The organism is Lentzea sp. NPDC020367 (assembly GCF_044387305.1).
Taxonomy (GTDB): domain Bacteria; phylum Actinomycetota; class Actinomycetes; order Mycobacteriales; family Pseudonocardiaceae; genus Lentzea.
In genome coordinates, this window is sequence record NZ_JBIRVV010000005.1 from 1 (window position 1) to 55761 (window position 55761).

52 protein-coding genes, 1 tRNA gene and 1 other RNA gene (1 of these 54 only partly in view) are annotated in these 55761 nt (G+C 69.4%); 21 read left to right on the forward strand and 33 right to left on the reverse strand.

What is annotated here, in order from left to right; all coding sequences use genetic code 11:
- Positions 1-448 precede the first annotated feature (448 nt).
- Together ACH413_RS21710 and ACH413_RS21715 are read right to left on the reverse strand one after the other, a co-directional pair.
- Positions 449-3979: an FkbM family methyltransferase gene (locus tag ACH413_RS21710; RefSeq protein WP_360037291.1), complete on the reverse strand. Its 3531-nt coding sequence runs from the start codon at positions 3977-3979 to the stop codon at positions 449-451.
- 18 nt (positions 3980-3997) lie between these two features.
- Complete coding sequence (locus ACH413_RS21715) at positions 3998-5341, reverse strand: glutamine synthetase family protein (protein ID WP_360037294.1); 1344 nt, start codon at positions 5339-5341, stop codon at positions 3998-4000.
- Positions 5342-5382: 41 nt separating this feature from the next.
- Between ACH413_RS21715 and ACH413_RS21720 the strand changes: the two genes are divergently transcribed.
- A complete protein-coding gene (locus tag ACH413_RS21720; RefSeq protein WP_360037297.1) occupies positions 5383-6018 on the forward strand; it encodes an LppX_LprAFG lipoprotein in 636 nt (211 codons plus the stop codon).
- The gene (locus ACH413_RS21725) at positions 6018-7490 is read left to right on the forward strand and encodes an MFS transporter (protein WP_360037300.1); all 1473 of its coding nucleotides are present in this window, start codon (positions 6018-6020) and stop codon (positions 7488-7490) included. The genes ACH413_RS21720 and ACH413_RS21725 overlap by 1 nt, the downstream gene beginning before the upstream one ends.
- Positions 7491-7498: 8 nt before the next feature.
- Here the strand turns inward: ACH413_RS21725 and ACH413_RS21730 are convergent, their stop codons facing one another.
- Both ACH413_RS21730 and ACH413_RS21735 read right to left on the reverse strand, forming a co-directional pair.
- Positions 7499-9022 (reverse strand): alpha/beta hydrolase, encoded by a 1524-nt coding sequence (locus ACH413_RS21730; RefSeq protein WP_360037303.1) that lies wholly within the window; start codon positions 9020-9022, stop codon positions 7499-7501.
- A complete protein-coding gene (locus tag ACH413_RS21735; protein ID WP_360037306.1) occupies positions 9022-10584 on the reverse strand; it encodes an alpha/beta hydrolase in 1563 nt (520 codons plus the stop codon). The genes ACH413_RS21730 and ACH413_RS21735 overlap by 1 nt, the downstream gene beginning before the upstream one ends.
- Before the next feature lie 29 nt (positions 10585-10613).
- Between ACH413_RS21735 and ACH413_RS21740 the strand changes: the two genes are divergently transcribed.
- Positions 10614-12326, forward strand: a complete 1713-nt coding sequence (locus tag ACH413_RS21740; RefSeq protein WP_360037308.1) for an NAD+ synthase — start codon at positions 10614-10616, stop codon at positions 12324-12326.
- Here ACH413_RS21740 and ACH413_RS21745 read toward each other — a convergent pair.
- Positions 12301-12780 (reverse strand): hypothetical protein, encoded by a 480-nt coding sequence (locus ACH413_RS21745; protein ID WP_360037310.1) that lies wholly within the window; start codon positions 12778-12780, stop codon positions 12301-12303. The genes ACH413_RS21740 and ACH413_RS21745 overlap by 26 nt on opposite strands.
- A gap of 183 nt (positions 12781-12963) precedes the next feature.
- Here ACH413_RS21745 and ACH413_RS21750 point away from each other — a divergent pair, with 183 nt between their 5' ends.
- The gene (locus ACH413_RS21750) at positions 12964-14154 is read left to right on the forward strand and encodes a sensor domain-containing protein (protein ID WP_360037312.1); all 1191 of its coding nucleotides are present in this window, start codon (positions 12964-12966) and stop codon (positions 14152-14154) included.
- A 2-nt stretch (positions 14155-14156) separates the two neighbouring features.
- The gene (locus ACH413_RS21755; RefSeq protein WP_360037315.1) at positions 14157-14807 is read left to right on the forward strand and encodes a response regulator transcription factor; all 651 of its coding nucleotides are present in this window, start codon (positions 14157-14159) and stop codon (positions 14805-14807) included.
- A gap of 6 nt (positions 14808-14813) precedes the next feature.
- Here the strand turns inward: ACH413_RS21755 and ACH413_RS21760 are convergent, their stop codons facing one another.
- On the reverse strand, positions 14814-15182 hold the full coding sequence (locus tag ACH413_RS21760) for a VOC family protein (RefSeq protein ID WP_360037318.1): 369 nt from the start codon (positions 15180-15182) through the stop codon (positions 14814-14816).
- Positions 15183-15207: 25 nt separating this feature from the next.
- Positions 15208-18510, reverse strand: coding sequence for a bifunctional lysylphosphatidylglycerol synthetase/lysine--tRNA ligase LysX (gene lysX, locus ACH413_RS21765; RefSeq protein WP_396425131.1), 3303 nt, complete (start codon positions 18508-18510; stop codon positions 15208-15210).
- Between lysX and ACH413_RS21770 the strand changes: the two genes are divergently transcribed.
- Positions 18472-19311: an alpha/beta hydrolase gene (locus ACH413_RS21770; RefSeq protein ID WP_360037324.1), complete on the forward strand. Its 840-nt coding sequence runs from the start codon at positions 18472-18474 to the stop codon at positions 19309-19311. The genes lysX and ACH413_RS21770 overlap by 39 nt on opposite strands.
- On the opposite strand, the gene ACH413_RS21775 is transcribed toward ACH413_RS21770, so the two are convergent.
- Positions 19289-19651, reverse strand: a complete 363-nt coding sequence (locus tag ACH413_RS21775) for a VOC family protein (RefSeq protein ID WP_360037327.1) — start codon at positions 19649-19651, stop codon at positions 19289-19291. The two genes, ACH413_RS21770 and ACH413_RS21775, sit on opposite strands and share 23 nt — an antisense overlap.
- Before the next feature lie 125 nt (positions 19652-19776).
- On the opposite strand from ACH413_RS21775, the gene panB reads away from it, so the two are divergent.
- Complete coding sequence (panB, locus tag ACH413_RS21780; protein ID WP_360037330.1) at positions 19777-20631, forward strand: 3-methyl-2-oxobutanoate hydroxymethyltransferase; 855 nt, start codon at positions 19777-19779, stop codon at positions 20629-20631.
- 9 nt (positions 20632-20640) lie between these two features.
- Here panB and ACH413_RS21785 read toward each other — a convergent pair whose 3' ends face one another.
- Positions 20641-21498 (reverse strand): glutathione S-transferase C-terminal domain-containing protein, encoded by an 858-nt coding sequence (locus ACH413_RS21785; protein ID WP_360037333.1) that lies wholly within the window; start codon positions 21496-21498, stop codon positions 20641-20643.
- Between the two features lie 18 nt (positions 21499-21516).
- Between ACH413_RS21785 and pip the strand changes: the two genes are divergently transcribed.
- The gene (gene pip, locus ACH413_RS21790) at positions 21517-22458 is read left to right on the forward strand and encodes a prolyl aminopeptidase (protein WP_360037336.1); all 942 of its coding nucleotides are present in this window, start codon (positions 21517-21519) and stop codon (positions 22456-22458) included.
- Here pip and ACH413_RS21795 read toward each other — a convergent pair.
- The 12 genes from ACH413_RS21795 to ACH413_RS21850 are packed head-to-tail and all read right to left on the reverse strand — an operon-like array spanning position 22455 to position 33594.
- Positions 22455-22880, reverse strand: coding sequence for a ricin-type beta-trefoil lectin domain protein (locus ACH413_RS21795; protein ID WP_360037339.1), 426 nt, complete (start codon positions 22878-22880; stop codon positions 22455-22457). The two genes, pip and ACH413_RS21795, sit on opposite strands and share 4 nt — an antisense overlap.
- Before the next feature lie 50 nt (positions 22881-22930).
- Positions 22931-23692 (reverse strand): helical backbone metal receptor, encoded by a 762-nt coding sequence (locus ACH413_RS21800; RefSeq protein WP_360037342.1) that lies wholly within the window; start codon positions 23690-23692, stop codon positions 22931-22933.
- Positions 23692-24357 carry an NADPH-dependent F420 reductase gene (npdG, locus tag ACH413_RS21805; protein WP_360037345.1) on the reverse strand — a complete coding sequence of 222 codons (666 nt, stop codon included), beginning with the start codon at positions 24355-24357 and terminating at the stop codon, positions 23692-23694. Before npdG ends, ACH413_RS21800 begins: the two co-directional genes overlap by 1 nt.
- 35 nt (positions 24358-24392) lie before the next feature.
- On the reverse strand, positions 24393-25790 hold the full coding sequence (locus tag ACH413_RS21810) for an RNB domain-containing ribonuclease (RefSeq protein ID WP_396425146.1): 1398 nt from the start codon (positions 25788-25790) through the stop codon (positions 24393-24395).
- A gap of 36 nt (positions 25791-25826) precedes the next feature.
- On the reverse strand, positions 25827-26021 hold the full coding sequence (locus tag ACH413_RS21815) for a hypothetical protein (protein WP_030481005.1): 195 nt from the start codon (positions 26019-26021) through the stop codon (positions 25827-25829).
- A complete protein-coding gene (locus ACH413_RS21820) occupies positions 26018-26491 on the reverse strand; it encodes a hypothetical protein (protein ID WP_360037351.1) in 474 nt (157 codons plus the stop codon). Before ACH413_RS21820 ends, ACH413_RS21815 begins: the two co-directional genes overlap by 4 nt.
- 18 nt (positions 26492-26509) lie before the next feature.
- Positions 26510-27514, reverse strand: coding sequence for a C40 family peptidase (locus ACH413_RS21825; RefSeq protein ID WP_360037354.1), 1005 nt, complete (start codon positions 27512-27514; stop codon positions 26510-26512).
- Positions 27515-27517: 3 nt separating this feature from the next.
- The gene (locus tag ACH413_RS21830; protein ID WP_360037357.1) at positions 27518-28120 is read right to left on the reverse strand and encodes a hypothetical protein; all 603 of its coding nucleotides are present in this window, start codon (positions 28118-28120) and stop codon (positions 27518-27520) included.
- Between the two features lie 11 nt (positions 28121-28131).
- Positions 28132-30003 carry a hypothetical protein gene (locus tag ACH413_RS21835; RefSeq protein ID WP_360037359.1) on the reverse strand — a complete coding sequence of 624 codons (1872 nt, stop codon included), beginning with the start codon at positions 30001-30003 and terminating at the stop codon, positions 28132-28134.
- Positions 30000-32816, reverse strand: a complete 2817-nt coding sequence (locus ACH413_RS21840) for an ATP-binding protein (RefSeq protein ID WP_360038177.1) — start codon at positions 32814-32816, stop codon at positions 30000-30002. The genes ACH413_RS21835 and ACH413_RS21840 overlap by 4 nt, the downstream gene beginning before the upstream one ends.
- 19 nt (positions 32817-32835) lie before the next feature.
- Positions 32836-33312 (reverse strand): hypothetical protein, encoded by a 477-nt coding sequence (locus ACH413_RS21845; protein WP_319980082.1) that lies wholly within the window; start codon positions 33310-33312, stop codon positions 32836-32838.
- Positions 33313-33315: 3 nt separating this feature from the next.
- Positions 33316-33594: a hypothetical protein gene (locus tag ACH413_RS21850; RefSeq protein WP_176960163.1), complete on the reverse strand. Its 279-nt coding sequence runs from the start codon at positions 33592-33594 to the stop codon at positions 33316-33318.
- A 425-nt stretch (positions 33595-34019) separates the two neighbouring features.
- On the opposite strand from ACH413_RS21850, the gene ACH413_RS21855 reads away from it, so the two are divergent.
- On the forward strand, positions 34020-34283 hold the full coding sequence (locus ACH413_RS21855; RefSeq protein ID WP_245822284.1) for a hypothetical protein: 264 nt from the start codon (positions 34020-34022) through the stop codon (positions 34281-34283).
- Between the two features lie 75 nt (positions 34284-34358).
- On the opposite strand, the gene ACH413_RS21860 is transcribed toward ACH413_RS21855, so the two are convergent.
- The 4 genes from ACH413_RS21860 to rnpB form a co-directional block, all read right to left on the reverse strand.
- Complete coding sequence (locus tag ACH413_RS21860) at positions 34359-34574, reverse strand: hypothetical protein (protein ID WP_360037363.1); 216 nt, start codon at positions 34572-34574, stop codon at positions 34359-34361.
- A gap of 837 nt (positions 34575-35411) precedes the next feature.
- On the reverse strand, positions 35412-36998 hold the full coding sequence (locus ACH413_RS21865; RefSeq protein ID WP_360037366.1) for a DUF6345 domain-containing protein: 1587 nt from the start codon (positions 36996-36998) through the stop codon (positions 35412-35414).
- A gap of 155 nt (positions 36999-37153) precedes the next feature.
- Positions 37154-38278 carry a threonine synthase gene (locus tag ACH413_RS21870; protein WP_360037369.1) on the reverse strand — a complete coding sequence of 375 codons (1125 nt, stop codon included), beginning with the start codon at positions 38276-38278 and terminating at the stop codon, positions 37154-37156.
- 17 nt (positions 38279-38295) lie between these two features.
- An RNA gene (gene rnpB, locus ACH413_RS21875) (RNase P RNA component class A) lies at positions 38296-38687 on the reverse strand.
- A 175-nt stretch (positions 38688-38862) separates the two neighbouring features.
- Between rnpB and ACH413_RS21880 the strand changes: the two genes are divergently transcribed.
- Positions 38863-39384: an NAD(P)H-dependent oxidoreductase gene (locus tag ACH413_RS21880; protein ID WP_360037372.1), complete on the forward strand. Its 522-nt coding sequence runs from the start codon at positions 38863-38865 to the stop codon at positions 39382-39384.
- Positions 39385-39435: 51 nt separating this feature from the next.
- Here the strand turns inward: ACH413_RS21880 and ACH413_RS21885 are convergent, their stop codons facing one another.
- Entirely contained in the window at positions 39436-40500 is a 1065-nt protein-coding gene (locus ACH413_RS21885; protein WP_360038180.1) for a bifunctional RNase H/acid phosphatase, read from the reverse strand.
- 65 nt (positions 40501-40565) lie between these two features.
- On the opposite strand from ACH413_RS21885, the gene ACH413_RS21890 reads away from it, so the two are divergent.
- Positions 40566-40648, forward strand: a tRNA-Leu gene (locus ACH413_RS21890).
- Between the two features lie 62 nt (positions 40649-40710).
- On the opposite strand, the gene ACH413_RS21895 is transcribed toward ACH413_RS21890, so the two are convergent.
- On the reverse strand, positions 40711-41154 hold the full coding sequence (locus tag ACH413_RS21895) for a MarR family transcriptional regulator (RefSeq protein WP_360037375.1): 444 nt from the start codon (positions 41152-41154) through the stop codon (positions 40711-40713).
- 45 nt (positions 41155-41199) lie between these two features.
- Between ACH413_RS21895 and ACH413_RS21900 the strand changes: the two genes are divergently transcribed.
- Both ACH413_RS21900 and ACH413_RS21905 read left to right on the forward strand, forming a co-directional pair.
- A complete protein-coding gene (locus ACH413_RS21900) occupies positions 41200-41724 on the forward strand; it encodes a DUF6790 family protein (protein WP_360037378.1) in 525 nt (174 codons plus the stop codon).
- 9 nt (positions 41725-41733) lie between these two features.
- Entirely contained in the window at positions 41734-42570 is an 837-nt protein-coding gene (locus tag ACH413_RS21905; RefSeq protein ID WP_360037381.1) for an aminoglycoside phosphotransferase family protein, read from the forward strand.
- On the opposite strand, the gene ACH413_RS21910 is transcribed toward ACH413_RS21905, so the two are convergent.
- Complete coding sequence (locus ACH413_RS21910) at positions 42561-43139, reverse strand: TetR/AcrR family transcriptional regulator (protein WP_360037384.1); 579 nt, start codon at positions 43137-43139, stop codon at positions 42561-42563. The genes ACH413_RS21905 and ACH413_RS21910 overlap by 10 nt on opposite strands.
- A 102-nt stretch (positions 43140-43241) precedes the next feature.
- Between ACH413_RS21910 and ACH413_RS21915 the strand changes: the two genes are divergently transcribed.
- Positions 43242-43793: a hypothetical protein gene (locus ACH413_RS21915; RefSeq protein WP_360037387.1), complete on the forward strand. Its 552-nt coding sequence runs from the start codon at positions 43242-43244 to the stop codon at positions 43791-43793.
- Positions 43794-43850: 57 nt separating this feature from the next.
- On the opposite strand, the gene ACH413_RS21920 is transcribed toward ACH413_RS21915, so the two are convergent.
- The 4 genes from ACH413_RS21920 to ACH413_RS21935 are packed head-to-tail and all read right to left on the reverse strand — an operon-like array spanning position 43851 to position 46647.
- Positions 43851-44588 (reverse strand): C4-type zinc ribbon domain-containing protein, encoded by a 738-nt coding sequence (locus tag ACH413_RS21920; RefSeq protein WP_360037390.1) that lies wholly within the window; start codon positions 44586-44588, stop codon positions 43851-43853.
- Complete coding sequence (locus ACH413_RS21925) at positions 44585-45412, reverse strand: Nif3-like dinuclear metal center hexameric protein (protein WP_360037393.1); 828 nt, start codon at positions 45410-45412, stop codon at positions 44585-44587. The genes ACH413_RS21920 and ACH413_RS21925 overlap by 4 nt, the downstream gene beginning before the upstream one ends.
- Positions 45409-46404, reverse strand: coding sequence for an Rv2231c family pyridoxal phosphate-dependent protein CobC (gene cobC, locus ACH413_RS21930; RefSeq protein WP_360037396.1), 996 nt, complete (start codon positions 46402-46404; stop codon positions 45409-45411). Before cobC ends, ACH413_RS21925 begins: the two co-directional genes overlap by 4 nt.
- Before the next feature lie 36 nt (positions 46405-46440).
- Entirely contained in the window at positions 46441-46647 is a 207-nt protein-coding gene (locus ACH413_RS21935; protein WP_030472678.1) for a hypothetical protein, read from the reverse strand.
- Between the two features lie 84 nt (positions 46648-46731).
- Between ACH413_RS21935 and ACH413_RS21940 the strand changes: the two genes are divergently transcribed.
- From ACH413_RS21940 to ACH413_RS21955, 4 genes are read left to right on the forward strand one after another with little or no spacing between them, the layout of a single operon-like run.
- Complete coding sequence (locus tag ACH413_RS21940) at positions 46732-47184, forward strand: low molecular weight protein-tyrosine-phosphatase (protein WP_360037398.1); 453 nt, start codon at positions 46732-46734, stop codon at positions 47182-47184.
- The gene (locus ACH413_RS21945; protein ID WP_360037401.1) at positions 47163-47894 is read left to right on the forward strand and encodes a fructosamine kinase family protein; all 732 of its coding nucleotides are present in this window, start codon (positions 47163-47165) and stop codon (positions 47892-47894) included. The genes ACH413_RS21940 and ACH413_RS21945 overlap by 22 nt, the downstream gene beginning before the upstream one ends.
- A gap of 5 nt (positions 47895-47899) precedes the next feature.
- Positions 47900-48448, forward strand: coding sequence for a DUF1349 domain-containing protein (locus ACH413_RS21950; RefSeq protein ID WP_360037403.1), 549 nt, complete (start codon positions 47900-47902; stop codon positions 48446-48448).
- 4 nt (positions 48449-48452) lie between these two features.
- Positions 48453-49271 (forward strand): SURF1 family cytochrome oxidase biogenesis protein, encoded by an 819-nt coding sequence (locus ACH413_RS21955; RefSeq protein ID WP_360037406.1) that lies wholly within the window; start codon positions 48453-48455, stop codon positions 49269-49271.
- Here ACH413_RS21955 and ACH413_RS21960 read toward each other — a convergent pair.
- On the reverse strand, positions 49179-50111 hold the full coding sequence (locus tag ACH413_RS21960; protein WP_360037409.1) for a cobalamin biosynthesis protein: 933 nt from the start codon (positions 50109-50111) through the stop codon (positions 49179-49181). The two genes, ACH413_RS21955 and ACH413_RS21960, sit on opposite strands and share 93 nt — an antisense overlap.
- Before the next feature lie 72 nt (positions 50112-50183).
- Here ACH413_RS21960 and ACH413_RS21965 point away from each other — a divergent pair, with 72 nt between their 5' ends.
- The 3 genes in view from ACH413_RS21965 to ACH413_RS21975 are tightly spaced (each overlapping or abutting the next) and all read left to right on the forward strand, a layout consistent with a single transcriptional unit that may run on beyond the window.
- Positions 50184-51656 carry a DUF2397 domain-containing protein gene (locus ACH413_RS21965; protein ID WP_360037412.1) on the forward strand — a complete coding sequence of 491 codons (1473 nt, stop codon included), beginning with the start codon at positions 50184-50186 and terminating at the stop codon, positions 51654-51656.
- Entirely contained in the window at positions 51653-52849 is a 1197-nt protein-coding gene (locus tag ACH413_RS21970) for a TIGR02678 family protein (protein WP_360037414.1), read from the forward strand. The genes ACH413_RS21965 and ACH413_RS21970 overlap by 4 nt, the downstream gene beginning before the upstream one ends.
- Positions 52846-55761, forward strand: the 5' portion of a protein-coding gene (locus ACH413_RS21975) for a TIGR02680 family protein (RefSeq protein WP_360037417.1). 1113 nt of this gene lie beyond the right edge of the window; only the first 2916 of its 4029 coding nucleotides appear in the window; it begins with the start codon at positions 52846-52848; its stop codon lies off the right edge, out of view. The genes ACH413_RS21970 and ACH413_RS21975 overlap by 4 nt, the downstream gene beginning before the upstream one ends.

Sequence of the window (55761 nt, forward strand, 5' to 3'; positions counted from 1 at the left end):
TAGTCTTGCCTCAAAGGAACTACCTCGACGAGGAGGTAATTCATATATTACTGGCTGTGTTTCGGCACGCTGTTGAGTTCTCAAAGAACACGCGCTCACCGGTTCCAGTCTCCGTTTCCGGAGGCTTTCTCTCGGGGCTTGTGTTGAAAGCTTAGCCAGTTCGTTTTCGCTTTGTCAAATCGGCGACAGTGGCAATCACTGGGGCGATTCAGGCTCTGCGCAAACTCGCTTCGCATTCAGTTTTTTGCTTGGTTCAGAAGTTATCTGAGTGGCTTTCCCGGTGTCAAATCGGGGTCATTTTCAGATCCCGGACAGCACGTTAGGCCGTTCATTTACTTCTGGGGGTTTGACGCCGTGAGACTTTACCCGGCCCGATCCGCGGTGTCAACCGCTCGTTCCGGGGTCTCGCTTGCGACTTGGAGAAAGTTACTGATGGGGACGATCAAAGTCAAATCGCCTGGTCAGCGGGCTGCTTGATCGGCACGGACGGCGAAGGGGCAGCCGGCTTGGCCCCGACCGGACGCGGTCGCAGCCACAAGGTGATGGAACGAAGTCCCTCCATCGCCCGCACGATCTGGTCCGGCGCGGCGGGCTGACGGGTCGCCACCGGCACCAGGTCGTAGCCCCAGACGCCGAACTCCTTGAGGACCGTCACCGGATCGTCACCGAAGTCCGCCGTCGACGTCGCGGAGAACTCGAGGAACACGTGCGGCCTGTCGCGACGCAACAACCGGACGAGTCCCGCGAGAGCGCGATGCCCACGTCCAGGCGTGTCGACCTTGACGACGGAAAGCTTCATCCCCTGCACGAGGGCGATCTCTTCGAGCGCCTTGTCCAGGCGCACGGACTTCACCCGTGCCACGTCTTCCCCGGCATCGGCGGCCAGCGGCGACACCGACACACCACCGGTCAGCGTCGGCGACACCGCCAGCTCGCCCGCGCTCTCCCACGCGGCGCCCTCGACCACGGTCATCCGATCGGCGACCGCGGCGGGAAGGTTCGCCGTGACGTTGTGCCTCAAGAGCGCGGCGGCGGACGCGTCCGGTTCGACGGCGACAACGGCGCCCATCAAGCCGAGCCGCGACAACACCCGAATCGAGTGATAGCCGACGTACGCGCCGACGTCGAGGAAGATCCCGTCCGGTTCCAGCACGGAGTCGAGCAGTTCCGCGAGTTCCGGCTCCCACACGCCGTTGGACGACAACAGCGGAAGCATGAACGCGTCGTCGGAGGGCAGCCGCATCATGCCCGCGTCGCACAACACCAGCGACGAACGCACGGCAGGCGCGTCACCAGCGTTCTCGTGCTGACGAACGACCACGCGCCGCAACGCGTCCGCGGTCTGTTGTGCCTGATGGGCGGTGCGCAGAGCGGCGTCCAGGCGGGTGTCGCGCTCGCGGAACACCTCGACGACCTTCGACTCGAGCGAGTCGATCCGGTCCAGCGTCCGGTCGAGGGCGACGGTCAGCTTGTCGATCCGCTCGGCCAGGACCTCGTCCGACTTCGCGCGCTTGGCCGCCTCGGCGACGACCGCGTCCTCGACGTCGCGCTGCCGGCGGCCCTGCCCGGCCATGTCGGCGCGCACGCGCACGACCCCGTCGTCGACGCCGATCAGCTGGTCGGCGAAGTGCGACTGCCGTTGCGCGACCTGCTCGACCTCGGCACGGAGCAGTTCCAGTTCGCCGGCACCGACGCCGGCCTTCAGCGCGTCCTGCCGGTTGACCAGCTCGGACACCGTGCGCTCGACCCCGTCGATCAGGGTGTGCAGCACCTGGCGCATGTGGTTGTCGTAGTGGTCCAGCGCGCGCAGCACGACCTTGCGCAGCGCGGGTGCCATCGGCGTCCGATGTGGGCCGTCCACGGTCGGTTGCCGCAGTAACGCGTGCTTGGCCGACTGCAGCGCGAGCATCGGGTCGACCTCGGCCTTCGGCTTCGGCCGGCGTGCCCGCCATCCCCGGTACGCGTGCTCGACGCGTTCACGGAGAACTTCGGCCACGCGTGCGACTGAGCGCACGGACAACACGTGCTCACGTCCGGCCGCACCGAGCGCCTCGGCCGTGGGCAGGTCATCTGCCAATGAACGCAGCAACTTCGCGGCGGCCTGCACATCGGGTTCGGCGCCCTGGTGGCACGGCACGAGAACCGCCGTCTTGCCGAACAGCTCGGCAACGGCGCCGTGGTCCGACGCGACGACGGGAACGCCTCGCACGGCCAGCTCAGCCAGACGCAACGCGATCCGGTCGTCCGCCCCACCGCGGTGCAACGACACGACGGCATCGGCGACCGCGGCCACGTCGAGGTCGTCGATCAAAGAAATCCGCTGGTCAGAGCCCGTGGCGAGGCGCAGTCGCTCGGCCGCCTCCGGGTGCTCGACGGCGCCGGACACCGCGATCCGCAGTTCGACGTCGGTGCGGTCGGGGAACGCGGTCAGGAACGCCGACACGGCGCCCAGCACGTTGCCGGGCCTGTCCAGTTCGTGGTCCGCGAGCGCCGCGAACACCACCACTTCGCCGGATTCGTGCTCACGTGCGCCAACGTCGTGCACGGGCACAGGCACCACACGCACGATGGGACCGCCGATGCGTTCGGCGGCGGCACGCGACACGTCAGATGAAAGCCAGAGTTCGTTCACGCCCGTGCGGTCGTCCGCAGCCGTGGCGTCCAACGCGACGTCGACGACGAACCGTCCGGCTGGCACCTCGTCCCACGAAGAAGCACGCACCACGACGGGATAGCCGGCGGCGGCCGACACGGGAAGTCCGGACGCACGCGCGGCGGCGAGCATCAGCTCGGCCAGTGGTCCCGAGCCCACGACGGACACGCCGAGCTGGTCGAGCAGCGCCGGGCCTTCCGAGCGGGGCTGCGGCACGGCGGGCGCGGGCAACCGTCCGGAAGCGACACCCACCCCGGAGCACCACTCACGCCAGGCGTCGGCGTCCGCGGCGAACGGCGCCGGGAACTGCTGCTGCAGCGAGGCGTCCGCACGCCACACCGCGTCGGCCCAGCGCGTACCACCGTGCTCGGTCGCCTCGCACGCCCACATGAGGAATCCGCCGCCACCGTCCTCACCGAACGCCGGCGGCGGCGTCAGCAGGGAGGCCCGGTAGTCGGCGCGCAGCTCGGACGGGATCTGGGTCCCGTCGATCAGGGAGTCGAACCGGTACGGCACGGGGGCCGCGGACCAGCCGCTGCGCACCAGTTCGGCGCGGTACGCCTGGCAGAGCTCGGCGACCTCGGGGTGCTCCGACAGCAGCACGCGGGGACGTTCCGCGAAGTCGGCCGACAGCAGCCAGGGCCGACGTGGGTCGAAGCCGCGGAAGTGCACGGTCAGCAGGTCCTGGCCGACCACGGCCAGCGAACCGGACTCGGTGCGGTGCAACGGCCTGTCCGCGACGTTCCACACGGACAACCCGAGCCGTGCGTCGCGCACGACGAAGTGCGGCACGATCGCGGGCATGTCCAAAGAGGTCAGGTAGGGCTCGGAACCCTTGCCGACCGCGATGAACCCGGGGTCGAACGCACCCTGGTCGTGCAGGTCGGCGGGTCCGGGCTGCAGACCGTCGGACGGCAACGGCCGCAACGTGCGAGGCAGCATCACGACCGGTGCGGTGCGCAAGGCCTCCAGCACGAGCTTCGTCAGCGACCCGAACACCTGCACCCACGGATCGAGGTACAGCACGGGCATGCCCTGCGACAGCAACGCCTCCAGCAGCCGCGGCACGATCGCGGCCTTCAGCTCCGCGGCGTCGAGCGACGTCGCGAGCACGTGCAGCTCGTCCTCGGTGACACCGATCTCCATCGGCGTGATCAGCCCGGGCCCCGTGTGCTCCGGCTGCGCGTCGACGATCAGCGCGACGAACCGGCCCTCGGGGTGCTCCGCGAGGAACGAGCTGGACAGGACCTTGACCGCGGGCAGCTCCGCCGCCGTGGCGACGGTGCACGCGCAGATCGTCGGCTGGAACTCGGGTACCTCAGTCACGGAGAGCACGTATCTGCCTCACAGCATGGGAAGAAGAGTGCGCAACTCGTACGGGGTGACGCTTCGACGGTACGCGTCCCACTCCGTCCTCTTGTTGCGCAGGAAGAAGTCGTAGACGTGCTCGCCGAGCGCCTCGGGAAGCAGCTCCGAGTTCTCCATCTCGGTCAGCGCCTCGCCGAGGTTCTGCGGCAGGTTCGAGTATCCCGCCGCACGACGCTCGCGGTCCGTCAGCGACCACACGTCGTCCTCGGCGGGCGGCGGCAGCTCGTAGCCCTTTTCGATGCCCTTGAGGCCGGCGGCCAGGATCACCGAGTAGGCCAGGTACGGGTTGCACGCGGAGTCCAGCGAACGGATCTCGACGCGGCGCGACGACGACTTGCCCGGCGAGTACATGGGCACACGGACCAATGCCGAGCGGTTCGCGTGACCCCAGCACACGGCCGTGGGGGCTTCACCGCCGACGATCAGCCTCTTGTAGGAGTTGACCCACTGGTTCGTGACGCCGGAGATCTCGCGCGCGTGCTTGAGGATGCCCGCGACGAACTGCTTGCCGATGTCGGAGAGCTGGTACGGGTCCTCGTCGTCGTAGAACGCGTTGCGGTCGCCCTCGAACAGCGAGAAGTGCGTGTGCATGCCCGAGCCCGGCTGGTCCGAGAACGGCTTGGGCATGAACGAGGCGCGCACGCGTTGCGTGATCGCGACCTCCTTCACCACGTAGCGGAACGTCATGACGTTGTCCGCCATGGTCAGCGCGTCGGCGTAGCGCAGGTCGATCTCCTGCTGGCCGGGCGCGCCCTCGTGGTGGCTGAACTCGACGGAGATGCCCATGGCCTCCAGCGCCTCGATGGCGTGGCGGCGGAAGTGCGTGGCGGTCTCGTGCGAGGTCTGGTCGAAGAACCCGCCGTTGTCGGCGGGGATCGGCTCGCTCCCGTCGCCGGGCAGGTCCTTGAGCAGGAAGAACTCGATCTCGGGGTGCACGTAGCAGGTGAACCCGGCCTCGCTGGCCTTCGACAGCGTGCGGCGCAGCACGTGGCGCGGGTCGGCCCACGACGGGGAACCGTCCGGCATGGTGATGTCGCAGAACATGCGCGCGGAGTAGTTGGTGCCCTCCGGCGTCTGCCACGGCAGCACCTGGAACGTGCCGGGGTCCGGCTTCGCGACCATGTCCGACTCGTAGACGCGGGCGAAACCCTCGATCGCCGAGCCGTCGAACCCGATGCCCTCGCTGAAGGCGCCCTCGAGCTCGGCCGGTGCGACCGCCACGGACTTCAAGAAGCCCAGGACGTCCGTGAACCAGAGCCGGACGAACCGGATGTCGCGTTCCTCTAGCGTGCGGAGCACGAACTCCTGCTGGCGGTCCATAGGGCGCAGCTTAAGGGCTCGGGACTCTCTACGATCAACGCATGTCCGCCCGTTGGTTGTTGGTTTGCGCACTCGCCCTGCTCACGAGCTGCACGTCCGGGGGAGATCTCCCCGATGGTGCGACCTTGCTCTCGAAATCGGCCGAGTCGATGCGCTCGGTCAAGAGCGTCCACTTCACCATCAAGGTCGACGGTGAGCTGCCGGACGTGCCGGTGAAGGAGGCCGACGGCGACCTCACCTCGGCAGGCGACTCCAAGGGCACCGCGAAGGTGACTTTCGGCGGGCAGCTGCTGTCCATCGAGTACGTCCTGACCGGCGGAAACCTGCACTTCAAGGGCCCGACCGGCGGGTTCACCAAGCTGCCGGCGGCGTTCGCGGGCCAGGTGTACGACCCGTCCGCGATCCTGAACCCGGACAAGGGCGTCGCGAAGGTGCTCGCCTCCTCCAAGGACGCGAAGACCAAGTCGTCCGGTGACGTGTCGGTGGTCGAGGCGACGGTGCCGAAGGACGTGGCGGCCGGGCTGGTGCCGGGCATCTCCGCGGACGTGAAGGCGACGTTCTCGATCGACAAGGACAACAAGCTCAAGAGCGCGTTGTTCGAGCTTCCCGCTGGTCAGAAGGTCGACATCGGGCTGACCGACTTCGACAAGGCCGTCACGGTCACGGCGCCTGCCTAATGCGCAAGATCGCTCTGGCCGCGTCCGGCGCGGCTGTCCTGTTGGGCGCGCTCGACGCGTACGTCGTCGTCGGTGTGCTCACGGACATGGTGCGCGACCTGGGCATCGCGGTGAACGAGCTGGAGCAGGCGACGCCAATCGTCACCGGGTACCTGCTCGGGTACGTGGCGGGCATGCCGTTGCTCGGGCAGCTGTCGGACCGGCTCGGGCGGCGGTTCGTGCTGCAGATCTCGCTGCTCGGGTTCCTGGTGGGCTCGGTGATCACGGCGCTGGCGGCGGACGTGCCGCTGCTGGTGCTGGGCCGGGTGGTGCAGGGCCTGGCCGGTGGCGCGTTGCTGCCGGTGACGATGGCGCTGGTCGCGGACCTGTGGGAGGAGCAACGGCGGTCGTCCGCGCTCGGGACCGTTGGTGCCGCTCAGGAGTTGGGGTCTGTTCTCGGCACGCTGTACGGCATCGCGGTGGCGTCGCTGTTCAACGCCATGCCGTTGTTCGAGGCATGGGAACCGCAGAGCTGGCGGTGGATTTTCTGGGTGAACATCCCGTTGGCGGTCATCGCGATGGTGATCGTGCAACGGTCCGTGCCGAACACACGGCGCGAGGTGCGCATCGACGTGGTGGGCGGGGTGTTGCTCGCCCTGGCGTTGTCGTTGCTGGTCGTGGCGCTCTACAACCCGACGCCCGCCGAGTCCGTGCTGCCGTCGTGGGGCTGGCCGACGCTCATCGCGGCGTTCGTCGTGCTGGGCGGCTTCTTCTTGTGGGAACGCCGTAGTGCCGTGCGGCTCATCGATCCCGACGGTGTGCAGTGGCGGCCGTTCTGGGCCGTGCTCGGGGTGTCGCTGGCCGCCGGTGCCGCGTTGATGGTGACGCTGGTCGACGTGGAGTTGTTCGCGCAGACCGTGTTGCGCCGCGACTCGGCGGCCGCAGCGACGTTGCTGACGCGGTTCCTGATCGCGTTGCCGGTCGGCGCCGTCCTGGGTGGATTCCTCGCGTCACGGCTCGGCGACCGCTGGGTGTCCTTCGGTGGACTCGCGCTGGCGTCGGTGTCGTACGTGTTCATCGCGCAGTGGCCCGCTGACGTCAGTGGGCTCGTGCTCACGCGTGACCTGGCCATCGCCGGTTTCGGGCTGGGCCTGGTCATCGCGCCGTTGTCCGGTGCTGTGCTGCGGGTGGTGCCCGCCGTGCGTCACGGCGTGGCGTCGGCGTTCGTCGTCGTCGCGCGCATGACGGGCATGCTCGTCGGCGTGGCGGCGTTGTCCGCGTGGGGACTTCACCGGTTCCGCGAGCTCACGGCAGGCCTGAACACGCCGCTGCCGTTCGGCGTCGAACCCGCTGAGTTCCAGCGGCAGATGGCCGAGTACCAACGCGGGCTCACCGAGGCGCTGCTCACCGAGTACCACGAGATCTTCCTGATCACGGCGGTGATTTGCGCGCTCGGAGCGCTGGGTTCGGTCCTCCTGCCCAGAAAGGGTTGAACTGAGCGTCAGCAGACGGAGTCTGTTTCGGGCAGTCTCAGGTCCGCCAAGTAGTTCGTGCCCACGGTGTCCACGCAGTTGATGCCCGCGAGGAACGCCGTGTGCTGGTTTCCGTTGTACGTCAGCAAACGCGCGCCCAATGCCCGTGAGAGGTCCACGCCGGACTGGTAGGGCGTCGCCGGGTCACCGGTCGTCGACACCACCAGCACCTGCGGTAGCCCGTTCACGTTCGGCGGATGCGGTTCCGACGTGTGCGGGGCCGGCCAGAACGCGCACGGGCCGAGCGCCGTCTCGTCGGTGGGGATCGTGTCGTTGCCGAGCAGTTCCAACAGCCTCCGACGGTTGGACTCCAGGGTCGCCCGGTCCTTGATCGGCGGTTCGTCGACGCAGCGGATGGCCACGAACGCGTCCTGGATGCGGCTGTAGGTGCCGTCCTGGGCGCGGCCGAGGTACTGGTCGGCGAGCTGCAGCAGGGTGGTGCCCTTGTTCTGCCGCAGTTCCTGGAGGCCCTTGAGCGCGGTCTCCCACAGCCGGTCGGTGTACATCGCCTGGATGATGGCGGTGTTCGCGTCCGAGTGGGACAGCTTGCGGTCGCCGACCTGCATCGGGGTCTTCTTGAGCGGCTCGATCATCTGCCGGAACTTGGACTCCGCCGTGGCCGCGTCCCTCCCGATAGGACAGTCGCGTTGCGCGCACCAGCCGGCGAACCGCTGGAACGACTCCTCGAAGCCCTGCGCCTGACGGGCCGACGCCGCCACCTTGTCGCCGTCGACCTCCACCGCGCCGTCGAGCACCATCGCGCGCACGTTGCGAGGGAACATCTCGGCGTACAAGGTGCCGATGCGCGTGCCGTAGGAGTAGCCGAGGTAGCTCAGCTTCTTCTCCCCCAGGGCCGCGCGCAGCACGTCGACGTCGCGCACGACGTCACGCGTGCCGACGTTGCGCAGCAGATCGATGCCGCTGCGTTCGGCACAGCGGTCGACGAAGAACTTGTTCTCCTGCTCGGTCTGGTTCGCGCTCTCGCCCTTGGGCCGCAGCCGTTGCGCGTCGCGTTCCGCGTCGGTCAGGCACTGGACGCGGGGCTGGCTCGCCCCCACGCCGCGCGGGTCGAAACCCACCACGTCGAACCTCTTGCCGACCGGGTTGTTCGCCTGCATGTTCGCGACGTGCGACATGCCCGAACCTCCCGGACCGCCGGGGTTCAGCACCAGGGAACCGACCCTCCGGTCCTTCTCGGTGGCGGGCCGGCGCAGCAGTCCTACGGTGATCGTTCCCGCGTCCGGCTTCTCGTAGATGAGCGGAACCTGCAGACGCGCGCATTGGATGCCCTCGCGCTCGTACAGGGTCTTGCTCTTCGCATCGGTCGCGTAGGGCTGGCACGCACCCCACGACAACACCTGCGAGTAGAAGCGCTCGATGCCCTTGCGGCCGGCGACGGGCGAGCCGTCGATGCGCGCGAAGGACGTGGACGTACCGAGCAGAACGATCAAGGCGAACAAGGCCGCGGTGACTCGGGATCGCCTCTTCGTCATTAGGCGCACCGGGTTCCGTCGGCGGGCAAAGTCTGGTCCACCAGGTACTTCACACCTGCGGCGTCCACGCACCGGTCACCCTGCAGGAAGACCGTGTGCTGGACGCCTTCGAACGTGAGCAACCGCGAGTTGAGCGCTTTGGCCAGGTTCACGCCTGCCTCGTACGGCGTCGCGGGGTCGCCGGTCGTGGAGATGACCAGCAGCGGCGGGATGCCGTCGGCCTTGGGTGGCGCGATGGTGGCGCTCACCGGCGCGGGCCAGAACGAGCACGCGTCGAGGGCCGCGCCCGGCGGGTTGCCGTCGTCGAGGAACGGCGCCGCCGCCTTGTACTGCTTCGCGGTCTCGAGCAGGGCGTTCTTGTCCGTCAGCCGTGCGTCGTCCACGCAGTGCACTGCGTTGAACGCGTCGGTGATGGTCGAGTAGTTGCCCTGCTCGTCACGGTCGTAGTACGCGTCGGCGAGGGCCAGCAGCCTGCTGCCCTTGCCGTTCTTCAGCTCCTGGAGGCCGTCCAGCAGGATCGGCCAGAGCTGTTCCGAGTACATCGCCTGGATCGCGGCGGTGATGGCGTCGTTGTAGGACAGCTTGCGATCACCCACGCCGACCGGCTTCTGGATCAACGGGGTGGTCAGCTGGCGGAAGCTCGCGTTCGCGTCGTCGCCGAGAGGGCAGTCCTTCTTCCCTCTGCACCACTTCACGAACTCGTCGAAGGCCTTCTGGAAGCCGGCTGCCTGGGCGACCAGCGACGCGAGCTGGTCCTGGGTGGGGTCGACTGCGCCGTCGAGGATCAGTGCGCGCACGTTCTGGGGGAAGGTCTCGGCGTACTCAGTGCCTATCCGGGTGCCGTACGAGTACCCGACGTAGCTCAGCTTCGCGTCGCCGAGCGCAGAGCGGAGGACATCCATGTCCTTAACTACGTCCCGCGTGCCCAAGTTGGCGAGCATTGATGCACCGAATTTTGTCTCGGCGGCACACTTCTCGGCATATGACCGGTTCTCTTGCTCCGTTTGGGCGATTCCGGCCGGACTCGTGTCCACATCGAGGTCCAAACGCTCCGCGTCGCGCTCCGGTCCGGTCAGACATTTGACCGCCGGCTCGCTCGCGCCGATGCCCCTCGGGTCGAATCCGACGAGATCGAACTTCGCCGCGAGGTCGGTCTTGCGGTACTCGGTGATCATGCCCGCGGCCGACGCCATGCCGGACGCGCCGGGGCCGCCGGGGTTGGTGAGCAACGAGCCGATCTTCTGCCCGGTGGCCTTGTACCGGAGGACGCCGATCGTGATCGTGTCGCCGGTCGGCTTGCCGTAGTCGAGGGGAACCCTCAGACGCGTGCACTCGACGTCGCGCTTGGTGCCGTACGCGTCCCTGCTGGACCCGGTGGTGGCATAGGGAGCGCAGTCCTCCCAGCCCAGCTTTTGGCCGTAGAACTCCTCCAGACCGGCGGGCACGGTGCCGGCCGGGCCCGTCTTCTCGAAGATGACGCCGGGCTTGGACGTCCCTTCGATGATCGACGTGCACGACGCGAGCAGCGGAATGACGAGCAACACGCTCAAGAGACGGGCCACAGCCCGATCGTATGGGAGATGATGAGGGCATGCCGCAGCTTCGGATCGCGCTCGCCCAGGTCAACGCCACTGTTGGTGACCTTGCCGGCAATTCGTCGTTGGTCGTGGAGTGGACGCGCAAGTCCCGTGAGGGCGGCGCTCACCTCGTCGTGTTCCCCGAGATGGTGCTGACCGGCTACCCGGTCGAGGACCTGGCGATCCGCACGTCGTTCGCCCGCGCGTCCGGCGAGGCCCTGCAGACGCTGGCGGGGTCGCTGGAAGCCGCGGGCCTGGGCGACATCGCCGCCGTCGTCGGGTACCTGGAGCACGACTCCGTCGGCCCGCGCAACGCCGTCGCCGTGCTGCACGGCGGCCGGGTCGTCGCGCGGCAGAACAAGCACCACCTGCCGAACTACGGGGTGTTCGACGAGCGCCGGTACTTCAAGCCGGGTTCGTCGCTGGACGTCGTGCGGATCAACGGTGTCGAGGTCGGCATGGTGATCTGCGAGGACCTGTGGCAGGACGGCGGCCCGATCACCGCCCTCGGCAACGCCGGGGTCGACCTGGTGGTCTCGCCCAACGCCTCGCCGTACGAGCGCAACAAGGACGACCAGCGGCTGCCGTTGGTCGCACGCCGGGCGGCCGAAGCCGGCGCGCCCCTCGCCTACTGCAACCTGGTCGGCGGCCAGGACGAGCTGGTGTTCGACGGCGACTCGCTCGTCGTGGCGGCCGACGGCCAGCTGATCGGGCGCGCGCCGCAGTTCGTCGAGCACCTGATGTTCGCGGACTTCGACCTGCCAGGCGGCCGCGACTACCAGGACGGCCAGATCGGCGACTTCTCCGTGCGCCGCGTGTTCCTGTCTGACGCGGTTCCGGCCTACGAGCCGTTGCCCGCACCGCGCGTGTTCGAGCCTCTGTCCGATGAGGCAGAGGTGTGGCACGCGCTGGTCACCGGCCTGCGCGACTACGTGCACAAGAACGGCTTCCGGTCCGTGGTGCTCGGTCTGTCCGGTGGCATCGACTCCGCCGTGGTGGCTTCTCTGGCCGTGGACGCTCTCGGCGCCGACTCGGTCTACGGCGTCTCGATGCCGTCCTCCTACTCGTCCGAGCACTCGCGTTCGGACGCCTCCGACATGGCCGCGCGCACGGGCCTGCACTTCACCACCGAGCCGATCGGCGAGATGGTGTCGACGTACGTCTCGCAGCTGAAGCTGACCGGCCTGGCCGAGGAGAACATCCAGGCCCGTTGCCGCGGCATGCTGCTGATGGCGTTGTCGAACCAGAACGGCCACCTGGTCCTCGCGACCGGCAACAAGTCCGAGCTCGCCGTCGGCTACTCGACCATCTACGGCGACGCGGTCGGCGGCTACGCCCCGATCAAGGACGTGCTGAAGACCCTGGTCTGGGACCTCGCCAAGTGGCGCAACGCCGAGGCCGAGAAGCGCGGCGAGACCCCGCCCATCCCGGAGAACTCGATCTCCAAGCCGCCGTCGGCCGAACTGCGCCCCGGCCAGGTCGACACCGACTCGCTGCCGGACTACGAGATCCTCGACGCCCTGCTGGACGACTACGTCCACGGCGACCGCGGGTACGACGACCTGCTGGCCGCCGGGCACTCGCCGGAACTCGTCGACCGGGTGCTGCGGATGGTCGACAAGGCCGAGTACAAGCGCCGGCAGTACCCGCCGGGCACGAAGATCTCGAACAAGGCTTTTGGGCGGGACCGCCGGCTGCCGATCACGAACGGATGGCGCGAGGGCTGAGCAGCCCCACGTCAGGGACGCCGTCGTAGATCCGGACGAAGCTCGCCCCCGAGATGGTGGAATGGACGGCGACGAGCTGATCATCGCCCCGCCACCAGTTGTTCGCCATTCCGTGCACCTCGGGGATCGGCTCGAAGCCGGTCAGGTCGATCTCGGCTGCCACGGCGACGCGCTTGGCGAGCGAGGACGCGTGGTACTCCAGTGCGAGGGACTCGATCCATCCTTCGACACGGGTGTGCAGCGGCACCCATCCCAGGGTGCCGAGCCCGAACTCGCCGTCCGGGCCGATCTCGAAGGAGTACGGGACCGCAGACCGCGGGTCGCCAGCGTCGAACCTCCACCTTCCGTCAGGTGACCGCGTCGGCTCGTCGGCCGCAAACCACCTCGGGCCGCCGTCGTAGCCGAGGGCGGGAGGCAGGGCGAGGCCGCCCCAGCGCCGGTCGAACTCCACCATCCGATCGACCTCCGTCGCGGGCACTCCGGAGTCGAGCCCGCTGCCGGTACTGCTCCGCGGGCGTGTGCTCGACTTTGTGCCCATGTGCCTGGACGAAGTAGCGCGCCCGCTTGCTGAGGTGATTCACGGGAGTGGAGTCTGCTCTACCGCGCCGCACCTGGTCAGACCGCTACGTTTGCCCGTATGAAACGGATTTGGGCGGCGCTGGTCTACCTCGCGAGCGGCCTGTTGACGGCCATCGCGTCGTGGCTCGCCATCGGCGTCCTGCTGCTGTCCGTGGTCGTGCTGCCGTTGCTGCCGATCACCGCGCCCTGGATCCGGCGGATCGTGGACCTCGACCGCCGGCGGCTCGCGCGGTTCACCGGGGTCGAGATGCAGTCGCCGCCGCCGCTGGACGGGCCGTGGCTGCATCGCGCGCAACGAGTTCTGGCCGAGCCGGACAGCCGTCGTGACGGGATCTGGCTGATCAGCCACGCCCTGTTCGGGACGCTGTTCGGAGCGGTCGCGATCGGGATCCCCGGAGCGCTGGTGCAGCAGCCGGTGACCCTGCTGTTCTGGTGGACCGTTCCCGGCGGGATGGAGAGCTCGTTCGGGGTGCACGTCGACTCGTGGGGCATGGCGCTGCTGAGCGTGCCGATCGGGATCGTGCTCGCGCTGATCGTGGCCCAGTTGCCGCGGCTGGCCCTGCTGGACGCGAGGTGGGCCGGGAAGTTGCTGGCACCGCCCAAGGCGTCGCTGGAGAAGCGGCTGGCCGAGGTCGTGGCCACGCGGGCGGCGGCGTTGCAGGCGCACGGGGCGGAGCTGCGGCGGATCGAGCGGAATCTGCACGACGGGACGCAGAACAAGCTGGTCGGCGTGGTCATGATGCTCGGGATCGCGGAGCGGACGCTCAAGCAGAACCCGGACAACGCGGCTCAGGCGCTGCTCAGGGCGCAGGACGCGGCGGGCGACGCGTTGGAGGAGCTTCGGAACGTCGTGCGGAGCATTCATCCGCCGGTGCTGGAGGATCTGGGACTGGACGGGGCGATCCAGGCGCTGGCGGCGCGGTGCCCGGTGCCGTGCGTGCTCACGGCCGAGCACCTCGGGCGGTTGCCCGCGGCGGTGGAGGCGGCGGCGTACTTCGCGGTCGCCGAGGCGCTCACGAACGTGGCCAAGCACAGTGGCGCGAGGCATGCCTGGGTCAGTCTTGGCGTGAAGGATGATCAGCTCACCGTTCTCGTGCACGACGACGGCAAGGGTGGCGCGGACGAGAAGCAGGGGACCGGGTTGGACGGCATTCGTGGCAGGGTCGGGGCGCTGGACGGCAGCGCGGACGTGAGCAGTCCCGAGGGTGGGCCCACCGTGCTCACCGTCGTGCTGCCGGTGGGGAGGTGACCATGCGCATCGTGATCGCCGAAGACGACGCGTTGCTCCGCGAGGGGCTGACGTTGTTGTTGCGCAACGAAGGGCTGGACGTGGCCGCGGCCGCGGACAACCCGGACGACTTCCTGAAGGCCGTGGCCGAGCACGAACCGGACATCGCCGTGGTCGACGTGCGGATGCCGCCGACGTTCACCGACGAAGGCCTGCGGGCCGCGGTGGAGGCACGGCGCCGGCACCCGAAGCTGGCCGTGCTGGTCCTGTCCGCGTGGGTCGAGCAGAGCTACGCGCACGAACTGCTCGCCGGTGCGGGAGGCGGTGGCGTCGGCTACCTGCTCAAGGAACGCGTCGGCAAGGTCGCGGACTTCCTCGACTCGCTGCACCGCGTCGCGAACGGCGGCACGGCGCTCGACCCCGAGGTCGTGTCGCAGCTCCTGGTGCGGCGCAAGGCGGACGACGCGCTCAGCGTGCTGTCACCGCGCGAGCGCGAGGTCCTCGGCCTGATGGCGGAAGGGCTGTCGAACGCCGCCATCGGCGAGAAGCTCGTTCTCAGCGCGGGAGCCGTGCACAAGCACATCGGCAACGTCTTCCTGAAGCTCGGCCTCAACAGCGAGGACGGCACGGGCGACCGACGGGTGCAGGCGGTCCTGGCCTACCTGGATCACTGAGCCGGATCACTGCGGCAGGGGTGGCGCCCAGGCCGGACGGCGCACGAGGCAGAACGGGTGCCCTGCCGGGTCGGCGTAGACGTCACCGCCGAGACCGGTCGCGCCCAGCGCCACCACGCGAGGCCCGGCGTCCGCTGGGTCCTCGACCATGACGTCGAGGTGGAACTGCTGCGGCACGGCCGGATCCGGCCAGGTGGGCGGCCGGTGGCCGGGGGCCCGCTGGAACGCGAGGCCAGAGGTCGTGTCGTCGTCCGCCACCACCACCCAGTCGTCGCCGCGGTAGGTGATGGGCTGTCCGAGCAGCGCCGAGTAGAACGCGGCGAGGGCAGCGGGGTCGGTACAGTCGAGAACCACGTGGTGCCGTCGTCCGATCATGGCGTCCGATGATGGCACCGCCACGTCAGGTCGGCCGGACGAACGGGAAGAGCACGGTCTGCCGGATCGACGTGCCGGTCAGCATCATCAGCAACCGGTCGACGCCCATGCCGAGCCCGCCGGTCGGCGGCATGCCGTGCTCCAGCGCCCGCAGGAAGTCCTCGTCCAGCTCCATCGCCTCGACGTCACCGGACGCGGCCTTCAACGACTGCGCCTCCAACCGGCGCCGCTGTTCCAACGGGTCGGTCAGCTCCGAGTAGGCCGTGCCGATCTCCGCGCCGAACGCCACGAGGTCCCACCGCTCGGCCAGGCGCGGGTCGACGCGGTGCTGACGGGTCAGCGGCGACACCGACGTCGGGAAGTCGATGTAGAAGGTCGGGCCGACGGTCGAGGCCTCCACGAACGAGTCGTACGCCTCCTGCACCAGCTGGCCGTGGTCCCAGTCGTCGTTGATCTCGACGTCGCGCGCGGACAGCAGTGACCGCAGCTCCGTGACCGACGTGTCCGGGGTGATCACCGCGTCCAAGGCCTCGGAAACCGCGGTGTAGACCGGAATCACCGGCCACTCCCCTGACAGGTCGAACGTGCCGTCGGGCCGGTGCGCCACCTCGGTACCGAACGCCTCGCGCGCCGCGTGCTGGATCAGCGTGCGGACCAGGTCGAGCATGACCCGGTAGTCCGCATAGGACTGGTAGGCCTCCAGCATCGTGAACTCGGGGTTGTGGGTGGCGTCCGCGCCCTCGTTGCGGAAGTTGCGGTTCAGCTCGAACACCCGGTCCACGCCCGCGACGCAGAGCCGTTTCAGGTACAGCTCCGGCGCGATCCGCAGGTACATCCGCATGTCGTAGGCGTTGATGTGCGTCACGAACGGCCGTGCGTTCGCGCCGCCGTGCACCGCCTGCAGCATCGGCGTCTCGACTTCGAGGTACTCCTGCGCGTGCAGGAACTCCCGCACGCTGCGGATGACGTCGCTGCGCAGCTTCAGCAGGTGCGCCGAGTCCTGGTTCACCACCAGGTCGAGGTAGCGCTGGCGGACGCGGGCCTCCGGGTCGGTGAAGCCCTTCCGCTTGTCCGGCAACGGATGCAGGCACTTCGCGGTCATCGTCCACGAGGTCGCCAGCACCGAGATCTCGCCGTGGTCGGACTTGATCACCCGTCCGGTCACGCCGACGTGGTCGCCGAGGTCGACGTCCGACTTCCACGACGCCAACGCCTCCCCCAGCGCGTCGACGGTCAGCATCAGCTGGATCTCGCCGCTGAAGTCCCGGATCCGCGCGAAGCAGAGCTTGCCCATCTCCCGCAACGCCACCACTCGCCCGGTCACCGACACGTCCTCGCCGAAGCGTTCCCGTGCCCCGGCAAGGAGATCCGTGCGGGAGAACCCGACCGGATACGGGTCGACGCCCTGGGACAGGAGCCGTTCGACCTTCGCGATCCGCACCCGGACCTGTTCCGGCCTGCGCACCGCCTTCGGTTCGATCCGGATCGCGTCGATCTCGGCGACACGGGCCGCGAACTCGGAGCTCACGTCGGTCTTCTGCAACGCCCGCTTGCGCAACGACCGCAGCGACGGCACGAAACCCTCGGCGACACCGGCGGCGATGCTGACCCGCGGCAGCGACCGGGAGCGCTGGTAGCAGAGGAAACGCGGCTCCCACTCCGGCAGGTACTTGGCGTTCGACCGGTACAGCGACTCCAGCTGGAAGAACCGCGAGGCGAGCGACAGCACCCGCCGCCACGCCCGCAGCACCGGGCCGGCGCCGATCTTCTCGCCCTCCTCGAACACCGCGCGGAACATCGCGAAGTTCAACGAGATCCGTTGCACGCCAAGATGTCCGGCGGCGGCCGCGAGCTGGGCGACCATGTACTCGTTCAGGCCGTTCTCCGCGGCCCGGTCGCGGCGCATCAGGTCCAGGGAGACACCTCGGCGGCCCCACGGCACGAAGGACAGCAGGCCGCGCAGGGCACCGGATTCGTCGTAGGCCTCGACCATCACGCACCGGCCGTCGCTCGGATCTCCCAGGCGCCCCAACGCCATCGAGAACCCTCGCTCGGTCTCGGCACCGCGCCAGGCCTCCGCCAGGTCCAGAATGGACGCCATCTCGTCCGGCGCGATCTCGCTGTGGCGGCGGACCCGCGTGGTGTACCCGGCCCGTTCGACGCGCGACACCGCCTGGCGCAGCCCGCGCCGTTCCGGACCGGCCAGGTTGAACTCGCGGACGTCCAGGATCGCCTCGTCGCCGATCTCCAACGCCTTGAGCCCGGCGTCGGCGTAGACCTGCGCACCTCGTTCGGAAGCACCCAGAACGCCGGGCATCCAGCCATAGGTGCGCGCCTCGGACAGCCACGCCAGCACGGCCTCCGGCCAGTGCTCCTCGTCGCCGATCGGGTCGGCCGACGCCAGCGTGACGCCACCGATCACCCGGTACGTCAACGCCGCCCGTCCCGAAGCCGCGAACACGACGCTCTTGTCGCGGCGGGTCGCGAAGTAGCCCAGCGAGTCGGGCTCACCCTCCGCGGCGAGCAGCCGGCGCACGTCCAGCTCCTGCTCGCCGGTGATCATGCTCTGCGACCGGACCCCGCGGAAGAAGATGTACATCCCGCGGGCCGCGACGAGCGTGCCTCCCAGGCCGAGGAGCACGCTCAGCCACTGCGGGCCCTCGGGGATGTCGAGCCGGCCCAGCCGGACGACCTCACCCGTCGCCTGGTTCGCCGCCCACGCGATCTTGTCGAGCTGGTCCACGAGCTTGCCGGGGAAGATCTCGGTGAGACCCCAGCCGACCAGGACCAGCGCGATCATGCCCAGCACGAACGACGCCAGCGCCCGCCGCCAAGCACCGCGCGCCACCCGAGCCGGGAACGCCTCGCGCACCACGAACAGCAGCACCACGAACACCAGCGAGGTCGTGACCCCGGCACCGAGAAACACCCAGTGCGGCTTCTCGCCCTCATCCAGGATTTCTTCAGGCGCCAGGGCCAGGATGACCATGATGAAGCCGACCAGCAGCAGGCCCATGACCTGGAACAGCAGCAGCGTCCACAGCGCCGCTCGCTTGTGCCTGCGCAGGGCGGCGCCGAGCACGAAGAACACCATGGCGATGAACAGGTTGCCGTCGATGGGCAGGCCGAAGAAGTACCCGATGCCGTCGGCGACGTCGGTGAACCAGCTGTCCTCCGGCAGGATCACTCTGAGCAGCGACAACGCCCCGGCGAGTTGCACGATCGTCGCGATCGTGCCCGCGGTCTTCCACTTCCACGCCGGTGCCACTGCATCTCCCGAGGTCAGCCGATGAACGCCATGATTCCGTCTTCGGCCGGACGAGTGCATGTCGCGTCCTCCGGGCGTGTCGAGGGGCCGGTCGTGGTGCTCAGTTCAGGCCTGGGCGGGGCGTGGTTCGACTGGGACCGGACCGTCCGTCTGCTCGAACCACTCGCACGGGTGATCGTGTTCGACCGGCCGGGCCTCGGGCTGAGCGGTCCTGCCCGGCGCGGGCCGTCGCTGGCGCGGGAGGTGGCGGTGCTCGACGCGGTGCTGCGCGGGGTGCCGCGGGCGATCCTGATCGGGCATTCGATGGCGTCGATGCACGTCGAGGCCTACGCGCGGCTGCGGCCGCATCGGGTCGACGGGGTGATCCTGCTCGATCCGGACGCCGAGGCGCCGGGCGCGGGAGCCCCGTTCGACCTGTCGGCGGTGGTCGCGCAGGGCATGCGGGCGTTCGGCAGCCGCTGGCTCGGTGCCCGGTTCACGCGGCGGTTCGGGCACTCGTTCCGCAACCTGCTGACCGCTGTCTCGACGCTCGGCGTGACCGATCCGGCGCCCTCCGACCTGGTCGAACTCGTCTACCGGCGACCCGGTGTCGGGCGGGCGGTGCTGTGGGAGCTCGCGTCGTACCCCGGCCAGGTGGCGACGCTCGAACGGTTGCGAGCGCGCCGGCCGTTGCCGCGTGTGCCGTTCCTGGTGCTCACGGCCGGACGGAAGGTGTGGCCGGAGCACCAGTCGTTGGCCGCCCTCGTGTCGTGGGGACGCAACGTGCCGGTGCCCGGCAGTCGGCACATGATTCAGATGGACCGCCCGGACGCCGTGGTCATGGCCGTCCGGGAGGTGCTCAGGGGTCTACCCGACCACTGAGCAGGCAGAACTCGTTGCCCTCCGGGTCGTGCAGCGTGTACCAGCTCACGTTCTCGCCCTGACCGATGTCGGCACGCGTGGCGCCGAGCGCGAGGAGGCGCTCCAGCTCCTCGTCCTGCTCGCGGTCGGTCGCCCGCACGTCGATGTGCAGGCGGAGCTTCTGCAGCTTGCGGTCGGGGTTGCGCAGGAACAGCAGCGTCGTGCGCTGGTCCTTCGGTCCGATCTCGACCGAGACGTCGTCGCGGTCGAGGATCTCGTAGCCCAGAACTTCTCCCCAGAAGGTGGCAAGACGTTCGGGATCGGTGCAGTCGAGTACCAGTTCGGTGATTCGTGCGGCCACGCGTGTGACGGTAACCGCATCTGCATTCCGTTTCCGGCCAACGGTGCCACTCTGGAGTTCGGCAACCGTGCACCAAGCGCCCGGGGACCCGCCGATGCGGGCCTCGAGGAAAGGACCGGTCGACGATGACCACTGCCGATGTTTCCGCGCCCTACGGCTCCGGAGCGGGCCAGAAGCCCCCGGCCAAGCGCGTTCGCGTTCACCACCTGCGTGAGATGAAGGAACGTGGTGAGGCGTGGCCCATGCTCACCTCGTACGACACGTTCACCGCCTCGATCTTCGACGAAGCCGGCATCCCCGTCCTGCTGGTGGGCGACTCGGCGTCGAACACCGTCTACGGGAACGAGACCTCGCTGCCGGTCACGGTCGACGAACTCGTACCGCTGGTACGCGCGGTGACGCGTTCGGTCAAGCGTTCTCTCGTTGTCGCTGACCTGCCGTTCGGCTCCTACCAGGTGTCGGTCGAGCAGGCCGTCGCGACGGCCGTCCGGTTCATGAAGGAAGGCCAGGCGCACGCGGTCAAGCTGGAGGGTGGCGCGTACTTCGCGCCGCACATCCGGGCGATCACCGCCGCCGGCATCCCGGTCATGGCGCACATCGGCTTCACCCCGCAGTCCGAGCACCAGCTGGGCGGCTACCGCGTGCAGGGCCGTCACGACAACCACGACGTCGTGGTGCAGGACGCGGTGGCCGTGCAGGAGGCGGGCGCGTTCGCCGTCGTGCTGGAGATGGTGACCGCCGAGGTCGCGAAGCAGATCACGCACGACCTCGTCATCCCGACCGTGGGCATCGGCGCCGGTCCGGACACCGACGCCCAGGTGCTGGTGTGGCAGGACATGATGGGCCTGAACCGCGGCAAGGCGCCCAGGTTCGTCAAGCGCTACGCGGACATCGGCAACATCATGCTCGGCGCGGCCTCGGAGTTCGCCAACGAGGTGCGCGGGCACCAGTTCCCCGGTCCCGAGCACACCTTCCACTGAGCTTGTTCGCTAGCGGGTCCAGGCCTCCGGGTCTGGGCCCGCCGGCACGATTCCGGTCGGATTGATGCCGTGGTGCGTCACGTAGTAGTGGCGCTTGATGTGGTCCCAGTCGACCGTGTCGCCGAACTGCCCGTAGAGGCGTTTCGCGTAAGCCCACAGGTTCGGCATCTCGGTGAGTTTGTTCCGGTTGCATTTGAAGTGGCCGTGGTAGACCGCGTCGAACCGGACGAGCGTGGTCCAGAGCCTGATGTCGGCCTCGGTGAGCTGTTCTCCGACCAGGTACGTGTGGTCGGCGAGGTGCTCCTCGATGCGGTCCAGTCCGGCGAACAGGGCGGTGTACGCCTGCTCGTAGGCCTCCTGTGACGTGGCGAAACCGGCCTTGTAGACGCCGTTGTTGACGTGGTGGAAGATCGGCTCGATCCAGGCGTCGATCTCCTGGCGCAGGTGCTCCGGGTAGAGCGTGCTCTCCGGGCGCCACTTCAGGCTGAAGTCCAGGGTGATCTGCGGGTAGTCGTTGGTGACGACCTCGCCCGTGGTGGTGTCGACCAGCGCCGGGACGGTGACTCGGCCCTCGTAGGTCCCGTCGGCCCTGTCGTAGGCCTCTTTGAGGTAGTCGATGCCCAGGACCGGGTCGGTGCCCTGGAAACGCCAGCCCTTCTCGTCGCGGATCGGGTCGACGACGGCCAGTGAGATGTCGTCTTCGAGGCCGAGGAGCTTGCGGACGATGACCGCGCGGTGCGCCCACGGGCAGGCGAGGCTGACGACGAGCCGGTAGCGGCCCGGTTCGGGTTCCGGCCGCGCGGTGAAGCGGTTCGGCTGACGGACGAACGCCCCCGTGGTGGAGGTCTCCTGCGAGAACTGCGCCATGTGTCCGACGATAGGCCCATGTACCCGGAGATCGAGCCCCACGCGTCAGGCCACCTGGACACCGGTGACGGCAACCTCGTGTTCTGGGAGGAGTGCGGCAACCCCGACGGCAAGCCCGTGGTCTTCCTGCACGGCGGTCCCGGTGGCGGCTGCTCGCCGTCGCATCGCAGGTTGTTCGACCCGTCCGCCTACCGGATCGTCCTGTTCGACCAGCGCGGTTGCGGGCGTTCGCTGCCGCACGCGTCGATGTCCGGTGACCTGTCGCTGAACACGACCTGGCACCTCGTGGCCGACATGGAACTGCTGCGGACGTCGCTGGGGATCGACCGGTGGCAGGTCTTCGGCGGCTCCTGGGGCTCGACGCTGGCGCTGGCGTACGCCGAGAAGCACCCGTCGCGCGTGTCGGAGCTGGTGCTGCGCGGGATCTTCACGCTGCGTTCGTCCGAAGTGGACTGGTACTACCGCGGCGGGGCGGCCAACCTCTTCCCGGACCTGTGGGAGAAGTTCATGGCACCGCTCGCCGGTCTGTCGGGCGATCCCGTCGAGCTGTACGCGAAGCTGCTGGCCTCGGACGATCCCGAGGTGCACGGGCCGGCGGCGGTCGCGTGGAGCACGTGGGAGGGCGCGACGGTGACGTTGCTGCCGCGGCCGGAACTGGTGGCGGAGTTCGCCGTGCCGGAGTACGCGCTGGCGTTCGCCCGGATCGAGAACCACTACTTCGTGAACCGCGGGTGGTTCGAGGAGGGGCAGCTGATCCGGGACGCCGTGCGGCTCAAGGACATCCCCGGCGTAATCGTGCAGGGCCGCTACGACATCGCGACGCCCGCGGTCTCGGCGTGGGACCTGCACCAGGCCTGGCCGGAGTCGGAACTGGTGCTGGTGCCGGATGCCGGGCACGCGTACGACGAGCCCGGCATCCTGTCCGCGCTGCTGGAGGCCACGGATCGGTTCCGGGACTAGCGGAGGCCGATCCACTTCGCGCTGGACGTCGTGCAGGTCTCGACCGCCACCTGCGCGTTGAGGCACTTGTTGGTGCCGACGTTGCGGAACTGGAAAGAGGTACCCGACGTGCTGCGGCGCCAACGCTGGTTGGCGCTCGTCGTGCAGGCCTGGCCGAGCACGTCACCGGCCGCGGTGGCGCCCAGGCACTTGTCGGTCGCGATGTTGTTCGGCCAGTCGACGCCACCGCTTATCGGGACGATCCAGCGCTGCTCGTCGGCCAGTTCGTTGCACGGCCTCAGAACGACGTTGCCGCCGGTGTCGGCGAGGCAGCGGGTGCTGCCGGCGAGCTGGTAGACGACAACGGGTTCGGCGCTGGCCGGGACGGCCATGAGCGTGACGGTGGCGGCGGCTGTCGCGATGATCGCGGCTAGTTTCCCCATGGGCGAGAATCCTGGCAGCGCAGCGGGTTCCGCGAATCCACCCGTGGTTGTCAACCCTGGCCGTAGTCGAGGGCCTTCGTGAGGCTGAGTTTTGCTTCTACGAGCGAAGGCCCGTACCAGGTCAGATGTCTGCCGTTGACCAACACGTACGGCAGCCCCGGGAAGCTCTCCGGGCCGTCCTCGTGCGTGAACACGTACGGCTCGTCCGGCAGGATCACCAGGTCGGGGCGCTTGTCGTTGAGCTGCTCGAGGCTCGGACGCGGGTAGCGCTCCTCGTCGGAGGCGTAGACGTTCTCGATTCCCAAGCGGCGCAACACATCGGTGGCGAAAGTATCGCGGCCGACGACCACCCACGGGCGGCGCCAGACCGGGATCAGCGCGGTGAGCTTCGCCGGTGCCGTCTCACGCCAGAGGTCTTCCGCCTTCGTGAGCCACTCGGGTTCGAGGTCCCAGCCGAGACCGAAGAGCCTCCTGAGCGACGCCAGCGCCATCGGGACCGTCTTCGGCGCCTCGGTCACCCACACGTTGATGCCGTTGGCGCGCAACCGGTCCACGTCCTCGGCGCGGTTCTCCTCGGAGTTGGCGATCACGAGGTCCGGGCTCAGGGCGAGCACCTTGTCGACGTCCGGGTACTTCGAACCACCGACCCGCGCAACGTCCAAATCGGACGGATGGGTGCAGTAGTCCGTGGCCCCGACGAGGGCTCCGGGCACGCTGACGGCGACGGCCTCGGTGATCGACGGCACCAGACTGACCACGCGTCGTGGCTGGTCGAGCGGGACCGGCTCACCGAGGTCGTCGACGGGAAGCATCAGACTCCCGTGATCTTCAGGCCGGCGTGGGTCTTGTACCGGCGGTTGATCGCGATGAGGTTCGCGGTGAACGCCTCGACCTGGTGGGCGTTGCGCAGCCGGCCGCCGTAGACGCCGCGGAAGCCCGGCACCAGCTCGGCCAGTTCCCGCACGGTGTCGGTGGCCTCGCGGTCGTCGCCCAGCACGAGCACGTCCATGTCCACTTCGGACACCGCGAGGTCGGCCAGCAGCACGGCGGACACGTGGTGGAACGCGGCGGTGACCTTGGACTCCGGCAGCAGGAGCTCGGCCTGCTGGGCCGCGCTGCCCTCGGTGACCGGCAGGGCGAACGGGCCCTGCTTGTCGAAGCCGAGCGGGTTCACGCAGTCGATGACGATCTTCCCGGCCAACTGGTCGCGCAGGGACCCCAGCAGGTCACCGTGACCGTCCCACGGCACCGCGACCAGCACGATGTCGGAGTCGGCCGCGGTGTCGGAGTTGTCCGCGCCCCGGACGTCGCCGCCGGCGATCTCGACGATCTCCTTGGCCGCCAGCTCTGCCCGGTCGGCGCTGCGGGAACCGATGATCACCTTGAGGCCCGCCTTGGCCCAGCGGATGGCGAGGCCCTTGCCCTGGGCTCCGGTGCCGCCCAGGACGCCGACGGTGAGGTCACGAATGTCAGTCACCCCTGCATCTTCACACGAGGCGGGGTTGGCCTGGGTCACACCCGGCGTTCGAAACGGACCTTGCGCTTCACCGGGTCCGCTTCCGCCAGCCGCACACGGATCCGTTCGCCTTCCGGCAAACGCTTGCCAGTGCACTTGGCCAGCACCGGCGGATCGGACACGAACACGTCGGCCTCGTTGTCGCCCGACCGCAGCACCACCGCGTCGAACTCCTGGCCGACCCGCGCTGCCAGCACCCAGGCCTCGACCTGGTCCGTGGCCGCGCGGTCCACCTTCGAGGACAGCGAGTCGGACGACCCCATCAGCGACGGCAGCAGCGGCAGCGCCTCGGCCAGCCACTCCGGCAGCTCCTCCCCGGCAGTGACGGCCAGGCAGACCTCCGTGGCGAACCGGTCGACCAGACGACGAAGAGGTGCGGTGACGTGCGTGTACGGCGCCGCGACCCCCGCGTGCGTGACGACCTCGGGCACGGAGCCGTTGAACGCCGAGTAGCCCGCGCCGCGCAGCAGCCGGGTGGCGTCGGTGAACAGCGCCAACGCCTCGGGAGTGGCAGGGTCGAGTCCGGCCAGGAACGCACCCGGCGAGACGTCGGCGGGCCACTTCACCCGCAACGCCGCCGCGGACTTCCGCAGTGTGGCGACGGCGCCGGCGTCCGGGTCTGGCAACGTGCGGAGGATCCCGACCTGGGCCTGCAGCATGATCGACGCCGCGGCCATGCCGGTCATCAGCGAGATCTCGGCGTTCCACGAGTCGACCGCGACCCGTGGACGCGCGACCAGCTTCCAGCCGTCGCCGTCCGGCTCGATCTCCTGCTCGGGCAGCTGCAGCTCGATCGCACCGCGCCTGCGGGCGAACTCGCGGCGCAGCGGCCCGAACTCGGCCAGCGCCGCGACGGACGGGTGCGGCGTGCCGGCGTCGAACGACTCCTGGACCGTCGCGTAGTCGAACTGGGCCGTCGACCGGACCAGGGCCCGGCGCACCTCGACGGCGGCAGGAATCCCGTCCGCGCCGCAGGTGAACGTCCACAGAACCGCGGGCCGGACCACGCCCGGCAAGAGAGAGGCGGCACCCTCGGACAGCACGGTCGGGTGCAGCGGCACGTTGCCATCAGGCAGGTAGATGGTCTGGCCGCGACGCCGGACCTCGGCGTCCAAAGCACCGCCGGGCGTCACGAACAACCCCAGGTCGGCGATCGCGTAGTGCACGACGAACCCGTCAGCGGACTTCGTCACGCACAGCGCCTGGTCCAGGTCTTTCGCACCGGGCGGATCGATCGTCACGAGAGGCAGTGAGGTGAGGTCGGGGCGATCTCCCGGGGAACGGGAGATCGCCTCCTCAGCCTCGGCGAGCACGGCCGCGTCAAAAGCAGACGGCAGACCGAACTCAGTGCGGATGCCGTCGAAGGACACGTCCGCACGGCCCGTGCGGATCACCTGAGAAGCCACCCGCACAGACTAGGTACCGCCGGCTCAGTCCTCGTCGTCGCCGCGCCACTTCTTGTCGGACTCGTCGGCCGCCTTGGTCCGTTCCCTGGCGATCTCCAGGGCGCGGGCCGCGGTGGCCTCGTCCGGGTAGGGACCCATGCGGTCAGGGCCCTTGCAGCCCTTGCCCTGCTCCACGGTCTGGTGGGTCAGGCAGAAGTACCACCCACTGCTGTCACTCATCTGCGTTCGCCTCCCAAAGGCGCCGGGAATCCCCGCGGCGGCGTCGACTGGTTGGCGTTGGCGTACTCCGCCGGGATCGGGTCCAAACACGAGACCAGCACCGTGCGGTCCTCGGCGTTCTCGATCTTACGTCCGGAACGGTCCCGGTAGACGAGCGATCCGTCGGAGTCGATCTCCATGATCGCCCCGACCTCGGCCAGCTGTTCCTCGTCGAGATCGGCGAGCTTCTCGTAGCGCGACGGCACCACGCGGTAGACCGGCCACTTCAGGTGGCCGTACGTCCGGTGGAAGTCCGCCAGCAGGTGCACCAGGTGCTGCTGCCACGGCAACGGCATCGCCTCGGCCAGCGCACGCGGGATCACCACGTAGTCGGCAGAGACTCCCGGAGCACCGGCCGCCACGTAGTCACGCACTGGTGTGCTCGACGCGGGTGGTCCGGAAGGCCTCGGGATGGGGTCGTGGTTGAACATGCAGCGCCTCCCCGCGATCTACACGCCCGGCCGGACGGCCAGCGGCATCAACTCTTGATAATTCCAGTTGATCTTGCTGATCTTCACGACGTCACCCGTCTGGGGGGCATGGATGTACTCGTCGTTGCCGAGGTACATGCCGACGTGGTGCACCGAGCGCGGGTCTGCGGTGTTGTACGCCCAGAAGATCAAGTCACCGGCTTGGGCTTCGCGCACCGGAAGGTGGGCGCCGCCCTTCTCGTACTGGTCGTTCGCGACGCGCGGGATGCTCACACCGGCCGCGCCGAAGGCCTTCACCAGGATGCCGGAGCAGTCCCACGCGTCCGGGCCGTTGCCGCCCCACAGGTACGGCTCGCCCAGCTGTTCCTTGGTGAACTGGATCGCGATGCCCGCCGCGTTCGAGGCCAGCAGGAACTCCCCCGCGCCCGAGCCGCAGCCGGCCGGGTCGGTGATCGCGCCCAGCTCGCTGAGCAGGAACGCGCCCATCGACTCCCAGTTGTGGTACCGGTCGGGAAACGCCGAGCGCTCCACCGCCTGCGCCGAGTCACCGGGCCGCTTGTTCTCCCAGTCCGGCACCTTCAGCAGCACGTCGTAGAACTTGTTGATCGCGTACGTCGGGTCGGTCACCTGGGCGGGGGTGCCCCAGCCCATCGACGGACGCATCTGGAAGATGCCGAGCGAGTCGCGGTCGCCGTAGTTCAACGGGCGCAGGCCGGACTCGGTCATGCCGGCCTGGATCGCGACCTGCCACGCGAGCGGCGGCAGCTTGCGCTCCTGGCCGATGGAGATGATCCGCGCGACGATGTTGCGCTGCTCGTCGTTGAGGCGCGCCGCGTCGGCCTGCCCCTTGGCCGCACCACCACCCGCGTCCCACGGCCCGATGGCGGCGTTGCAGCTCATCTTCAGGATGTTCCCGCCGGCCGCGGGGTTCGTGGAGTTGCTGACCACCTGCGACACGCCCGACGTCGCCACCGCGACCACGACGATCGCGGCGAGCGCGCCGATCAGCAGCATCACGCGCATGGGTCAACTCGCCTTCGTGTAGCCGTTGACCCGCCACTCGTTGCTGGGCGAGAGCTTGATCAACGTGATGACGACCTTGCCGGTGTCCGTTCCCACCTCGAAGTCCGCCGACGACACGGTCGACCGCTTGGCCGCGACCTTCTGGGTGATCTTGTCCGGCACGTTCTTCGGGTCGATCGTCGCCATCTGCGCGAGGAACTCCTCCGTCGTGTACGGACGAAGTTGCGCGAGCCACTTGGTGACGTCGTTGTCCGGCGGCGGCTTGATCCAGTTCTCCGCCCACAGCTCGGCGATCAACTGCGCGTCCGCCGCGGGAGGAGCGGCCGACGCGGCGTTGGTCGGCGGCGGCTGCTTGGTCGGCAGCGAGGCGCCGCTGCTGCCCGGCAGCTGGCCGACCTGGGTTCCCGACGAGGACGTCGAGGTCTGGCCGGCGGCGGACGGGTCCGCGGCCTTGCGGTCGAGCACCCTGGGGATCACCACGCCGAGCCCGACGACCAGCACCACGAAGATGATGATCGAGGCGGCCAGGTGCCGCGGGGAACGCAGCGGCCAGCCCCACAGCCTGCGATAGACCGCGGCCCGGCCGCGGTTGGTACGGATCGGCATCTACGCTCCCCTCAGCTGTTGTCTCGGACTTCGAAGCCGCGCGACGGCCGGTAGATCACGTGCACCGGACGTCCCGCCACGACTTCTGTCTCCGCCCTTCGAGGTTCCTGCGCCGGCGCGGAGTAGCCGCCGCCGGACCGCGACGGCACGAGCACCGCGTCGTCGACCCGGTCCCACTGCCGGTCGGTGACCGTGGGGCTGTCCACCACGCGCGACCGGGCGACCGGCAGCGCCGCCGGACCCGATCCTGAGGGCAGTGCCCCTGCTCGCACGCCGGAACCGTTGGGGCCGCTGATGATCTGACCCGGCTGCGAGTCGCGGTCGAGCCGCTGCGCCGTCGCCATGACCGGGCTCGAGGCCTCCGGGCGCACCCGGCCGCGTCCGCGCTGCGGTGCCGCGTCGCCCTCGGCGTCGCTGTCCCGCACGGACTCCCAGAACTCGTCCTGCGGCGTCGGGCCGGTCTGCTTCTTGCGGCCCATCATCTTCGACCAGACGCCACCGCTCATCGGCAGGACGTTGCTGGCCGAACCGACCGACATCTCGACCATCTGCCACATGCGGCGCAACGGTTTGCCGATCACGAAGCACACGAGTGTCAGCATCAGGCCGAGCAACGTGCGCGTCAGCAGCGACAGCCCGGTCGCGTTGAAGATCGCCTGCAGCAGCAACGCGTGGACACCCGCGAGGACCGCGAGCACCAGCACGTTGAACACCGTCACGGCGGCCGCGCGGGCGACCTTGCGCAGCAGGTCGTGGTGCAGCAACGCGACCAGGCCGATGAGCGGCCCGGCGAGCGTCAGGATGCGCAGCAGCAGCTGGGCCAGCAGTACGGCGGCCTTCGCGAACAGCTGGAAAAGCGAGAACGCGACGGACTGCAGCAGCGCCAGGAAACCCGCGCCGGTGCGGCTGCCGTCGGTGCCGTCGAAGTAGCCCTTGGAGGTGCCGAGCTGGGCTTCCAGGGCCTTCCACTCGGCCTTCTTGGCGTCCAGGGCTGCCTGGTCGCCGTCCTTGCCCTCGGCGATCTCGGCGGTGGTCCACGCCTGCGCCTTGAGAACGCGCGGGCCGAACTCGGCGGCCTGCGGTGCCTCCGGCGTGCCGAACGCGCCGCGCAGCCAGCTCTGGTAGACGACGGCGTCGTGCAGTTTCGTCGGCAGGACGTGGAGCGTGCCTTGTTCTTCAGGCGCCTCGATGAACCCCGCCTGGATCTCCGACGTCTTGGAGACCAGCGTGTTGTCGAGGAGGTTGTAGAACTGCGGCAGGGCCAGGGTGGACGTCGCCAGCCACATGGCCGCCAGCGCCCAGAGCCCGCGTTTGGAGATCGCGGCGAAGTCGCCGGTCCAGATCTGCCGGAACATCAGGATCGCGAGGAGCAACGCCACCAGGCCGAACCAGCGCAGGTAGACGTTGTCGTAGACCTTCTGCACGCCGTTCTTCACGGCGTCGTCCAGCGGGACCAGCAGACCGCGGCCCATCACGGTGTAGTGCAACGCGTTCGTGGCACCGACGATGTTCTTGCCGATGCTGAACAGCTCGTTGCCCGCCCACGTGTCGAGCGTGGCGTTGGCGTCGGGCAGGACGTTGCACTTGGCGTTGTAGTTGTGCCAGACCATGCCCGCGTAGCCGTACTCGAGGTACGGCGAGCCGGGCAGGCCGTTGCCGACGGGCGGGTCGAGCGCGCCGACCATGCCCGCGCCGGGCCGTTCCGGATTCGGTGCCTCGCCACAGGATTGGGCGTGCGCCATCGGGGCACCCATGACCACCTGCAACGCCAGGATGGCCGCGACGAGGCCGACCGACCTGGTGCGTGCTGACGCGCGCAGCGCGAAGCGCCGCCTTGCCCAGAGCAAGGCGGCGATCGCGAGCACGATCGTCAGCGCCGTCATGCGCCGCCGTCCCGGTGGCGGTTGGTGCCGTCACCGTGGGCCACCAGCTGGGCCTCTTCCTCCGTCAGTCCTAGTTCCATGTCCGCCGCCAGTTCGTCGTCGATCTCGTCGGGCACGTAGGCGGGCGGCTGCGGGGCCGCGTCGGAGTCGTCCACCGGCACGATCTCGCCCTTGCCGTTGTCGCGCTTGGCGTCGGGGGTCGTGTCGAGGGCGTTGCGCAGGTGCTCCAGGTGCGGGCCGCTGAAGTCGATGCGGATCCGCTCCACGCCACCGGCACCGTCGCCGAAGATGAACTGGCGTGGCGCGCGGTCGCGTTCGGTCGCGTTGCGCTCGCCACCGGGGCGGCGGCCGAGCGACGCGATGACCTGCTCGTACCCGGCGCCGATCGGCACCTTGAGCAGCCGCAGCGCGTCCGCCTGCGCCGAGTCGTCGTCGAGCCGGCCGACGAAGACCGAGTCGAGCAGCGTGACGAAGCCCTGGATCTTCAGGAAGTCGGCGGGGATCTGCGACGACAGCAGCACGCGGACGTTCCACTTTCGCGAGTCACGCGCGAAGCGGTTCATCAGCACGCGGCCGGTCGGGACCTCCGAGAGGAAGAACGCCTCGTCGATCCAGACGCCCTTGCGCTGGTCCTTCGGCTTCTCGTAGATCGAGCGCTGGGTGAGCCAGGCGGCGAGGTTCAGCATCTCGACGCCGAGCGACTCCGCGTCCGTCCAGTGCTCGCGGCCGACGCCGTCCTTCGGCAGGTTCAGGCCCGCCATCGTGAGGACGGTGAGGCGGTCGTCGCGCACCTCGTTGTACGGGTCGTGGTTCTCCTCGGGGATCAGCAACGACATGCGCTCGCGCATCTCGTCGAGGAAGTCCGCGACGACGACGGCGTGCTCGTGGTGCTCGGACGCGTCCCGGCGCAGCGCCTCGAAGACGAGACCGGGGTGGGCGTCGAAGCGGCCACCGACCGTGCGAACCGCGCGCAGCAGCGTGATGCGCGTCTGGGGCAGGCGGGCGACCTCGTAGGGCAGCAGACCGGTGAGCACGTCCAGCACGAGACGACGGCGGGTGGCGGCCGCGAGGGCCTTCTCCCGGCGCCAGGCCCGTTCCGGGTCCTCCTCGTCGAGGAAGTGGTCGAGCATCGGCTCGGCCACCACCCGGTACGGGTTCAGGATGCCCGGCTGGGCGTTGAGCAGGTTGATCGGCCGTGCGTAGGGCCGCAGCTCCGGCAGTTCGCACAGCGCGGACAGCGGCCCGGACGGGTCGAGCAACGTCCAGTGCGCGCCGGCCCGCAGGGTCTTGTAGACCATGCCGCCGCCGAGGAACGACTTACCGGCACCCAGGCCCGCGACCATCGCAGTCAGACCGGAGGCGTCACGGAGTTCCTGCGCCATCCACGGGTCCCACGCGACCGGGCGGCGGGTGGCCGTGACGGTCTCGCCGAGCAGGATGCCGCGGCGGTCACCGACCTCGGCCGTCGCGGTCGGGACGGCGGACGCGGCCCACAACACGCTGCCGCGGCGCAGGTAGGCGCCGTTGGACAGCGGCTCGCCCGGAATGAACTCGCGGGCGATCGCGTACTGGGCCTCGGGGTGGTCGATCGAGACCTTCGGCTTGTAGAGCTCGAGCAACGACTGCGCGAGCCGCAGTGCCTCGCGCTCGGTCGGGCCGGACACCGCCAGGCGCCACCACGAGCGCACCCGGGTGCCGAGCGCGGTGAAGCCCGACGTCATCTCGTCGTCGATCTCCAGCACGCGGCCGGCCTGGCGGGCCAGCGACTGCGGCGGTTCGAGCTCGTGCTCGTCGGTGTAGTGCCGGACCTGCGAGCGGACCTTGCTCATCTGCCGCGACAGCTCGCCCGACACCTCTTCGGGCTTGCGCACGTAGATGCGGGCGGACCACTCGACGGAGGCGGGCAGCCGGTCGGCGCGCTGCACCCACGGGTCGTCGACCTCGGGGATCTGCAGGCCGTGCATCAACCCGACCGTGAGCACGCAGACGTGCCGCTTGATACCCGCGTTCGAGCCGGTGCGGCCGCGCACGGTCACCGTCGGTGAGTACGGCTCCTGGTGGAAGTCCGCGGCGTCGGTGAAGGACGCCAGGTCCTCCGGTTCCCACGCGGCACCGGGCACGGCGGGCAGGTTGCGCGGCGCGGGCAGGCCCAGCGAGCACGACCGGTGCATCAGCCAGGACATCTCCTCGGCCGTCGCGGGACGGCCTTCGAGACCAGCGGACCCGATGACCTGGTCCAGGTGCTCCACCTCGGAGTCGAGCGCCACCAGTTCGGCGTCGACGGCGTCCGGGAAGACCTTGCGCAGCACCGGGGCCGCGCGTTCGACCGCGCGGTCCATCATGTTGCGGGTCTGCACCTGAACGCCCAGGTAGACCTCTTTCTCCGCCATCGAGCGGCCCATGAGCTGCTGCTGCTCGCCGACCATGTAGTCGTCGAACGACAGCGTGCCGGGGGTGTCCGGCAGGCGCTTGACGGCGTTGTGCACGTGCGCCTCCGCCCACATGCGGATGGGGTACGGCCGCGTGGTGACGCGCAGGTGCATCCAGCGCCCCTGCAGCTCGGCGTACTGCCCGGCGATGGCGGCGATCAGGTCCTGGCGCTGCGAGTCGCTGCGGAACGACCAGCGCTGCGGCGCGAGCCGGTACCAGGCGTAAACCTCCTGGCCGGTGCGCAACAGGTGACCGTCGATGCTGCGGGCCGCGATCGACGGGGTGTAGCTCGGCACGGACTGCTCGCCGGGCAGGCGGCGTCCACGCTTCGAATACGCTGCTTGGTCACGCGCGCGGGGGTCGGCCGCGGCGTGCTGGGCGATGTGCTGGGCGGAGCGACGGTCACGGTCTCGCCGGCGTCCGAACACCGCGAACCTCCTTCTTACGGCTGTCTGACGTCCGGCGGGGCTGGGCCTGCTGTCTCGCCCGTCGTTGTTGTTTCTTGCTCAACTTGGGACGAGGCCGCTGCGGACTGACCCGGATCCGGGCGGCACTGGCCGCTCCGCCGGTGCTTGCCGTGCGCTCTCGAGGTGCCGTCAGCTCGCGGACCCACATCGACATGACGGCCGTGAGGGGCCGTTCATGGCTGATCCGCTGGGTGATGAAACGGGTGAGGATGATCGTCGCGACGAGGGCCCACGCGGTCGAGAAGAACCCGAACCCGACGCCCATCTGCCGTTCGATCGTGAGTACGACGAGGAAAACGACGATCCCGACGCCCCACGCGACGTATCGCGCGCGCCAGGGGAAAGTCGCTTTGGGCGGGCCGAGCCAGACGGCGTCGACCCGGTAGACCTCGTCGTCGGTGCGAACCCGCACGTGTCAGCCTCCGACGAACAAACCGGCGAGCCACTGGCCGATGTTCGCGCCAGCGTCGGTCGTGACGGCGAGGCCGATGATGGCCAGTGCGACGATCACGCCACCGAGGCGGCGCATGACACCCGCGTTGTCACCTTTGCCACCTCCGAGCCAGAGCAGGAGCAGCGCGACGGTCAGCAGGAGCAGCGGGACGATGTTGTCCAGGATCCAGTTCCGGACATTGCCTGTGCCCGGCACCGTCGGCTGCTGCTGAGCGAGTGTCACCAGGTCCATGGCGGTCATTTCTTACTCCAGAGTGCGCTGGGGCTTGCGCTACGAGTAGAACACGAGTTCGTCACGACGTGTGGGGCTGTTGCTGCGGGGTGTAGATCATCTGGCCGTTCCCCCTGGGAGGAATTACGTCTAATCTGGCCGACACATCATCACTGAGGAGACGTCAGTGGGGAACACCCGGATCGAGATTCTCTCCGTCGCTGGCAAGGTTCACCCGACTGCGAACGCCCTGGTCACCCACAGTGCGTGCGTCCTAAACACACGCACGTGTACATCCATGTGAACGCCCTGATCGGCCGGTTCGCGACCCCTGTGACGGACACAGCGGGCGCAATCCGGAGCGACGACTCCGAGGAGATTCGCCCATGCTCGAACCTGACCTCGTGCCGGACGGAAGTGTGGACGGAATCACAGCCTCCCCTAATGCTCCAGGCGTGGACGAGCCTACCGGGCAGAGCACGCAATCCCGGCGCCGGGTCCAAAGGACGATCAACTTCGACAGGTCGGTGCTGGAGCGCGCGCGTGCGGCGGCCACCTACCTCGCCTCGTACGAGCCCCAGGCGGGGGTGCGCTCGCTCGCCGACATCGTGAATCCCGCGGTGCTCGCCTACGTGACCGAGTTGGAGGAGCTCTACAACTCGGGGGAACCGTTCCGGCCCGTGCTGCGGATGCCGTCGGGGCGGCCGGCGAACCGGTGAAGCCCGGTGACCGCGAGGCACGGAGGTACGACCTGGGGCAGCGGTCGCACCTCCGTGCGCGATGAAGCGGCTGACCTAGAGCTGCGCGCGATTGCTCAATGCGAGGACGTACGCCTGGACCGCGTTGACGATCTCTTGCGCGTTGACTCGCAGGAGGAAGATCAACAACAGTACGAACGTCATCGCGAACAGAAGCGTCAACAGGAACCGCCTGAACCGTTTCCCCTTGGCGAAGACCGAGCTCAGGAAGCTCCAGAACGTCGACTTGATCGCGAACTTCCGCTTACCCATGGTTTCCGGCTTCCACGCCAAGCGAGGCTCGGCCCAGGGGCACGTAGGGTGACCAATTCGACTGGAAGTTCATCCTTACGCCTAGTGCGCAAGGACGTACTGTGGTCATGGCGACTCCTTGTCTGACAGGCCGTCGATGAGGGCTGTTGTCGTGCGGCGGTCCTCCGACTCACGATCAGAGGGCCGCCGACCCATGTTTGGAGTTCTCCGGGCGCGGTGTCTCAGGCGGCCCCTGAGCGCGTTGCTCCTTCCACCGCAACCATTTGAAGCTCCAAGTTGTGCGTGATCGGACTTGCTCTACGAGTAGAACACGAGTTCGTCACGACGTGTTGGGTTGTTGCTGCGGGGTGTAGATCATCTGGCCGTTCCCCCTGCGGGGAATTACGTCTAATCTGGCCGACACATCATCACCGAGGAGCCGTCAGCGGGGAACACCCGGATCGAGATTCTCTCCGTCGCCGGGCAGGTTCACCCGACTGCGAACACCCTGGTCACCGACGGTGCGTAGCCTTAAACACGCGTACGTGTACATCCATGTGACGGCGCTGATCGGCCGGTTCGCGAGCTCCGTGACCGACACAGCGGACGCAATCCGGAGCGGCGACTCCGAGGAGATTCACCCATGCTCGAACCTGACCTCGTGCCGGACGGAAGTGTGGACGGAATCACAGACTCCCCTGAAGATCCAGGCGTGGACCAGCCTACCGGGCAGAGAGCGCAATCCCGATGCCGGACCAAGTCGGAAACAGCGCACCGCCGCGACCCCTTCTCGGGCTCGCGGCGGTGCGCTGTTTCGCCTGCTTCAGTTGGTGTGGCACGACTTCAAGCGTTCGGCTCCTAGGAGGCGCCGGAGATCCGCCAGAACAGGCCGGTCGAGGCGTAGTCGGGGCCGACGCCCGTGCCCTTGCCCCAGAAGTAGTCGTTGAAGTTGCCGAGTCCACCCGACGAGGTGACGGGGCCCATGGTCGCCCAGCGGACGGACGCCGGCTGGGTGTCGATGCTGGCCTGCGCCCACGCGTCGCGGACCTTCATCGGGTTGTTCCACCACAGGAACGGCGAGCGCCACATGTAGTGACCGAACTTGCCGCCGTGGTTGGCGGAGTTGTAGCTGACGGTCGTGAAGCTGTTGATCTGGTGCAGGCCGCGGAACGCCTGGCCCCAGCGCTGCGCCCAGGTCTGGCCGCCGGTGTTGTCCTCCAGGATCTGGCAGGTGAAGAGGCTCATCCACTCGACGTCGTTCTGACCCCAGCGCGCGTCGGTGTTCGCGAGCTTGTTGTCGGTGTGGTTGGAGCAGCCGGTGAAGTAGAAGCCGGTGCCGGAGCCGTGGCCCTGCCAGTAGGTGAGGTCGACGTCGTCGGCCCAGTTGGTGTCGTCACCGCCGGCGAACGCCGGGTCCTTGAAGTCGCTCTCCCACGCGTTGGCGTTGAGCCAACTGAAGTCGCGGGCGATGCCGTGGTTGCTCGCCTCGGTGTTGAAGGTGCCGATGTTGGCGACGGTGTTGGGCAGGCCGGAGCAGTTGCCGGTGCCCTCGCTGCCGACCTGGGTGCCGACCGCCTGGCTCTTGAACTGCTGCTCGGGCCGCGGCTCCTGGCCCGGTCCCGGCTGCGGCAGCTCGGCGCCGACCGCGGCGGGCAGGGTGATGGCCTGGGGTGCGCCGCCGTCGTCGTTGCGACCGGCGCAGCGGAACGACGGCTCGACCTTGTCGACCTTGTCCTCCAGCGGCGGGGCCACGTAGACGTAGCTCACCTCGGGCTTCACCGAGGCGCCCAGGTACTTCTGGCACAGCTTGGCGCCGTACTCGAGGTCGTTCACCTTGACGGTGCCGGCCTTGTCGTAGGTGCGGGCGGCGTGGTTGACCGCCGTCACGCCCTGCGCGTCGAACGAGACGCGGATGTTCGCGCCCTCGCCCTCCAGCGGAAGGCCGTCGAGCTGGAACGTGTACGAGACGCTCGTGTCGAGGTTGGCCGTGAGTGCGTTGCGCCCGTTGGTGTCCGACAGTTCGAACGTCGTGTACTGCGCGCTGGGCGTCGCGTTGGCCGGCAGCACACCCGCTGCTCTCAGGCCTTCCTGCGCGCGTTTGGCCGCGTCCTCCGCGGGGATGGTCTTGATGCGCTTGATCGCCTCGGTGTCGAGCGCGGTCTGCGTGGTGGCGTTGCCGTCCTCGTCGGGCCTGCCCTGTCCTTTGTCGACAGTCGGTAAGTACTGGTAGCGCTGCTCGTCCGCGAAGGACACCGCGCCGGCCTCGGATCTCTGGACGTCTTTGAGGCCGAACGCCCGTTGCAGCTTCTGCGCCTGTTCCTGGTCGAGACCGGAGCTCTTCACCCCGTAGACGGGCAATTCCGTGGCGTCGGCGGTCGCGACGCCGACCACTCCCGCGGTGACGAGACTGGACAGGGCCAGCACCACCGTCAGCTTGCGTTGCATGTCTGTTCCCTCCCTTGGGGACGGCCGGCTGCAGGGGCCGACCGTCTGACAGGAGGATCTGGCGTTGTTCACCGTGATACCGAGAGTGGACATTTACTGCGGACGCACCACTCGAACGGCCGAAATTCTGTAACACCCTTGGGGCAACAGGGGACTTAGAGGCGGACACTTGGGTACTTGATGCCCGCACCGGTGTTCAGCACGACCACTTCGTCCTCCGCGCTGAGCCAGCCGTCCGCGCGCAGTGCCCGGACCGCGCTGATCGTCGCGGCCCCTTCCGGGCACAGGAAGACGCCTTCGAGGCGGGCGGTCTCGGCGCGGTCGGCGGCGATCTGCTCGTCGGTCACCGCCACGGCGGTGCCATTGGTTTCCCTGATGGCTTGAAGGATGATGAAGTCCCCCAACGGTTTCGGCACGTTGATGCCGAACGCGTCGGTGTAGGCGGCGTCCCAGAAGGTCGATTCGGCCCTGCCCTCGTCGAACGCCTTCACGATCGGCGCGCATCCGGTGGACTGCACGGCGACCAGGCGCGGCAGCTTCCCGTCGATCCAGCCGAGCTCGCGCATCTCGTGCAGTGCCTTGTGAATCCCGATCAGGCCGACCCCGCCACCGGTCGGGTAGATGATCACGTCGGGGACGCGCCAGCCGAGTTGCTCGGCGATCTCGTAGCCCATCGTCTTCTTGCCCTCGATGCGGTAGGGCTCGCGGAGCGTGGAGGCGTCGAACAGGTCGACGTCCGCGATGGCCTTGGCGGCGTCGGCGATGGTGCCCGGCACGATCCGCAGCTCGGCGCCGCTCGCCTCGACCTCCTCGCGGGTGATCAGCGGGGCGTCCTCGGGCATCGCGATGACGCTGCGGATGCCCGCGCGCGCCGCGTACAGGGCCCAGGCGGCACCCGCGTTGCCGTTGGTCGGCATCTTGATGCCCTCGATGCCGAGCTCCTTGGCCCTGGCGACGCCGACGGCCGCGCCACGGGCCTTGAACGAGCCGGTCGGGATGAGCGACTCGTCCTTCATGAGGACGTTCGCGTCCAGTGCCCGGCTCAACGCGGGCAGCGGGACGAGCGGGGTCATGCCCTCGCCGAGGCTGAACGCCGGGTCGGGGTCGCGGACTGGGAGGACGTCGCGATAGCGCCACAGCGAGTTGTCGTTCGTGGGCCTGCCGACCTTGGTCAGGTCGTAGCGCGCCAGCAACGGCGACGCGCACTCGTGGCAGAGGTTCTGGACGGCGTTGGCGTCGTGTTCGCGGCCGCAACGGGCGCATTCCAGATGCGAGAGCATGACTTCATGCATACAGGCGGATGAGCCGGCATGTAAGCCGGATCCTGTTCGTGGGACCGAGGTCCCAGTCGGCGGCCATCCATCTGGGCCTGCCGTTGCCGACAGGCTCTAGCAGCCTACCCGCGAGCATCGGGCGGGCAGCCCTCGAACGCTCGCGCAGCACCATCACTTGCGATCCGGTGCCCTCTTGGCCTTGCTCCGGGTGGGGTTTACCTAGCCGCCCCAGTCACCTGGGGCGCTGGTGGTCTCTTACACCACCGTTTCACCCTTACCGCGGCTTTCGCCGAGGCGGTCTGTTCTCTGTGGCACTGTCCCGAGGGTCACCCCTGGTTGCCGTTAACAACCACCCTGCCCTGTGGAGTCCGGACTTTCCTCGACACTCGCGTGCCGCGGCCGCCCTGCCGACTCATCCGCGCTGGTGAGGATATCCCAGCCGCTGGGAGTGGTTGTCCACCGGTGCGGACGTTGGTTGACTTCGGGCATGACACGACGTCGCCACGTCGACTACGGCCGCGTGGCAGCAAGCCTGTGTTGCCTCCGCTGAGTGCGTTCTTCGTGCCCGCGACCTCAGGGAGTGCCTTGTCATGTCCGATCTGCTGATCATCTCCGGTGCGCCGTCCCACTCCGCGCCGACCGGTGTCGTCGTGTCGTTCGTGGAGGAGCAGCTGCGGGCCGCCGGGCACCGCGTGTCGTTGCTCGACGTGCGGTCGTTGCCGACGTTGTCGCTGCTCACCGAGGACCTGCGCGATCCGGAGATCGCCGACGCCGTGAGCAGCGTGCTGTCCGCGGACGGCGTGGTGGTGGCCTCGCCCGTGTACCGCGCGGCGTACAGCGGGCTGGTGAAGGCGTTGCTCGACCTGCTGCCGAAGAAGGCGTTGCGCGGGCGTGCCGTGCTGCCTTTGGCGACGGGCGGCAGCCAGGGGTTCCTGGTGGCGATGGACTACGCGCTGCACCCGTTGCTCGCGGCCAAGGGCGCGGACCAGGTGGTGCGCGGCGAGTTCGTGCTGGACCAGAACGTGAGCACGCCCGGAGCGGCCGCCGCTCTGGAGGCGGCGACCGACCGGTTCACCGCGGCGCTGACGCCCCGGCTGCGCAAGGTCAGCTGATCTTCTACCGCTCGCGGACGAAGTAGGCCGCGGCGAGCGCCTTGTAGTACCTCACCCCAGGTGCGAGGTGTCGTTCACGAGCTTCACCGACGCGGGCCCGTCCGGGTAGAACTCGGCGATCGAGATGCCGGTGAGGTCGAGGTGCATCCGGAACAGGAACTGCGGCCCGGCGTCCAGCGCCTGACGGAGCATGGTCTTGATCGGCGTGACGTGGCTGACCAGCACCAGCGTCTTGCCGCCGTACCGCGCGATGATGTCCGCGCGCGCCTTGCGCACCCGCGCGTGCACCTCGTCGAAGCTCTCCCCGTTCGGCGGCTTCACGCTCGTGTCGCCCAGCCACCGCTGGTGCACCTCGGGGTCCTGCGCACTCGCCTCGGCGAACGTCAGCCCTTCCCACGTGCCGAAGTCGGTCTCGATGAGCCCCTGATGGGTGACGACCTCCAGCCCGATCCGGTCCGCGAGCTTGGCCGCCGTCTGCTGCGCCCTCTGCAGTGGCGAGGAGATGACGGCCGCGATGCCGTCCATTTTGGACAGCCGTGCCGCCGCCTTCTCCGCCTGCTCCAGCCCGAGCTCCGTCAGCGGGTGATCGCCCCGCCCCGAGTACCGCCGGTCGACCGACAGCCGCGTCTGCCCGTGCCGCAGCAGGATCACCCGCGTCGGCTCCCCCATCGCGCCACTCCAGTGCGGCTGCTGGGCGCCTTCGGCCTTGGCCGGGGGTTCGTTCCCGGCGTCCATGGCCTCGTTCGCGAGCCGATCGGCCTGCTTGTTGCGCTCGCGCGGAATCCACTCGTACGTGATCTTCCCGAAGGCGTCCGCGACCTCCTGTGCCTCCCGTGCGAGCGGCTGCATCGAGGGGTGCTTGATCTTCCAGCGCCCGGACATCTGCTCGACGACGAGCTTGGAGTCCATCCGCACGTCCACGGTCTCGGCGTTCAGCTCCCTGGCCGCCCTGAGCCCCGCGATGAGCCCCTGGTACTCGGCCACGTTGTTGGTGGCGACACCGATGAACCCCTTGCGTTCAGCCAGCGTCTCGCCAGTGAGCTTGTCCCGCACAACCGCGCCGTATCCAGCAGGACCGGGGTTGCCCCGCGAGCCGCCGTCAGCCTCGACGATCACCTTCACGGGCCGATCGTAGCCCCGCGTTCAGGCCCCTCCGGACGCCCTGTATTCTGTTCACATCAGTCTGGGTGGCGGAATGGCAGACGCGCTAGCTTGAGGTGCTAGTGCCCGAAAGGGCGTGGGGGTTCAAGTCCCCCCTCGGACACTGATAACGCCGAAAGGGCGGATGCTCACCAAGAGCATCCGCCCTTTCGCGTTGTGGACCGCTCAGGGCCGCCTCGGCGGGTCCTCCAGGATCTCGGCCAGACGCAGGGTGTCGCTCAGATACCGCTCGTAGGGGAAGCCCGCGCCGAGCAGGGCGGTGCGCAGTTCGTCGTACATCGGCTTCCCGTTGTCGTGGAACGCTTTGGCGCCGGCCTCGGTGAGACTGACCAGGCGACGGCGCGCGTGTTCGGGGTCGACGCGGACCTCCACGTGGCCTGCTGCCTCCAGCGGTCGCAGGGCCCTGCTGATCGCCGGGTCGGACACCGACAACGCCTGCGCGAGCTGGTGCTGCGTCGCCGGCTGGATCTCCTCCAGCGTGCCCAGCAACCGCAGCTGGCTGTAGGTGAGCCCGTCCTGGTCGGCCTCCCGCTGCCGGGCGGCTTCTCCGAGCAGGTACACGACCCGGTGCAGCAGGTCCGCTAGTCCGTCGTCCACGGTGTCGATCATACATGAATGTTGCGCGGTTAATATTAACCATGCAACACTCGAGTCATGGACACGTTCTCCTATCTCGCCAAGACCTCGTTTCCCCTGCTCTGGCTGCTGATCGCGGTGGTCGGCGCGGTCGTGCGCACGCGCCACAGCCCGTCCCTCGCGGCGACGCTCGAGACCTGGCAGCGGTGGTGGGCCGGCGCCGCGCTCGGCTGCGGCAGCCTGTGGCTCGTCATCGCGTTCCTCGTCGTCCCGGACGAGATGGCGGCCACCATCGGCTTCGCCCGCACCCCGTTCGAGTTCGAGATCGCCTTCGCCAACCTCGCGCTCGCGGTCCTGGCCTTCCGCGCCGCGTCCGCGTCGGCCACCACCAGGGAACGCGTGCTCGTCGGCCTGGGTGCCGGGATGTTCCTGTGGGGCGCGGCGATCGGGCACGTCCACCAGTGGTTCGCGGCCGGCAACCACGCGCCGGGCAACACCGGCGGCATCCTGATCTACGACGTGCTCGTGCCCGCGGTCCTGATCGTCCTCGCGCACCGGGCGCAGCGGCTGGCCAGGGCGAGCGAGCCGGCTCTCGCGCTGTAGGTTCCGGACATGATCAAGGCCGCTCCGGAACTGCTGGAGATCGCCTCCGCGCTGCTGCCTGAGGTGAGGCTGGACGACGCCTTCACCGCGGCCGACGGCAACGTCCACGACGTGTTGCTGATCCCCGGCGTCGCCGCCGTGCGGGTGAGCAGGCGGCCGCTGGGCGCCGTGTCGATGCCCCGCCGGGTGGAGGTGTTGCGGCGACTGGCGTCCGCCGGGCTGCCGTTCCAGGTGCCGGAGCCGCTCACTCCCGTCACCACGTTCGGCGACCGGGCCGCGGTCGCCGTGTCGTGGATCGACGGCGTCGCCCTGCCCGAAGGCGCCGGAGATCCCGCGCAGGTGGCCGAGGTGCTGGAGGCCGTTCGGTCAGTGCCGCTCGGCGGTTCGCTGCTGGCGGCCCTGGACGATCGGGCACAGGGGCCGTCGTGGTCGGCGGTCATCGCCGAGGAGATCCTTCCTCGCCTGCCCGTTCGGTGGCGGGCGGAGGGACAACGGCGCCTGGACGCCGCCCTGGCGTTGGACCCTGTGCCCGATGCCTTGGTGCACGGCGATCTCGGTGGGTCCAACGTGCACTGGTCGGCGGACGGGAAGCTGCTCGGCGTCCTCGACTGGGACATGGCCATGCCGGGAGACCCCGCCATCGACGCCGCGCTGATGGCCTGGCACGGCTGGGACAACGTCCGTCGCGCCGTTTCCGGCGTCACCTACCGCCGGGCTCGCACCTGGGACGCCCTGTTCGGCGTCGGTCACCTGGTCGCCGCCATGAACGGCCGGCCCATGACCAGCCCCGACGGGTTCGTCGCCGCGATCGTTCCCTGGCTGGAGGCCGACGCCCGTCAGGCCTGAGGTGCCGTGCGGGCCCGGAGAATGCCCTCGACCGCCTCGCGGAACGTGTCGCCGATCGGGCCCGGATCCGCCAGGCAGCCGGCCGCCATCGCGCCGTCGCGCAGCATGACGAAGTGCCGGCCGTCGAGTTCGGCGGGAGTGTCGCCGACGCGGGCGAGAAGGCCCGTGACGGTGTCGAGGAACCACTTGCGGTGTGCCTGCACCGCGATGTGCACGGGGTGCGCGGGGTCGGCGTACTCCGCCACGGCGTTGAGGAACGCGCAGCCGCGGAAGCCCTCGATCTGGATGTGCCCGGCGATTCCCCTCGCGACGGCGCGCACGGCGTCCGCGTCGTTCGTCGCCGCGGCCACACCCGCCTCCACGTTCTGGCGGGTCGCCCTGTCCGCCTCCGCCAGGTAGGCGAGGACGAGGTCCTCCTTGCCCGCGAAGTGGCGGTACATGGTGGCGCGGGTCACCTTCGCCTCGGCGAGGATGCGGTCGACTCCGACGGAGTGCAGGCCTTCCGCGTAGAACAGGCCGCTGGCCGTTCCCAGCAGGCGGTTTCGGGCGTCGGAGACGGTGCGGGTCACCCCTTCGACGGTAGCAGAGAGAACGTTCGGTCTTGACAGCGTCGGCGGGCTGCTGACAGTCTCGAAGTAGAAAGAACGTTCTCCCTACCTCAAGGACACCTCGTGAGCATCGACGCAGCCCCATCCGCGACTCTCGCCCCCGCCCTCCGCACGCTCTACCTGGTCCGTTTCGGTTTCGCGATCGTGTGGGCGGTGCTGCTGTTCCTCACCGGGACCGAGATCGGGCCGGTCAGCGGCACGTTGCTGGTGCTCTACCCGCTCTTCGACGTGGCCGCGATCGTCGTCGACAGCCGCGCGGCACGGGCCGGGCGGGCGTCGGCGGCCCTCTACGCCAACATCGCCGTCAGCACGCTCGCGGCGGCCGGTCTGGCGTTCGCCGTGACGTCCGGCATTCCGGACGTGCTGCGGGTGTGGGGTGTCTGGGCCGTCGTGTCCGGCGTGGCGCAGCTGGCGGCCGGTCTCGTTCGCCGGAGCCTCGGCGGTCAGTGGCCGATGATCATCAGCGGTGCCATCTCCACGCTCGCGGGCACGTCGTTCTTCCTGCAGGCGAGCGCGGAGAACGCGACGCTGAGCAACCTCGCCGGCTACGCGGCCATCGGCGGTGTGTTCTTCCTCGTCTCGGCGCTGCGGCTGCGTCGCACGCGGGGCGAGTGACGAGAAAAGGGGACCGCCCGGCCGGGCAGTCCCCTCGTCAGTTCCGGATCTTGCGGGCTACAGACCCGATTCCGTGGTGCGGACCAGGATCGCGCCGCACTCCTCACAACGCACGACCTCGTCGGCCGCGGCTTCCTTGAGCTTCGACACCGCGCTGCGGTCCAGCTCGATCCGGCACGCGCCGCAACGGCGGGACTGGATCAGGGCCGCGCCGATACCGCGCTGTTCGCGCTGGCGGTCGTAGGCCTTGAGCAGGTCGTCCGGGAAGCCCTTCGCCATCACCGAACGGTCGGCGGTGCGGCGGGTCTCGGTCGACTCCAGGTCGGCGAGGGCCTCGTCACGGCGGCGGCTCGCGTCTTCCAGGGCGGTGCGGGCCTTGTCGAGTTCCACGCGCGCGAAGGACGCGTCGGCGTCGACGGCCTCGCGGCGTTCCATCAGTTCCAGCAGGTCGTCTTCGAGGACGCCCTGGCGGCGCTGGATGGTGGCCAGTTCGTGTTCCAGTTCGGTGAGCTGCTTGGCGCCGACCGAGCCTGACTGCATCAGCTTGCGGTCGCGCTCCCCGCGGGCACGGACCTGCTCGATCTCGGTCTCCTGGCGCTTCACGTCGCGGTCGAGGTCGGTGAGCGTCGTCTCCACGGCCACCAGTGCGTCCTGCTTGGTCCGCAGCTGCTGCTCGACCTCGTTGATCTCCGCGATCACGGGCAGCGTGCGGCGACGGTGGGTGACACGCGCCAGTTCGGCGTCGACCTCGGCCAGGTCGAGCAGCCTGCGCTGCACTGCGGGATCGGCTTTCACGCATGTCCTCCTGCTGCTGTGCTCGTCGCACCGACGGTCCACGGATCGGTCCGGCGAGTGGAGACGAGTACGTCGACCCTACCGCCGAAGGCCTGCCGCAGGATCTCCGCCGCCTGCTCGCACCACGGCCACTCGCTGGCCCAGTGCGCGACGTCGACCAACGCGGGGCCGCCGGACTCGATGTGCTCCGAAGCCGGGTGGTGCCTGAGGTCGGCCGTGACGTAGGCGTCGACGCCGGCGCGCTTCACCACGTCCAGGAAGCCGTCGCCTGCCCCGCCGCACACCGCGACCCGTGTGATCAGGCGTTCCGGATCTCCCGCCGCCCGCACGCCCTGCACGGTGGCGGGCAGCGCGTCGGCCACCCGCTGGGCGAACGCGCTGAGCGGCTCGGGTTCCGCGAGCTCGCCGATGCGGCCGGAGCCCGTCCCCGGCACGTCCGCCGAGGGGTCGAGCGGGCCGGTGACGGTGAGCCCGATGGCCTTCGCGAGCGCGTCCGAGACGCCCGGCAGAGCCGAGTCGGCGTTGGTGTGCGCGCAATACAAGGCGGCGCCGTTCCGGATCAGCTTGTGCACCAACGCACCCTTGGGGTCGTCGGCCGGAACCCCGTTGACGCCCTTGAGGAGCAACGGGTGGTGCGCGAGCACGAGCTGCGCGCCGCGTTCGACCGCCTCGTCCACAGTGGACGACGTCGGGTCGACGCAGACCAGGACCCTGCCGACCTCCTCCTGCGGATCACCGCAGACCAGGCCGACCGCGTCCCACTTCTCGGCGGTCTTCGGCGGATACGCGGACTCCAGGACCGCGATCACGTCGGCGAGCTTCACGCCAGTTCCTCCATCACTACCCGCAACGCGTCCACGAGCACGGCGAACTCCTCCGGCGGCCGGATCGCCACGCGCAGGTAGGTGTCATCGAGTCCGGGGAACGTGTCGCAGCGGCGTACCGCGATCCCCTTGTCCCGCAACGCTTGCCGCGTGCCCCTAGGCGCCCTGATCAGCAGGAACGGCCCTTTCGGCGCAACGACGACGAGGTCTTGGAGCTGCTCCAACGCGTAGGCCGCGCGGCGTTCTGCCTCCTGGGCGAACCGCGCGGACTGCTCGAGCGCCTCCGGCTCGCAGCACGCCGTGATCGCCTCCAGCGTGAGGCTGCCCACGGGCCAGTGCGGACGGCCGTGCGCCAGCCGCGCGAGGGTCTCAGGGTCGCCGAGGAAGTAGCCGGCGCGCAGGCCGGCGAGGCCCCAGGTCTTGGTGAGGCTGCGCAAGACCAGCACGCCGGGGTCGTGCGCGAGCGACTCGGGCTCGCCGGGAACGGCGTCCATGAACGCCTCGTCGACGACCAGCCTGCCGGGCAACGCCTTGAGCTTCACGGCCTCGTGCAGCACCGACGTCGGGTTCGTGGGGTTGCCGATGACGGTCAGGTCGGCGTCCGACCGCACGTCGCGCAACTGGAAGTCGCCGTCGAGCAGCACGTGTTCGACCGGAATTCCGGCATCGCGAAAAGCCACCTCGGGCTCGGTGAACCCGGGGTGGACGATCGCGGCACGGCGCGGCGCGAGCTTCGGCAGCAGCGCGAAGCCCTCCGCGGCACCGTTGAGCAGCAGAACCTCGTCCGGTGAGCGCCCGTGGCGGCGTGCGACGGCCTCACGAGCGCGTTCTTCAGCCGGTTTCGAGGGGTAACGCCCGAGTCCGTCGAGCGCCGCGGCCAGCCGTTCGCGCAGCCAATCGGGCGGGTGCGGCACCCGCACGTTGACGGCGAAGTCGGCGAGACCTGGCGCGGCGTCGACGTCACCGTGGTGGCGCAGATCTGAGCTGGTCATCGCCGAAATTCTAGGCGACGGGCTCAGGTGCCCGCGTCACTGCATGTAGCGGCGGAGCTCGGTGAGGTGGCTGATCAGCTCGTCCAGCTGGAAGGCGTCGAGCTGCGCGGACTCACCGGGCGGGGTGCGGAAGCAGACGCGACCCTTCTCGTTGAGGTACACCTCGAACGCACGACGGCGCCCGAGGGCGTCGGTACACCCGATGATCTCCCGTTGCGGGGGCACGTCGGTACCTGTCTGCATGGGCGGCCTCCATGTCGTTTGTCCATACATCTTGCGACAGCGGTTGAGCGTTACCGTGCGGCGGCACCACTTAGGCTGCGTTCCATGCACGTCTCGTTCGTCTGCACCGGCAACATCTGCCGGTCCCCCGTGGCAGCGCTCGTCTTCCGGGAATGGCTGTCCCGGGAAGGATTGTCCTCCGAGGTCCGGGTGTCCAGTGCCGGAACCGGTGGATGGCACGTCGGCGACCCCGCCGACCCCCGCGCACTGAAGACCTTGGCGGACAACGGATATCCCACCGACCACGTCGCCGCACAGGTCGGTCCCGGCCACCTGGACGCCGATCTGCTGGTGGCGCTCGATTCCGGCCACGCCCGCGCGTTGCGCCGGATGGCCGATTCCGATCGCGTCCGGCTGCTCCGTTCGTTCGATCCGGACGCCGACGGCGCGGACGTGCCGGATCCGTACTACGGCGACGATTCCGGGTTCGACGAGGTGCTCGTCATGACCGAGGCGGCGATGCCGGGATTGATCGCGTGGGTCCGCGAGCGGCTCTGAGGACGAAGCACCAGTCACCTCGGGCCACCGCTGCCGAGGCGGCCGGTCTGCGGTGGCTGCGCGTCGACGGCGGCCCGCCGATCCCGTTCGTGCACAGCGCGGAGGGCGGCACGCTGGTGATCGACGAGATCCCGGCCGGCGAACCGGATCTTCAGGCGGCCGTGACCTTCGGCCGCCGCCTTGCAGCGCTGCACCTCGCCGGGGCCGACGCGTTCGGCTCCGCACCGCCCGGCGGTCCGCGCGAGGCCACGATCGGCATGGCGCCGATGGTCAACGAGCCCGCACCGGAGTGGCCGTCGTGGTTCGCGTCACAACGCATCGAGCCGTACGCGCGGCAAGCAGGCATCGACGTGAGCGAGGTGTGTGCGCGGATCAGCGAGATCGCCGGTCCGCCGGAACCTCCCGCACGGCTGCACGGCGACCTGTGGAGCGGCAACGTGCTGTGGGGCGCCGACGGCCAGGTGTGGCTGATCGACCCTGCGGCCCACGGCGGGCATCGGGAGAGCGACCTCGCGATGCTCCGGCTCTTCGGCTGCCCGTTCCTCGACCACGTGCTGGGCGCCTACCAGGAGGTGGCGCCGCTGGCCGACGGCTGGCAGGCGCGGGTGCCGTTGCACCAGCTGTTCCCGCTGCTCGTGCACGCCGTGCTGTTCGGCGGCGGCTACCGATCGGAAGCCTTGGCCGCGATGCGCGCGGCTTTGCGAGGATGACGTCCATGGACCTGACTGGGTGGACGTGGCGCAACGAGCCGCGGAAGTGGTCGACCGATCCCCTGACCGTGCACGCGGAGGCGAAGACGGACTTCTGGCGGCTCACCGGCAACGGCGAGATCCACACCACCGGCCACGTCTACGGCGTGCGCCTAGCCGGCGACTTCACGATCACCGCGACCTTCAGCGGCGACTTCCCGGCCCAGTACGACCACGCGGGCATCGGGCTCCTGATCGACGACGAGAACTGGATCAAGGCCGGGGTCGAGGTGTTCGACGGGAGGCAGCAGGCCAGCACGGTCGTGGCGCGCGGCTTCTCGGACTGGAACCTGGCCGTGGTCGACGCCTTCGAGACGTTCACGGTGACAGCGGAACGGCGTGGGGACGCGGTGGTCGTGAAGTACGGGCTGGACGGCGCGGAACCGGCGGTGATGATGCGCAAGGCCTACTTCCCGCCTGCGGTGGAGGTGTTCGCGGGGATCATGGCCGCGAGCCCGCACGGCGAGGGGTTCGTGACCCAGTTCCACGAGGTCCAGCTCACGCATCTACCGTGAGGACGTGCGGTTCAAGTTCCTCCTCAAGCCGGGCTGGCTGGCGCTGACCCTGGCCGTCTGGGTGTTCGCGGGTGCCTGCGTCTACTTCCTGTCGCCGTGGCAGTTCGGCCGCAACGACGAGCGGCAGCAGCAGAACTCCGCCATCACCAAGTCGTTGAAGAGCGATCCCGCCCAGTTCGGCGCGCAGCACGACGAGTGGCAGAAGGTCGAGATCAAGGGCCGTTACCTGCCGGAACTGGAAGCCCTCGCGCGGCTGCGGACCGTGCAGGGCGAGGCGGCCTTCGAGGTCATCACGCCGTTCGAGACCACCACGGGGCACAAGATCCTGATCGACCGCGGGTACGTGCGGCCGGTCAACGGCATCAAGCCGCCGGAGTTCACCGCACCCCCCACCGGCGAGGTCACGCTCATCGGGCTCGCGCGGCCCAACGAGTCGAACGACCAGCCCGCGTTCCAGCAGGACGGGCGCCGGCAGATCTACTCGATCAACAACAACGCCGTGGGCGCGGGCATCGAGCCCGGCTACTACCAGCTGATCGAGAACCAGCCCGGTGCGCTGGACACGCTGCCGTTGCCGCGGCTCGAGTCCGGGCCGTTCTTCTCCTACGCGCTGCAGTGGATCGCGTTCGGCGTGATGGCGGTCGGCGGCTGGCTGTACTTCACGATTCGCGAGGCACGGCCCGGCGGCGTGCTCTACGAGGGCAAGAAGAAAAAGAAGTCGATCGCCGAGCTACTTGCGGAAGAGGGCGACGAAGGCGCTGACGACGCCGGCGCCGAAGCCGACGACGCGGGACAGCTCCACGGCACGCGTCACGTGACCTGAGTCCGGGTTGCGGCCGTGGCCGAGCACCGGGCGCTCCTCGACGCCGTGCGAGTAGACGGTGCGGCCGCCCAGGCGGATCTCCAGAGCACCGGCGAACGCCGCCTCGACCTGGCCCGCGTTGGGCGACGGGTGCGCTGACGCGTCCCGGCGCCAGGTCTCCAGGGCCTGCGAGGCCGAGCCGCTGACGACCGGGGCACCGCCGACCGTGAGCAGGGCCGCCAGGCGCGACGGCAGCAGGTTCAGCAGGTCGTCCAGGCGGGCCGAGGCCCAGCCGAACTTCAAGTAGCGCGGCGACTTGTGGCCGACCATCGCGTCCAGCGTGTTGGCGGCGCGGTAGCCCAGCAGGCCGGGGACCCCGTAGACCGCGCCCCAGAACAACGGCGCCACGACGGCGTCCGAGGTGTTCTCGGCCACGGACTCCACGGTCGCGCGCGCCAGGCCCGACGTGTCCAGCCTCTGAGCGTCACGGCCGCACAGGTTCGGCAACCGGTCACGGGCGGCGTCGAGGTCGCCGTCGGCCAGTTCGCGGCCCATCGACGTGCCCTCGGTGGCCAGCGAGTTGCCGCCCAGCACCACCCAGGTCGCCGCGCCCGTCACCAACGCCTGCGTCAGCCAGTTGCGGCGCGCGAGGCGTTCCACGGCGACACCGGCGGCCACGGTCCCGCCGACCAGCACGGCCGTGTAGGCCACACCGGCGGCCTGTGAGTCCGCGTAAAGCCGCTTTTCGAGGGCCGCGGCCGACGACCCGAATGCCGCTACCGGGTGAAATCGGCGGGGATCACCGAACACCGCGTCCGCCGCCACGCCCAGCAACAACCCCAACGCGCGACCCGCACCCACGGCAGCCTCCCCAGCTCGTCGAAGGCACCGTAGCGCCGCAGCACACCCGCACGCGCATTAGGGTGGCCGGTCGTGGAGCACAAGCGGCTGAAGCTGTACGCCTATCTGGACGCGCGCGATCACCAGCGCACGTACCTGGCGATCATGCGGCTGTTCACCTCCACGCTGCTGGCGGATCTCAGCGCGGGCGAGGTCGCGGGCGCGCTGGCCGGGCAGGAGCGCGAGGGCAGGGTCGAGCAGGGCGAGAGCCGCATCGAGAACGTCATCAACCGCCTCAAGCAGCTGGTCGAGTGGGGCAACCTGGTCCAGGGCCGGCGCGAGGTCGTCGCGGCCAGCATCGCCGAGTTCCAGCACGGCAGCGTCCGCTACCAGGTCTCCAAGCTCGCCGTCCGCGTCCAGCGCGACGTCGACGAGCTGCTGCGGGTTCCCGAGGGCGCCCGCGAGGTCTCCCGCGAGCTGCTCCCCGCCATCGAACGCGGCCTCAACGAACTGGGCGGCAGCCTCTCCGTCGCCCTGCTCAACGAGGGTGACAAGACCAAGGAGCTGCTGGCCGAACGCGTCACGACGCTGTTCCTGCAGCACGCCGAGCTCGCGGCGACGGTCCGCGACTTCTACGCCTACCTCGGCCAGGTCGTCACCAGGAACCACCTCGCGCCCGAGGAGATCGCCGGCTTCCGGAACCTGCTGGTCGAGTACATCCAGCGGGTCGTCGAGGACGTCCTGAAGTACACGCCCCCGATCGCGGAGGCCCTGGCCGGCTTCACGAAGGCCCGCACCGAGCTCCTGCGACTCCTCGGCACCGACCTCGGCCTCAACGTCGAACGCGCCCGCGGCCGCACGCCGGAGGACTGGCAGGAGCTGACGGACTGGTTCGTCGACCGCCCGGGCCGCCCGAGCCAGGTCACGGCGCTGCGCGAGGCCACGGCCCGTGCGATCGGCAGCCTCCTGGCCAGCGTGAAGCGCGCGACGTCCGGCGGTGGGCTGCTGCCAGGACGCCGCGCCGAACTGCTGAAGCTCGCGAGCTGGTTCGACAACTCGACCCGCGAAGAGGCGCACGAGATCTACGCCTCCGCGTTCGGTCTCTACAGCGCACGGCACCTCTCCCCCGCGCCGGAACACGACTCGGACAACGAGCGCACGCCGTGGCGCGACGGCCCGGTCTGCGACGTCACGGTGTCGGTGCGCACGAGAGGCGACCGGGGCGGGCGCGGCAGGCCGTCCAGGATCCTCGACGACCCGATGACCGAGCAGTCGCTGCTGGCGGAGGCCCGGGAGGCGGACGAGATCCGCGCGCGGCACGTCGCGGAACTGACCAAGGCCGCCGGAAACCTGGAGAACTCCACGCTCACGCACGGCGCGTTGGAGGTCTTCTGCGAGCTGCTCACGCTCGCGATGGCCCAGCGCGACTCCCCGCACGACAGCGGATCGGCCAGCGACCCCGTGCGCGGCCTCAAACTCGAGATCGCCCACGGCACGACGACTCAGATCAGGTCGGCCGCCGGGACGCTCACCCTGCACGACGCGACGGTGGCACTGAAGCAATGAACCACTTGGACAACCTCTCCGACATCGACGCCGCGAACGTGGTGCGGTGCGCGCGAACGTTGCTGCGCAGGCCTTTGCTGCGTTCCGACGGCCCGGACGGCGAGCTGCTCAGCCTCGTCTACCGGCACCGGGCGACGCTGCAGGACCTGTTCGCTGGCCTGCTCGGCTACCGGCTGGTCGTGGAACGCCGGTTCGCGCGCCTCTACAAGTCGGGTCCCGGCAACGACGACACGCGCGGCGTGCTCAGCATGTCCCCGCGCGGCTACGCGTACCTGGCCCTCACGCTCGCGGTCCTCACCGGCATCGGCCGGCAGACGCTGCTGTCCCGCCTGGTGGCCGACATCCGTTCCGCCGCAGTCGAAGCGGGCATCGACGCACCGGACGACGTCACCGAACGGCGTGCCCTCACCGCGGCTCTGCGCCACCTCGTTTCCCTCGGTGTGATGCACGAGACCGAAGGTTCGGTCGCCCAGGACCTGCTGCCCCAGGAAGCGTTGATCACGATCGACACCGATCTGCTGGGCCAGCTCGTGACGGGTCCGGTGGGCGAAGCCCAGAACCCCGCCCACCTCATCGAACTCGCGGCGCGTCCGGGTCCGCGCGGCATCGAGCACGCGGTTCGCCGCAAGCTGGTCGAGACGCCGCTGGTGCTCTACGCGGACCTGCCGGACGAGCAGGCGGAGTGGCTGCGCCGCAACCAGCGCAAGGAGACCGCGTTGCTGGAGCAGGCTTTCGGCCTGCACACCGAGTGCAGGGTCGAGGGCGTGCTCGCCGCCGACCCCGAGGACTTCCTGACCGACCTGTCGTTCCCCGGCGTCTCGACGGTCGCGCGCATCACGTTGCTCGCGCTGCCGGACCTGCTGGACAGCGAGGAAGAAGACGCGCCCGCACGGCACGTCGTCACCGTCGAACGGCTGCGCGAGGTCTGCGCCGGGCTGGTCGAGGACTATCCCGCGGCGTGGTCGAAGCAGTTCACCGAGGATCTCGACCGGCTGGTCGCCGAGGTGACGGAGTTGTTGCGCCGCATGGGTCTGGCGGCACGACTGGAAGACGGCGCGTGGGCCGTGAGCGCGGCCGCGCACCGCTGGCTGCCGTCCCCCGACGGCGACCCGGAACGAGAACAACCGGAACAACCCGTCGTGGTGTCCGAAGTACCGAGCTGGTCCCTGTTCGACGAGGAGAACGTTTCATGAGCAGGTGGCGGCTGCACCGCGGCGGCGTGGTCAACATCTGGCAGTACACCGAGCAGACGTTCGACTTCTCCGGTGGCCGCGCGATCTTCCAGGGCACCAACGGTTCCGGCAAGTCCCGCACGCTGGAGCTGCTGCTCCCGCTGTGCCTGGACGGCGACCTGCGGCAGCTCGGCTCCAAGGGCTTCGACACGGTCAGCCTGCGGCGCCTGATGCTGGACGACTACGACGGCGGCCCGAACCGCATCGGCTACGCGTGGGTCGAGCTGATCCGCGAGGCCGCCGACCACTCGGGCAACGAGTACCTGACGTGCGGCCTCGGCGTGAAAGCGTCGAAGACCTCGCAGGCCATCACGGACTCGTGGCGCTTCGTCACGCCCATGCGCGTCGGCGCGGAACTGCAGCTCGCGGGCCCGGAACGCGTTCCGCACGGCCCGGCGCAGCTGCGGGATCTCATCGGCGCGGACTGCATGTTCGAGGAGCCGGCGTTCCGCGCGAAGGTCGCCGAGACCGTCTACGGCGTTCCGGCGGCGCGCTATGGCGACCTGCTGCACCTCCAGCGGACGCTGCGCAACCCGGACGTCGGTCTGAAGGTGCTGGAAGGCCAGCTGGAGCAGATCCTCAGCGACGCGCTGCCGCCCCTGGACCAGGCGATGGTCGAGCAGCTCGCGACGTCGTTCGACGACCTGGAGTCGATCCGCGAGAACATCGTCCGACTGTCCTCTGCGGACAGTGCGCTCGGCACGTTCCTCAAGACCTACAGCGACTACGCGTTCGGCGGGCTGCGCAGCGCGTCCGAACGGCTGGAGGGCGCCGAGAAGTCGGTGGGCAAGCTGCGGCGCGAGCAGGCGAAGCTCACGCAGGAGCTGGACCTCACGCGGATGGAGCGCACGGCGTCCGAGCAGGCCCTGGTCGACATGGAGACCGGTGAGCAGCAGGCGGAGGAGACCATCGCGGCGCTGAAGGAGCTGCCGGCGTTCCGCGACCTTCAGGACCTCAAGACGCGCGAGAACCTGGTGGCGCAGATGCGGTCCTCCGCCGTCGCCGCCCTCGAAACGGCGCACCGCCAGCGCGCCCAGGAGGACGCGTCCGTCGACAACGTGCTGCGGCTGCTGAAGCGTCTCGCGGAAGATCTCCAGGCCGCCGACGCGTTGAGCGAGCCGTTGCGGGAGAACCTGCGGCTGGCCGGGATGGACCCGGACCTCGCGCCGGACGTGCCGCAGGTCCCGGCCGCCGAGGCCACCGTGACCACGGCTTCGGTGCGCGCCAAGCCGGATCCCGAGGCCGGACCGCTGCCGATCGAACGCCGGGTTCCACCAGCCGCCGCGACCGAGGACGTGCTGGCCGCGCTGACGTCGGTCGTCGACCAGACCTCGGGCATCGCTTCCCTTGCCCGCCAACGGGGTGCGCTCGCATTGGCGTTGCACGAGCAGGCGCTGGCGCTGGACTCGCAGCAGCGCGAGGTGGAGTCGTTGCGGCAGAAGGCCCGCGACGCGCAGCTCGGCGCGACCGAGTCGACCTCGTTGCGCAACCAGGAGATGCAGGAGCTGGCCGAGGTCGTGCAGGCCTGGCTGGAGCAGGTCGAGGTGTGGACGTCGAGCGGGCCGTTGCTCGACGAACGCCCGGCCGAGGCGCTGAGGCTGCCCCGGACCGCCGACCCCGCCGCCGCGAAGACGCTGAGCGCCACCGCGCGCGAATGGGCCGGACCGCTCGTGCAGACGGCTCGCGACGCCGCGCACGCGTTCACCCAGCAGCGCACCGATCTGCGGGCTCGCCTCGACACGCTGGACGAGGAGCTCATCGGGCTGCGTTCGGGCAACGAGCGCGTGCCCATGCCGGGCCAGTACACGTCGGCGGACCGCGATTCCGCCGTCGGCGCGCCCTTCTACCGGCTGGTCGACTTCGTGCCGTCGCTCACCGACGAGGAACGGGCGGGGCTGGAAGCGGCACTGCAGGCGAGCGGGCTGCTGGACGCCTGGGTGACCCCGGCCGACGCCGAGCTCAACGACGTCCTGGCCGTACCGAGGCCCGCCGCCGACGGCCGTTCCCTGACCGACTACCTCGTGCCGGCGGTCGAAGGTTCGCCGGTGCCGGAGGCGTTCGTCGCGGACCTGCTCAAAGCGGTGTCGCTGGACGACATGACCACCACCGGCGACTGGCGCACGGGCGTGCTGACCGGCCGCTGGACCAAGCCGGAGGCCGAGTTCATCGGCGCGGGCGCGCGGGAAGCCGCCCGCGGCCGCCGAATCGTGGCCCTGGAAGAGGAACTCGCCGATCTGCGCACCCAGCTCGGCACCGCGGAGGACGAGCTGGCGCGCGCCCACGAGCACGTCGCCACCTGGGAGGCGCACCTCGCGGCGTTCCCCGCCGATGGTGAGCTGATCGCGAAGCACAGCCGCGTCCAGGCCGCCGAGGAGTCCGCGGCCCGGTCCCAGCAGCGCACGTTCGAACTGCGGGAAGCCTTGGAGAACGCCAACTCCCGGCTCGAGGCGGCGCGCAGCGAGCTGACCCGGCAGGCGGGCGACGCCGACCTGTCGTCCGATACCGAGGCGCTCCGGCAGGCCCAGGCGGCCGCCGGTGAGGCCCAGCGGACCGCGGACCTGCTCGGCGACGCCGTGCGAAGGCGGTGCCAGGGCACGATCTCCGACCTCACCGACGCCTCGCACCGCTACCACGAGTCCGTCGCCGACCGGCAGACCGCGGAGGCCGACGCCGACAGCCGGTGCGTCGACTACGCGGCGCAGGCCGGAACGCTGGCCGAGCTGACCGACGCGGTCGGCGGCGAGGCCAAGGAGATCAGCGAGCAGCTCACGTCGCTGGAGAAGTCGCGCAAGAAGATGCGCGAGGACCTCAAGGGCGTGCGCGAGAGCATCACGACCGCGCGTGAGCAGGCCGCGAAGCTGGAAGCGTTGCTG

Excerpts from the sequence above, each read along its gene's own strand:
- ACH413_RS21715 (WP_360037294.1), bottom strand. The coding sequence starts at position 5,341 with ATGGACCGCCAGCAGGAGTTCGTGCTCCGCACGCTAGAGGAACGCGAC.
- ACH413_RS21720 (WP_360037297.1), top strand. The coding sequence starts at position 5,383 with ATGTCCGCCCGTTGGTTGTTGGTTTGCGCACTCGCCCTGCTCACGAGC.
- ACH413_RS21725 (WP_360037300.1), top strand. The coding sequence starts at position 6,018 with ATGCGCAAGATCGCTCTGGCCGCGTCCGGCGCGGCTGTCCTGTTGGGC.
- ACH413_RS21730 (WP_360037303.1), bottom strand. The coding sequence starts at position 9,022 with ATGACGAAGAGGCGATCCCGAGTCACCGCGGCCTTGTTCGCCTTGATC.
- ACH413_RS21740 (WP_360037308.1), top strand. The coding sequence starts at position 10,614 with ATGCCGCAGCTTCGGATCGCGCTCGCCCAGGTCAACGCCACTGTTGGT.
- ACH413_RS21745 (WP_360037310.1), bottom strand. The coding sequence starts at position 12,780 with ATGGTGGAGTTCGACCGGCGCTGGGGCGGCCTCGCCCTGCCTCCCGCC.
- ACH413_RS21750 (WP_360037312.1), top strand. The coding sequence starts at position 12,964 with ATGAAACGGATTTGGGCGGCGCTGGTCTACCTCGCGAGCGGCCTGTTG.
- ACH413_RS21755 (WP_360037315.1), top strand. The coding sequence starts at position 14,157 with ATGCGCATCGTGATCGCCGAAGACGACGCGTTGCTCCGCGAGGGGCTG.
- ACH413_RS21760 (WP_360037318.1), bottom strand. The coding sequence starts at position 15,182 with ATGATCGGACGACGGCACCACGTGGTTCTCGACTGTACCGACCCCGCT.
- ACH413_RS21770 (WP_360037324.1), top strand. The coding sequence starts at position 18,472 with ATGAACGCCATGATTCCGTCTTCGGCCGGACGAGTGCATGTCGCGTCC.
- lysX (WP_396425131.1), bottom strand. The coding sequence starts at position 18,510 with ATGCACTCGTCCGGCCGAAGACGGAATCATGGCGTTCATCGGCTGACC.
- panB (WP_360037330.1), top strand. The coding sequence starts at position 19,777 with ATGACCACTGCCGATGTTTCCGCGCCCTACGGCTCCGGAGCGGGCCAG.
- ACH413_RS21785 (WP_360037333.1), bottom strand. The coding sequence starts at position 21,498 with ATGGCGCAGTTCTCGCAGGAGACCTCCACCACGGGGGCGTTCGTCCGT.
- pip (WP_360037336.1), top strand. The coding sequence starts at position 21,517 with ATGTACCCGGAGATCGAGCCCCACGCGTCAGGCCACCTGGACACCGGT.
- ACH413_RS21795 (WP_360037339.1), bottom strand. The coding sequence starts at position 22,880 with ATGGGGAAACTAGCCGCGATCATCGCGACAGCCGCCGCCACCGTCACG.
- ACH413_RS21800 (WP_360037342.1), bottom strand. The coding sequence starts at position 23,692 with ATGCTTCCCGTCGACGACCTCGGTGAGCCGGTCCCGCTCGACCAGCCA.
- ACH413_RS21815 (WP_030481005.1), bottom strand. The coding sequence starts at position 26,021 with ATGAGTGACAGCAGTGGGTGGTACTTCTGCCTGACCCACCAGACCGTG.
- ACH413_RS21820 (WP_360037351.1), bottom strand. The coding sequence starts at position 26,491 with ATGTTCAACCACGACCCCATCCCGAGGCCTTCCGGACCACCCGCGTCG.
- ACH413_RS21825 (WP_360037354.1), bottom strand. The coding sequence starts at position 27,514 with ATGCGCGTGATGCTGCTGATCGGCGCGCTCGCCGCGATCGTCGTGGTC.
- ACH413_RS21830 (WP_360037357.1), bottom strand. The coding sequence starts at position 28,120 with ATGCCGATCCGTACCAACCGCGGCCGGGCCGCGGTCTATCGCAGGCTG.
- ACH413_RS21835 (WP_360037359.1), bottom strand. The coding sequence starts at position 30,003 with ATGACGGCGCTGACGATCGTGCTCGCGATCGCCGCCTTGCTCTGGGCA.
- ACH413_RS21850 (WP_176960163.1), bottom strand. The coding sequence starts at position 33,594 with ATGACCGCCATGGACCTGGTGACACTCGCTCAGCAGCAGCCGACGGTG.
- ACH413_RS21860 (WP_360037363.1), bottom strand. The coding sequence starts at position 34,574 with ATGGGTAAGCGGAAGTTCGCGATCAAGTCGACGTTCTGGAGCTTCCTG.
- ACH413_RS21865 (WP_360037366.1), bottom strand. The coding sequence starts at position 36,998 with ATGCAACGCAAGCTGACGGTGGTGCTGGCCCTGTCCAGTCTCGTCACC.
- ACH413_RS21870 (WP_360037369.1), bottom strand. The coding sequence starts at position 38,278 with ATGCTCTCGCATCTGGAATGCGCCCGTTGCGGCCGCGAACACGACGCC.
- ACH413_RS21880 (WP_360037372.1), top strand. The coding sequence starts at position 38,863 with ATGTCCGATCTGCTGATCATCTCCGGTGCGCCGTCCCACTCCGCGCCG.
- ACH413_RS21895 (WP_360037375.1), bottom strand. The coding sequence starts at position 41,154 with ATGATCGACACCGTGGACGACGGACTAGCGGACCTGCTGCACCGGGTC.
- ACH413_RS21900 (WP_360037378.1), top strand. The coding sequence starts at position 41,200 with ATGGACACGTTCTCCTATCTCGCCAAGACCTCGTTTCCCCTGCTCTGG.
- ACH413_RS21905 (WP_360037381.1), top strand. The coding sequence starts at position 41,734 with ATGATCAAGGCCGCTCCGGAACTGCTGGAGATCGCCTCCGCGCTGCTG.
- cobC (WP_360037396.1), bottom strand. The coding sequence starts at position 46,404 with ATGACCAGCTCAGATCTGCGCCACCACGGTGACGTCGACGCCGCGCCA.
- ACH413_RS21935 (WP_030472678.1), bottom strand. The coding sequence starts at position 46,647 with ATGCAGACAGGTACCGACGTGCCCCCGCAACGGGAGATCATCGGGTGT.
- ACH413_RS21940 (WP_360037398.1), top strand. The coding sequence starts at position 46,732 with ATGCACGTCTCGTTCGTCTGCACCGGCAACATCTGCCGGTCCCCCGTG.
- ACH413_RS21950 (WP_360037403.1), top strand. The coding sequence starts at position 47,900 with ATGGACCTGACTGGGTGGACGTGGCGCAACGAGCCGCGGAAGTGGTCG.
- ACH413_RS21970 (WP_360037414.1), top strand. The coding sequence starts at position 51,653 with ATGAACCACTTGGACAACCTCTCCGACATCGACGCCGCGAACGTGGTG.